52 protein-coding genes (2 of these 52 only partly in view) are annotated in these 57,671 nt (G+C 37.0%); 25 read left to right on the top strand and 27 right to left on the bottom strand.

What is annotated here, in order from left to right:
- The 5 genes in view from SKC36_RS02355 to SKC36_RS02335 are tightly spaced (at most 4 nt apart) and all read right to left on the bottom strand, a layout consistent with a single transcriptional unit that may run on beyond the window.
- Positions 1-876, bottom strand: the 5' portion of a protein-coding gene (locus SKC36_RS02355) for a class I SAM-dependent methyltransferase (protein ID WP_459464363.1). Its footprint begins 30 nt before the window's first position; 876 of the gene's 906 nt are visible here — the first part of the coding sequence; it begins with the start codon at positions 874-876; its stop codon lies beyond the left edge, outside the window.
- Between the two features lie 2 nt (positions 877-878).
- Positions 879-2,495: a hypothetical protein gene (locus tag SKC36_RS02350; RefSeq protein ID WP_459464361.1), complete on the bottom strand. Its 1,617-nt coding sequence runs from the start codon at positions 2,493-2,495 to the stop codon at positions 879-881.
- A 4-nt stretch (positions 2,496-2,499) separates the two neighbouring features.
- Entirely contained in the window at positions 2,500-2,904 is a 405-nt protein-coding gene (locus tag SKC36_RS02345; RefSeq protein WP_459452925.1) for an EVE domain-containing protein, read from the bottom strand.
- Between the two features lies 1 nt (position 2,905).
- Positions 2,906-3,730, bottom strand: coding sequence for a 1,4-dihydroxy-2-naphthoyl-CoA synthase (gene menB / locus SKC36_RS02340; protein WP_459464359.1), 825 nt, complete (start codon positions 3,728-3,730; stop codon positions 2,906-2,908).
- 3 nt (positions 3,731-3,733) lie between these two features.
- On the bottom strand, positions 3,734-4,183 hold the full coding sequence (locus tag SKC36_RS02335) for a DUF2452 domain-containing protein (RefSeq protein WP_459452923.1): 450 nt from the start codon (positions 4,181-4,183) through the stop codon (positions 3,734-3,736).
- 83 nt (positions 4,184-4,266) lie between these two features.
- On the opposite strand from SKC36_RS02335, the gene SKC36_RS02330 reads away from it, so the two are divergent.
- The 11 genes from SKC36_RS02330 (at position 4,267) to SKC36_RS02280 (ending at position 17,039) form a co-directional block, all read left to right on the top strand.
- The gene (locus SKC36_RS02330) at positions 4,267-5,349 is read left to right on the top strand and encodes an AMP-binding protein (RefSeq protein WP_459464357.1); all 1,083 of its coding nucleotides are present in this window, start codon (positions 4,267-4,269) and stop codon (positions 5,347-5,349) included.
- Positions 5,336-6,085 (top strand): hypothetical protein, encoded by a 750-nt coding sequence (locus tag SKC36_RS02325; RefSeq protein WP_459452921.1) that lies wholly within the window; start codon positions 5,336-5,338, stop codon positions 6,083-6,085. Before SKC36_RS02330 ends, SKC36_RS02325 begins: the two co-directional genes overlap by 14 nt.
- A 5-nt stretch (positions 6,086-6,090) precedes the next feature.
- Positions 6,091-7,506, top strand: coding sequence for an aldehyde dehydrogenase family protein (locus SKC36_RS02320; RefSeq protein WP_459464355.1), 1,416 nt, complete (start codon positions 6,091-6,093; stop codon positions 7,504-7,506).
- On the top strand, positions 7,497-10,307 hold the full coding sequence (locus tag SKC36_RS02315; RefSeq protein ID WP_459464352.1) for a BamA/TamA family outer membrane protein: 2,811 nt from the start codon (positions 7,497-7,499) through the stop codon (positions 10,305-10,307). Before SKC36_RS02320 ends, SKC36_RS02315 begins: the two co-directional genes overlap by 10 nt.
- Positions 10,274-11,389 (top strand): tetratricopeptide repeat protein, encoded by a 1,116-nt coding sequence (locus tag SKC36_RS02310; RefSeq protein ID WP_459452918.1) that lies wholly within the window; start codon positions 10,274-10,276, stop codon positions 11,387-11,389. Before SKC36_RS02315 ends, SKC36_RS02310 begins: the two co-directional genes overlap by 34 nt.
- Before the next feature lie 53 nt (positions 11,390-11,442).
- Complete coding sequence (thrS, locus tag SKC36_RS02305; RefSeq protein WP_459464350.1) at positions 11,443-13,383, top strand: threonine--tRNA ligase; 1,941 nt, start codon at positions 11,443-11,445, stop codon at positions 13,381-13,383.
- A gap of 117 nt (positions 13,384-13,500) precedes the next feature.
- On the top strand, positions 13,501-14,061 hold the full coding sequence (infC, locus tag SKC36_RS02300; RefSeq protein WP_109323029.1) for a translation initiation factor IF-3: 561 nt from the start codon (positions 13,501-13,503) through the stop codon (positions 14,059-14,061).
- A gap of 86 nt (positions 14,062-14,147) precedes the next feature.
- Complete coding sequence (gene rpmI / locus SKC36_RS02295; protein ID WP_109323028.1) at positions 14,148-14,342, top strand: 50S ribosomal protein L35; 195 nt, start codon at positions 14,148-14,150, stop codon at positions 14,340-14,342.
- Between the two features lie 82 nt (positions 14,343-14,424).
- Positions 14,425-14,769 (top strand): 50S ribosomal protein L20, encoded by a 345-nt coding sequence (gene rplT, locus SKC36_RS02290; protein ID WP_109323027.1) that lies wholly within the window; start codon positions 14,425-14,427, stop codon positions 14,767-14,769.
- Positions 14,770-14,865: 96 nt separating this feature from the next.
- Positions 14,866-15,996, top strand: coding sequence for a cysteine desulfurase family protein (locus tag SKC36_RS02285; protein WP_459464348.1), 1,131 nt, complete (start codon positions 14,866-14,868; stop codon positions 15,994-15,996).
- The gene (locus tag SKC36_RS02280) at positions 15,993-17,039 is read left to right on the top strand and encodes an XdhC family protein (RefSeq protein ID WP_459464346.1); all 1,047 of its coding nucleotides are present in this window, start codon (positions 15,993-15,995) and stop codon (positions 17,037-17,039) included. The genes SKC36_RS02285 and SKC36_RS02280 overlap by 4 nt, the downstream gene beginning before the upstream one ends.
- 106 nt (positions 17,040-17,145) lie before the next feature.
- On the opposite strand, the gene dnaK is transcribed toward SKC36_RS02280, so the two are convergent.
- Positions 17,146-19,035 (bottom strand): molecular chaperone DnaK, encoded by a 1,890-nt coding sequence (dnaK, locus tag SKC36_RS02275; protein ID WP_459464344.1) that lies wholly within the window; start codon positions 19,033-19,035, stop codon positions 17,146-17,148.
- 171 nt (positions 19,036-19,206) lie between these two features.
- Between dnaK and SKC36_RS02270 the strand changes: the two genes are divergently transcribed.
- Positions 19,207-20,208, top strand: coding sequence for a fatty acid desaturase (locus SKC36_RS02270; protein ID WP_459464342.1), 1,002 nt, complete (start codon positions 19,207-19,209; stop codon positions 20,206-20,208).
- 44 nt (positions 20,209-20,252) lie between these two features.
- On the opposite strand, the gene SKC36_RS02265 is transcribed toward SKC36_RS02270, so the two are convergent.
- Positions 20,253-22,553: a family 65 glycosyl hydrolase domain-containing protein gene (locus SKC36_RS02265; protein WP_459464340.1), complete on the bottom strand. Its 2,301-nt coding sequence runs from the start codon at positions 22,551-22,553 to the stop codon at positions 20,253-20,255.
- Positions 22,554-22,593: 40 nt separating this feature from the next.
- A complete protein-coding gene (gene pgmB, locus SKC36_RS02260; RefSeq protein ID WP_459464338.1) occupies positions 22,594-23,241 on the bottom strand; it encodes a beta-phosphoglucomutase in 648 nt (215 codons plus the stop codon).
- A gap of 179 nt (positions 23,242-23,420) precedes the next feature.
- Between pgmB and SKC36_RS02255 the strand changes: the two genes are divergently transcribed.
- Genes SKC36_RS02255 through SKC36_RS02230 form a run of 6 tightly spaced genes read left to right on the top strand, consistent with a single transcriptional unit; the run spans position 23,421 to position 30,238 of the window.
- Positions 23,421-25,127 (top strand): alpha-amylase family glycosyl hydrolase, encoded by a 1,707-nt coding sequence (locus tag SKC36_RS02255; protein WP_459464336.1) that lies wholly within the window; start codon positions 23,421-23,423, stop codon positions 25,125-25,127.
- 15 nt (positions 25,128-25,142) lie between these two features.
- Complete coding sequence (locus SKC36_RS02250; protein ID WP_459464334.1) at positions 25,143-25,934, top strand: N-acetylmuramoyl-L-alanine amidase-like domain-containing protein; 792 nt, start codon at positions 25,143-25,145, stop codon at positions 25,932-25,934.
- Positions 25,931-27,076, top strand: a complete 1,146-nt coding sequence (locus tag SKC36_RS02245; RefSeq protein WP_459464332.1) for a MalY/PatB family protein — start codon at positions 25,931-25,933, stop codon at positions 27,074-27,076. The genes SKC36_RS02250 and SKC36_RS02245 overlap by 4 nt, the downstream gene beginning before the upstream one ends.
- Positions 27,069-27,719: a hypothetical protein gene (locus SKC36_RS02240; RefSeq protein ID WP_459464330.1), complete on the top strand. Its 651-nt coding sequence runs from the start codon at positions 27,069-27,071 to the stop codon at positions 27,717-27,719. The genes SKC36_RS02245 and SKC36_RS02240 overlap by 8 nt, the downstream gene beginning before the upstream one ends.
- Positions 27,716-29,431 (top strand): IlvD/Edd family dehydratase, encoded by a 1,716-nt coding sequence (locus tag SKC36_RS02235; protein ID WP_459452906.1) that lies wholly within the window; start codon positions 27,716-27,718, stop codon positions 29,429-29,431. The genes SKC36_RS02240 and SKC36_RS02235 overlap by 4 nt, the downstream gene beginning before the upstream one ends.
- Before the next feature lie 57 nt (positions 29,432-29,488).
- Complete coding sequence (locus SKC36_RS02230; RefSeq protein ID WP_459464328.1) at positions 29,489-30,238, top strand: SDR family NAD(P)-dependent oxidoreductase; 750 nt, start codon at positions 29,489-29,491, stop codon at positions 30,236-30,238.
- 109 nt (positions 30,239-30,347) lie between these two features.
- Here the strand turns inward: SKC36_RS02230 and SKC36_RS02225 are convergent, their stop codons facing one another.
- From SKC36_RS02225 to fucP, 10 genes are read right to left on the bottom strand one after another with little or no spacing between them, the layout of a single operon-like run.
- Positions 30,348-31,415, bottom strand: a complete 1,068-nt coding sequence (locus SKC36_RS02225; RefSeq protein WP_459464327.1) for a dipeptidase — start codon at positions 31,413-31,415, stop codon at positions 30,348-30,350.
- A gap of 1 nt (position 31,416) precedes the next feature.
- Complete coding sequence (locus SKC36_RS02220) at positions 31,417-32,508, bottom strand: D-TA family PLP-dependent enzyme (protein WP_459464325.1); 1,092 nt, start codon at positions 32,506-32,508, stop codon at positions 31,417-31,419.
- Position 32,509: 1 nt separating this feature from the next.
- Positions 32,510-33,292: an L-fucose dehydrogenase gene (locus SKC36_RS02215; protein WP_459464323.1), complete on the bottom strand. Its 783-nt coding sequence runs from the start codon at positions 33,290-33,292 to the stop codon at positions 32,510-32,512.
- The gene (locus SKC36_RS02210) at positions 33,292-34,122 is read right to left on the bottom strand and encodes an amidohydrolase family protein (protein WP_459464321.1); all 831 of its coding nucleotides are present in this window, start codon (positions 34,120-34,122) and stop codon (positions 33,292-33,294) included. Before SKC36_RS02210 ends, SKC36_RS02215 begins: the two co-directional genes overlap by 1 nt.
- A gap of 2 nt (positions 34,123-34,124) precedes the next feature.
- Positions 34,125-34,973 (bottom strand): fumarylacetoacetate hydrolase family protein, encoded by an 849-nt coding sequence (locus SKC36_RS02205; RefSeq protein WP_459464319.1) that lies wholly within the window; start codon positions 34,971-34,973, stop codon positions 34,125-34,127.
- 19 nt (positions 34,974-34,992) lie between these two features.
- Positions 34,993-35,670, bottom strand: coding sequence for an SGNH/GDSL hydrolase family protein (locus SKC36_RS02200; RefSeq protein WP_459452899.1), 678 nt, complete (start codon positions 35,668-35,670; stop codon positions 34,993-34,995).
- 10 nt (positions 35,671-35,680) lie between these two features.
- Positions 35,681-36,445, bottom strand: coding sequence for an SDR family NAD(P)-dependent oxidoreductase (locus SKC36_RS02195; RefSeq protein WP_459464736.1), 765 nt, complete (start codon positions 36,443-36,445; stop codon positions 35,681-35,683).
- Between the two features lie 15 nt (positions 36,446-36,460).
- Entirely contained in the window at positions 36,461-38,116 is a 1,656-nt protein-coding gene (locus tag SKC36_RS02190; protein ID WP_459452898.1) for a UxaA family hydrolase, read from the bottom strand.
- 15 nt (positions 38,117-38,131) lie between these two features.
- A complete protein-coding gene (locus tag SKC36_RS02185) occupies positions 38,132-38,461 on the bottom strand; it encodes an L-rhamnose mutarotase (RefSeq protein ID WP_459452897.1) in 330 nt (109 codons plus the stop codon).
- 4 nt (positions 38,462-38,465) lie between these two features.
- On the bottom strand, positions 38,466-39,809 hold the full coding sequence (gene fucP, locus SKC36_RS02180; protein WP_459464317.1) for an L-fucose:H+ symporter permease: 1,344 nt from the start codon (positions 39,807-39,809) through the stop codon (positions 38,466-38,468).
- Positions 39,810-40,176: 367 nt separating this feature from the next.
- Between fucP and SKC36_RS02175 the strand changes: the two genes are divergently transcribed.
- Positions 40,177-41,469, top strand: a complete 1,293-nt coding sequence (locus tag SKC36_RS02175; RefSeq protein WP_459464315.1) for an alpha-L-fucosidase — start codon at positions 40,177-40,179, stop codon at positions 41,467-41,469.
- Here the strand turns inward: SKC36_RS02175 and SKC36_RS02170 are convergent.
- From SKC36_RS02170 to ligA, 4 genes are read right to left on the bottom strand one after another with little or no spacing between them, the layout of a single operon-like run.
- Positions 41,435-41,884 (bottom strand): hypothetical protein, encoded by a 450-nt coding sequence (locus tag SKC36_RS02170; protein ID WP_459452894.1) that lies wholly within the window; start codon positions 41,882-41,884, stop codon positions 41,435-41,437. The genes SKC36_RS02175 and SKC36_RS02170 overlap by 35 nt on opposite strands.
- Positions 41,865-42,167 carry a Dabb family protein gene (locus tag SKC36_RS02165; protein ID WP_459452893.1) on the bottom strand — a complete coding sequence of 101 codons (303 nt, stop codon included), beginning with the start codon at positions 42,165-42,167 and terminating at the stop codon, positions 41,865-41,867. Before SKC36_RS02165 ends, SKC36_RS02170 begins: the two co-directional genes overlap by 20 nt.
- A gap of 3 nt (positions 42,168-42,170) precedes the next feature.
- A complete protein-coding gene (dapA, locus tag SKC36_RS02160) occupies positions 42,171-43,064 on the bottom strand; it encodes a 4-hydroxy-tetrahydrodipicolinate synthase (RefSeq protein ID WP_459464313.1) in 894 nt (297 codons plus the stop codon).
- A gap of 3 nt (positions 43,065-43,067) precedes the next feature.
- Positions 43,068-45,068 (bottom strand): NAD-dependent DNA ligase LigA, encoded by a 2,001-nt coding sequence (ligA, locus tag SKC36_RS02155; protein WP_459464311.1) that lies wholly within the window; start codon positions 45,066-45,068, stop codon positions 43,068-43,070.
- A gap of 81 nt (positions 45,069-45,149) precedes the next feature.
- Between ligA and rpe the strand changes: the two genes are divergently transcribed.
- From rpe to SKC36_RS02130, 5 genes are read left to right on the top strand one after another with little or no spacing between them, the layout of a single operon-like run.
- Complete coding sequence (gene rpe, locus SKC36_RS02150; RefSeq protein ID WP_459464308.1) at positions 45,150-45,812, top strand: ribulose-phosphate 3-epimerase; 663 nt, start codon at positions 45,150-45,152, stop codon at positions 45,810-45,812.
- A gap of 6 nt (positions 45,813-45,818) precedes the next feature.
- Entirely contained in the window at positions 45,819-47,846 is a 2,028-nt protein-coding gene (locus tag SKC36_RS02145) for an OmpA family protein (RefSeq protein WP_459464306.1), read from the top strand.
- Positions 47,846-48,970, top strand: coding sequence for an acyltransferase family protein (locus SKC36_RS02140; protein ID WP_459464304.1), 1,125 nt, complete (start codon positions 47,846-47,848; stop codon positions 48,968-48,970). Before SKC36_RS02145 ends, SKC36_RS02140 begins: the two co-directional genes overlap by 1 nt.
- Position 48,971: 1 nt before the next feature.
- A complete protein-coding gene (locus SKC36_RS02135; RefSeq protein WP_459464302.1) occupies positions 48,972-49,721 on the top strand; it encodes a glycosyltransferase family 2 protein in 750 nt (249 codons plus the stop codon).
- Positions 49,718-51,109: a protoporphyrinogen/coproporphyrinogen oxidase gene (locus SKC36_RS02130; RefSeq protein WP_459464300.1), complete on the top strand. Its 1,392-nt coding sequence runs from the start codon at positions 49,718-49,720 to the stop codon at positions 51,107-51,109. The genes SKC36_RS02135 and SKC36_RS02130 overlap by 4 nt, the downstream gene beginning before the upstream one ends.
- A gap of 7 nt (positions 51,110-51,116) precedes the next feature.
- Here the strand turns inward: SKC36_RS02130 and SKC36_RS02125 are convergent, their stop codons facing one another.
- Positions 51,117-51,689 (bottom strand): carboxymuconolactone decarboxylase family protein, encoded by a 573-nt coding sequence (locus tag SKC36_RS02125; protein WP_459452885.1) that lies wholly within the window; start codon positions 51,687-51,689, stop codon positions 51,117-51,119.
- Positions 51,690-51,735: 46 nt separating this feature from the next.
- Positions 51,736-52,284, bottom strand: a complete 549-nt coding sequence (locus SKC36_RS02120; RefSeq protein ID WP_459464298.1) for a peroxiredoxin — start codon at positions 52,282-52,284, stop codon at positions 51,736-51,738.
- A 101-nt stretch (positions 52,285-52,385) separates the two neighbouring features.
- Here SKC36_RS02120 and SKC36_RS02115 point away from each other — a divergent pair, with 101 nt between their 5' ends.
- Positions 52,386-53,306, top strand: a complete 921-nt coding sequence (locus SKC36_RS02115; protein ID WP_459464296.1) for a LysR substrate-binding domain-containing protein — start codon at positions 52,386-52,388, stop codon at positions 53,304-53,306.
- Here SKC36_RS02115 and SKC36_RS02110 read toward each other — a convergent pair.
- The 3 genes in view from SKC36_RS02110 to SKC36_RS02100 are tightly spaced (at most 9 nt apart) and all read right to left on the bottom strand, a layout consistent with a single transcriptional unit that may run on beyond the window.
- Positions 53,293-54,606, bottom strand: a complete 1,314-nt coding sequence (locus tag SKC36_RS02110) for an MFS transporter (RefSeq protein WP_459464294.1) — start codon at positions 54,604-54,606, stop codon at positions 53,293-53,295. The genes SKC36_RS02115 and SKC36_RS02110 overlap by 14 nt on opposite strands.
- Positions 54,607-54,609: 3 nt before the next feature.
- The gene (locus SKC36_RS02105; protein ID WP_459464292.1) at positions 54,610-57,321 is read right to left on the bottom strand and encodes a DNA gyrase/topoisomerase IV subunit A; all 2,712 of its coding nucleotides are present in this window, start codon (positions 57,319-57,321) and stop codon (positions 54,610-54,612) included.
- 9 nt (positions 57,322-57,330) lie between these two features.
- Positions 57,331-57,671 carry the 3' portion of an NUDIX hydrolase gene (locus SKC36_RS02100; RefSeq protein ID WP_459464290.1) on the bottom strand. 235 nt of this gene lie beyond the right edge of the window, so only the last 341 of its 576 coding nucleotides appear in the window; its start codon lies off the right edge, out of view — the gene reads right to left on this strand; its stop codon occupies positions 57,331-57,333.

The raw sequence follows: 57,671 nt of genomic DNA, 5'->3' as shown, positions 1-57,671 counted from the left end.
TCCCAATGGAAGCTTTTTATCGCTATTGTCATTTAAATATAATTCTCCAGATTCAGCAGAAGAAGGTACGTCAAAAATACCATTCATGAGATTTTCTACGACCAAAGTAGAAAATCCAAGCGAGTACACATTACTTAATAAGAGATGCTCAGCTGGATCTAAAATTTCTTTGACAGACAATAACAAATCTTCTATTTGTTCTTCCAAAACCCATTTTTCACCGTCTGGGCCACGTCCATAGGCGGGTGGGTCTAAGAGTATACCTTGATAGAAATTTCCTCTCCTAGCCTCTCTTTTGACAAATTTTAAGGCATCTTCCGCCATCCAACGAATGCCATCTAATTTGGAAACTTCCATATTTTCCCTGGCCCAAGATAAAACCGGTTTTACCGAATCTACATGGGTTACTTCCGCTCCCATTTGTCGGCACACTAAACTCGCTCCGCCGGTATAAGCAAATAGGTTTAAGAACTTAGGATTTGTTTTTTTAAATAATGGAATTTTTTGTGCTAAAAACTCCCAGTTAGAGGCTTGTTCAGGAAATAATCCTACATGTTTAAAAGAGGATAAGGATATTTTAAACGATAAATTCAATCGTTCTGACTTATATGGCATAAACCATTTGTCTGGTACTTTTCCTTTTATCTCCCATTGGCCACGTTCTTGACTTCCTTTTTCTTTTTTGAAATGAGCATGACTTAATTTTTGCCAATCATTCTCAGTGAGAGATTTTGCCCAAATAGCCTGAGGTTCAGGTCTTCTAACGGTAAATTCTCCAAATTTTTCCAGCTTTTCAAATCCACCTGAGTCGATTAACTGATAATTTTCTCCCCAAAATTGTGGAGTTTCAATGGCAATGGATGTGGACTGCTTCAAAATTATTTCTGGATTTCTATCTTATTTAAAAAATATACGGACCTACGTCCTTCTTCATTGGAGATCGTTTGATAACCATTGGCTAGGTAATATGGCCCAAACCAATAATTTAATTCAGAACTACTGCTTCTCCTGATTTTATCACCTTCATTATCCGTGCTAATGTTTTGAATACTCTCACTTTCTGACCTTCCTTGATTTCGAATTGTCTTGGTGATAATTTGATTGTTCAAATTGAATGAAAGTACGATTTGATCACCTTGTATTGAGGTTTTGATCTTTTGAATCAATTTTGGTTCTTTTAAATCTTTCATATCAATGCAGTGATCCCACAAAATATCACCTTTCTCATCCAACTCAACGATCACAGCATGCGTATAAACCCAACCATCAAATTGTTGTTGATTACCATAATAATTAAATCCACGGTAGCCCCATGGACTGTAATAGCTGGAATAAGGTGAGTATAATCCATAATATCCATAACCCCAACGGTACGGATTATAGATCATGCTCCAAGGAGAATAAAAGCCTCCTAGTCCCATCATGGTGCCATATGGACCGAAATTATTGTATTTATAATCTGGGTAAAAAGATTCTGCCACCACTATGTAATGGTCGCCCTTTTTAATGATTTCATGAATTAATAAGCGATAATCCAATCGGAGATCTTCCCCTTTACTTTCTTTATCCTTGATTTTCTTTTCTTGTTTTTCCTTTTGTTTTGGCGTCAAAAAGTTAAAAAAGTTGGAAAACTTGGTGAAGCTATGAAATTTAGATTGCAGTAATTCGCCATCCAAATATGAATTAAAATAGATTCCTTGCGAACTAGGTCCTTTGGATGAGCCTATGGTTGTTTTATGGCCATAAGTACCTACAATTACTTGTAATGAATCGTTTAACTGTGTTGATTTGGCATTCATCATAGCAAATTCCTCGTTGGGATTCATGATGATTTGCCCGATTTGTCCACCATCTTCATCAAAAGATTTGATGATTAATTGATAATTTTTAGCTCGATTTCCAACAGAGTACGTAACATTTACTTGTTGTTGTATGGAGTCTAAATCCATGGACTGAATTTCAGCTTGCCCTTTTACCACAGCTGGGAGTATACGCGTTTTTCTTTCTTTTAAATTGGTAAATAAAATGACAGGCTGATTGTTTACAATACCGCCAATGAACAGTGATTCATTCAAGGCTTTGAAGTTAGAAATCTCCATGCGGTCCACGGAATAGATTTGAAACTTCTCATAACTACCTTTGGATACATTCACACGAACAATTTGGTAGGAATTACTCTTAAAACGACTAAAAAGCAGGTTAAGTGATTTTCCATCGAAACTATGGTTAACATAATCCAAGCCATTATCAATGGTTCCATTGGTATACCAGACTTGTTCCAAGTTAGTGGAGAATTTTTGTATACTAAACTCTTGTTTACCTAACTGATTTAATATAATAACTCCTTGATTACCAATGGGTATGGTAAAAGATTCCAAGTCCTTTCCTCCTACTGGAAACTCAATTCTTTTACCAACTTGGGCATTAGCTTGAAAAATAAGAATACTTAGAAGGCTAGAAAAAAGAAATAGCTTGAATGGAAGAAAACGTTTCATAATATTATTCTGTTAGGCTCATGATAATATCAAATTCGGGTTTGTCAACTGGTGTTACAGAAAGTCTAGACTGCTTAATTAGGGCCAAGTTGCTCAAACGTTCATCTGATTTCATCTGTTTTAGTGTGACGGATTTTTTAAACTTTCGAATGGGAACTAATTCAACGACCACCCAGCGTGGATCGTCGGTAGTGGGGTCAGGATAGTGCTCCTTACTTACTTCAGCTAATCCAACCACCTCTAGGCCCTCATTGGAATGATAAAAATACACCCAATCCCCTTTCTTCATGGCCATCATATTGTTCCTAGCTTGGTAATTTCTTACCCCATCCCAAACTGATTTACCTTCTTTAACGAAATCATCCCAAGAATATTTGAACGGTTCTGATTTTACTAACCAATGATTCATATCAAGGAAATTTTGGGAATTTAGAGAAATCAGGTTTTCTTTTTTCTAAAAAGGCATTTTTACCTTCTTTCGCTTCATCCGATAAATAATAGAGTAAAGTAGCATTTCCTGCTAATTCTTGAATACCCGCTTGACCATCTAATTCAGCATTAAATGATGATTTAAGCATACGTAATGCAATCGGACTTTTTTCTAAAATGCGCTCACACCATGAAATGGTAGTTGCTTCTAATTGATCCAAAGGAACTACTTTATTTACTAAGCCCATTTGAAGTGCCTCCTGTGCATCGTATTGGTCGCATAAATACCAAATTTCTCTAGCCTTCTTTTGACCTACTACCCGGGCTAAATAAGATGCGCCAAAGCCTCCGTCAAAAGAACCAACATTGGGTCCAGTTTGTCCAAAACGCGCATTATCTGCGGCAATGGATAAATCACAAACCACATGCAATACATGGCCACCACCGATAGCCCAGCCTGCCACCATGGCAATAACCGGTTTAGGAATGGTTCTGATTTGTCTTTGTAAATCCAAAACATTTAATCGAGGTACTAAATCTTGTCCAACATATCCCCCATCTCCACGCACACTTTGGTCTCCACCTGAACAAAAGGCTTTTCCTCCTTCTCCCGTTAAAATTACTACACCTACCGAGGTGTCTTGTCGGGCTAATTCCATGGCTTCCGACATCTCCTGTACCGTTTTTGGGGTAAAAGCATTGTGTTTATGCGGACGATTGATGGAAATTTTGGCAATTCCATTGTATTGTTGAAATAGAATTTCTTCGTATTCCTTGATCGTTTTCCAGGGAAAATTTGATGTCATGGTTTATTCGTTTTCTTGGTTGTAAATCACATCCCAGGTATGGTCTGCTAATAAAGTTACTTTGGCTAAAAATCGGCTATATTTAAATGAGCGACCCCATTCATGAGGGGCTACCAAGGATAATAAATCCGTACCGTTTTCTTTTTCGTATAAATAGTAGGTTTCACTGATGATGGGTTCAAACCCCATAGCTGCATCGTAAATCCTTTCTGATATTTCTTTTCTTTCTGCTAATAATTTGGCTTGCTTCGCCAAAACTTCCATCTGCTCGTACAGCTGGTTCATTTGTCGATCCGTCTGCTGTCTCATCGCTTTCACCGAACGCCCCTTGGTTTTCCCCATATCCTCCGGTTTAATAACGGCTGAGCCCGCTGTATGGGCATAAGGTAAAAGTCCAGGGTTTTGGGCGACTTTATCAGGATTGATGGGATTCAAGAAAGGATCTTCAGACATGCTCAATTAATTAAGGTAAATCCTAGCTGTAACCCTCAAAATTAGAGAATGTTTGGTTAATTTTGGAATGATTCATTGAATATATGCTGGTAATTTCTCCAAAGTCCAATTCCTTCCCCATTCCATCCACTCCATTTGAAACTGAGGTGATCGAATTTTGTCAATCATGGAATGCTGGAAATGAGTGGTTTGAATTCCATACTTCGGGTTCAACGGGGCATCCCAAAGCTATTCGAATTCATCGGGATCAAATGCTGCATTCAGCACAATTAACGGGTCAATGGTTAGGATTACAAGCTGGTAATACGGCCTTATTATGTTTACCTGTTAAATTTATCGGAGGAGCCATGGTGCTTGTTCGGGCCTTGGTTTGGGATTTAGAGCTTGTCATCATAGAACCAAGTAATCAACCTGAAATACCGACTGATTTTTCTTTTCATTTGACTTCATTGGTACCCCCACAGTTGCAATATATTTTGCAAAATGAGTCCTTATGTCTGCCTTTTCAACAAGCCAAAGGAGTTTTAGTAGGCGGTGCCGCCATTTCTATCGATATTGAAAATCTGGCCAAACAGCAAGGTTTCCCTATATATTTAACTTACGGAATGACGGAAACGGTCTCGCATATCGCCTATCGACCCATTTCTTTAGAAATAGATGAATACCTGCGCCCACTTCCAGGGGTGGAACTTAAATTGAATCAGGATGCTTGTTTATGCATAAAATCCAGTGTTACTTCAAATGCATGGATTGAAACCAATGATGTAGCGGAATTAAGGGAGGATCAAAGTTTCAGGATATTAGGACGTAAGGATTTTATCATCAATTCTGGTGGAATGAAATTGATGCCCAGCCTTATTGAAAAGCATATTCAAGCATATTTTGTTAAAAATGGGCTTTCTAATCGCTCATTTGTAGCTGGTATACCCGATAAAGTATATGGTCAAATAGCTGTTCTTTTTATAGAATCAAAATTGAATCTGGCTTTAGATGCCCCATTAAGGCAATATTTATTGCGTCATTTGTCCTCAAAACAAATTCCTAAGTTGATTATTTACTTACCAAACTTCTTATTTAATTCAAATGGTAAATTGGATAACCTGAAAACGGTAGCTTTGTATCTCCAATCCTTATCCAAAGAATCTTCTGCCCATGACAAATTTTAATTTATTTTACGAGAGTGCCAATAATGTGCCGGCTCCCTATCATTTCGAAGCCTTGATTCGATTTGTTGAGTTTGGCTCCGACAATGCCTCTTTGGACGTAGAAATACAATATACCGACCGTGAAGATTTTTCAAAAGAAGAATTATTGGCGGAAGGCTTACCAACCGAAGAAACTTGGACTTGGAAAGGAAGTATTTCGCCAGCATGGCAACAAAGATTAGCCGCTAGATTTGATACCTATAAATCGGGATCTTGTAAGCCAAGGGATGAAGAACCTTTCATCATGTTGGAATATCCTAACAGTACCACCAAAGTGCCTAGAATGCTTGAAATTGAAGAAAACTTAATTCAAGAGTTTATTCAATCCATTTTCGAAACCGCAGGTAGAGAATTGCCCTTGTTTCTGGGCTTTCAGTTTAAAAATGAATTAGACGAATGGGTAAGGATTGAAGGTGAGTTGTCTTTTCAACACCTGAACTTTACCTATCAAGAATCAGGATCGGTTTTAAAAACAATTTCGGATTGGGATCGTTTACAAGCTTTAATGAATACCGTTTATATAGCTGATTTTCAATCGGATAAAGCTAAAGAAGAATTGAAGAATACCCAGTCGTTTGCGGTTTATCCTGGTGATGGTTTATGGTATGTAGCTGGGGATTCTTTACGAAAGCCCTCTGGTAACAATCGGTATTTTGATGGTTTAGAAAACAGTTTAAGAGAAATATTTAAGACTTAAAATCCATGGTTTCATCAACAGAAGATCAAATTGCAGAAGTATTTTGGATTCAAAAATCTACCTTATCACGTCTTAAAAATACGACGTATAAAGAACGTATTGAAAAATTGAGATCCATTGAAAAATACATGATTTCTCATAAAAAGGAATTGTTTGATGCTTTATATGATGATTTTAAAAAACCTTCCTCTGAGGTAATATTAGCAGAGTTGCTGGGAGTAAAAAGAGAAATTGATCATATCTGCTCACATCTGAAATCTTGGATGAAACCGCAAAAAGTAGATACTCCTCTTCTACTTTTAGGTACCCAAGGTTACGTCCAAATGGAAGCCAAAGGTATGTGTTTAATCATTGCTCCATGGAACTACCCTTTCAATTTAGCCATCTGCCCCTTACTATTGGCCATCGCTGCTGGTAATGCCGTAATATTGAAGCCATCTGAATTAAGTCCTGCGACCTCTTCCTTTATAAAAAAGATGATTACGGTCCTTTTTGATCGAAGTGAAGTGGCTGTTTTTGAGGGAGATGCTTCTGTTTCCACTTATTTATTGGAACAAAAGTTTGATCACATATTTTTTACCGGTAGTCCCATGATTGGGAAATTAGTGATGAAAGCAGCCGCTGAGCATCTTACTTCGGTAACCCTAGAGTTGGGAGGTAAATCACCTGCTATCGTAGGGCCAGAAGCGGATATTGAAGCATCAGCACAAAAAATTGCTTGGGGTAAATTTTTGAATAATGGGCAAACATGTATTGCTCCAGATTATGTATATGTTCATGAAAGGCATTATTTCGCATTTCTGGAAGCTTTAGAAAAATCAGTTAACACGTTTTACAATCCCGAGAAAAAAGGTATTCAGCAAAGTAAAGATTATGCTAGGATTGTCAACTCAAGGCATTTTAGTAGAATCGTGAATTTGTTAGAAGATGCTAAACTTCATGGTGCGAATGTGTTATTTGGAGGCGAAACGGATGAAAAGGACTGTTACATGGCCCCAACCGTATTGACCAACTGTCACCATGATATGAACATCATGCGCGAGGAGATTTTTGGTCCTATTCTACCCATTTTGGTATATAAAGATGAACAGGAAATTATCGACCAATTAGCGAAAGAAGAAAAGCCACTAGCTCTTTATATTTTTTCTGAACAAGAAGAGTTTACTCAGCATATCCTAAAAAATACGAGCTCCGGAGGTGTGGTAGTAAATGATTGTCTGATACATTACGGACATGGAGAGCTTCCATTTGGAGGTGTAAATAATTCAGGAATAGGTAAAACAGGTGGTAAATATGGATTTATTGAGTTTTCTAATCAAAAATCTGTGTTAGTTCAACATAGTCGAATGATGAAATTTTTATATCCTCCCTATCATTTAAAGGTCCGTTGGATGCTTGATTTTATTCTAAAATGGCTTTAAAGAAATTATTTATTGTTTGGTTGGTTTTAGGCCTATGTTTTATTTCTAAGGCTCAATTAAATTATGCCCTATTAGATCAAAATCCAGCATCGATTCAATGGAAACGCATTCAAGTACCCAATCAGCCGATACAAATTATTTATCCCAATGATGCTGATAGTTTAGCTCAATTGACTGCTTATTACCTAGAAAAACATGTCAATCAGGTTGGAAAAACACTACCAAGTAAACTTCATCCTTGGAAAGTTGTACTTCAAAATAGGGGAATATATTCCAATGGATTTGTTAGTTTAAATGCCCCCAGAGCTGAATTTTTTACTATTCCTACCCAAAATCCTGCCTTAGTTGGGACGAATGAGTGGTTGGAGATGTTGGTTAGTCATGAGACTAGGCACATGTTTCAAAACGAGTTAGGTCGACAAGGTTTAGCTAAGTTTTTTAGAAGTTTATGGGGGAGTAATGGTCAAGCATTGTACTCCAATTTAATCATTCCTAATTGGCTTTGGGAAGGTGACGCGGTAGAGACAGAAACAAAATTAAACCCAACGGGTAGAAGTAAAATCCCTGAGTTTTATTTGCCCTTGCATGCTTATTTAACCGAATATGGAATACCTTCTTATGGAAAATTGATGGGTAAGTCATATCGACAATATGTCCCTAATCATTATATTTTTGGTCAATTTTTAAGTCAATATATTCGAAAAAAACAGGGTGATTCTGCCATTGGTTTAATCTGGCAAAATGCCTTGCTACGCCCCTATCCTTTCGCTTTTTCTTCTGTTTTGAAGAAAAAGACAGGTTTAAGTATCGACCGCTTTAGTCAATTGGCTTTGAAGGAATTACGGGATTCTATTCAAAAAAATAAAATATCTCAGACTGAGCCAGGTGAACAAATCAGTCCAAAAGTCTCCAAAGGTTTTACTCCTTATAAATTTCCATGTTGGATTTCTGAAAACACTTTTGTCGCTATTAAATCTGGTTTTTCTACAATTCCTGTTCTAGTAGAAATAAGCCATGGAAAAGAAAAAGTATTGTGCAAAATAGGTCCGATGGCAGAAATGAATATGTTATCTGCCACTTCGCAATGGATCGTTTGGTCTGAAATTAAATTTGATCCTCGATGGGGACAAAAACAAGGTACTAGATTGGTATTATTCAACCGAGAAACCAAAGAAAAGACTTTTTGGGATGGTGATGAAAAATGGTTAAACCCCTCTTTAAGCCAAGATGGGAAATTAGTGTTAACCCTTGTTCAAAATAATGCTGGTTCCTCGCACCTTTTGCTTTTGGATGTAGAAACAAGGCAATTGCTTAAAAAAATACATATTGCTGCTGGAGAACAAGTACTTCATGCCCGATTAGCAGATTTGAATAGAATCGTCTTCATTGTCAAAAAACAATATCAAAAATCGATTCGAATTTTGGATTTAGAGCGCTTAAACTTGCTTCATGAAATTCCATTAGGAAGTAACAACATTGCTTCTCCTTTTTTGCAGGGGGATTATGTCTATTTTAATGAGCCCGTCAATGGAATTGATCAAATTGTGCGTATTCATCTAAAGAAACATCAAAAACAGGTTATCAGCAATGCTCCATTTGGTGCATATTCTGCTCAAAGTTGGAATAACGAAAAGGTTATTTTTCAAACTTATCGTGCCTCAGGAGACGCTATTGTAGAGAAAAAACTAAGTGATCATGCCTGGAATACTTTAGAAAGCAACCCAGTAAAAAAACCATTCGATGAAATTAGACCGGCTTATGCTACTCAAAAATACTCCAAATGGAACATTTTTAATGTGTATTCTTGGGGACCGCTAATTGCTGCTCAAGGAAATCAATTGGAAGTCAGTCTATTATCTAAAAATATCACCAATACCTTCCAAGCGGGCTTAGGATATCAATTTGACCCTAATGAACGATCGGGTACCCAATTTGCCCGTTTTTCTTATCAAGGGCTATATCCCATTTTAGATGCCTCCTTTCAAAGTAGTCAGCGAAGTACCAGCTTGTATATTGATAGAAAAGCTCCATTAGATAGTTTAAGAACAGACAGATGGACCCAAACTAAAGGCGATGTAGGCATTCGCTTACCAATTAATTTAACTCATTCGGCCTTTTCAGAATTTTTAACCTTGTCTACTACGTATTCTTTTTTTCAAGTCGATGGTTATGATTTGCCATTGAGATATAAAAATGAAGCATTTAATGGCATGTATTCATCCATGACACATGCTATTTCCTATTCTAAATTATTAAATAGGGCCTATTGGGACGTACAATCACCTTGGGGATATCAATTTGGATTTAATTGGCAAGGAACTCCTTTTAGCCAAAATTTGAAGTCTGAAATTTGGTCTGTTCAATTAAAAACTTTTGTTCCTGGATTATTTAGGCACCATGGTATTTCCTTGCGTGGGGCATACCAGCAACAATCTAATGGAAATTATACATTTGCCAGTACTTTAGCATTACCTCGTGGTTATACCACTGTTTTGTATAATCGATTGTATACATTTTCAGCAGATTATAAGTTTCCTATTGCCAATACCGATTTTAATGTGGGTAGGTTATTGTATGTAAAGCGATTAAAAGGAAATATATTTTTTGATGCTTCACAAGGTGAAAATATCGCAAAAGATGGATCAACCACCACCACTTTCCAATCATTCGGTGTAGATTTGTCCTCCCAATTTCACTTGATGCGTTTTTCCCAAACATTTGAAATCGGAGTACGTTGTTTATATAAATCTCAAACAAAGCAAATCGAGTGGTATCCTTTGGTAATCGATATAGGATTTTAATTGTTTCTTGTATAGGCTTGTTGGGTTTCAGCATTCTTTTGTTCTCCTGTGAAACAAATCAGGATTCAAAAGGCGAAAAAATACCTCCGGCTACGGCATTTTTAAAAGGTGAGGATCCTCAACGGGTGATTCAATATATTAGTGCACTTCTTGAGGATAAGCCTTCTTCTTCGCTATATTACTTACGTTCTAAGGCCTATTTTAAACAAAGGAAATATATCTTGGCATCCGAAGATATTCAACGAGCCTTGCAGATTGAATCTGGGGATTTAGATTATTTATTTCTTTCAGCTCAGCTTCATTTTCATTTAGAAGAATATACAGAGGCATTAAAAGATGCTAAATCATTGGAGGAAGCAGGCTTTGCTACCCCTGGTTTATGGATTTTATTGGCAGAAATATATGCCCAGCAAGGTCAAGTTAAAATGGCTAATTACTATTTGGCTAAAAGTTTAAAAGTAGGGCTTTCTCCTAAGGATAGAGTGTATGTTTATACTTTACGTAATCTTTCTGTAGGCGATACCCTAACCTGGTTAAAAACGGTTCGAGATAGTAGTCAGGTTTATCTCTCCGAAACGCCGTTGGCTCGACTCTATTTTCAGCATCAAGGCGATAGGTTAGCGATGCTCGATTATCAAGCTCAACTTTTAGCGGCAAGGAAGAAATTTCCCAATGACCCACATTTATTACGTTATTGGGCTAGATTTTTGGCAAAGATTCATCAAATTCCAAGAGCAGAAAAGGTGTATGCTAGTGTTTTGGCCGCTTTTCCCAATAACCCAAGTTTATATGCTGAATTAGGAAGTTTTTATTTCAAAAACAGGGATTATTACAAAGCAATAGCCTTTTTTGACAAAGTGCCTTCAGGAAGTCCTTACAACACGGAAGCATTGTTTACCAAGTCGATTTGTTGGCTCTATTTAGGAGAAAGATTGAAAAGTATAGCCTTATTGGATTCAGCCCAGCGATTATACCCTGCTGATAATCGATTTAAGAGTCTACGATATCGATTAATGAATCGAAATTCAGATTCCACCCACATTCAAAAGGATAGTTTGTCAACAGAGACTCCTGAAAATTAAAATACGCTCCTAATATTCCTGCTTAATTTGTAAATTGCATAAAATTTGTACGAATGATAAAAATTACCTTTCCCGACGGAAATATCCGTGAGTATAATTCAGGTGTAACGCCTATGGAAATTGCCTTGTCAATTTCAGAAGGTTTAGCAAGAAATGTGTTGGCTGCCAAAGTGAATGATCAAGTAGTGGATGCCTCTACTCCTATTCAATCCGATGCGCAAGTTCAATTATTAACCTGGAATGATAACGAAGGTAAAAAGACATTTTGGCATTCATCTGCTCACTTAATGGCAGAAGCGATTGAAGCTTTATATCCAGGAACTAAGTTTGGTATTGGTCCGGCTATTGAAAATGGGTTTTATTATGATATTGATTTAGGAGGTAAAGAATTTGGAAGTGATCAGTTTAAGCAAATTGAAGACAAAATGCTTGAATTGGCCCGCCAAAAGAGTGAATATTTACGTAAACCAGTTGCCAAAGCTGATGCTATCGCCTATTTCCAAGAGAAAGATGATGAGTATAAACTAGAACTTTTAGAAGGTCTGGAGGATGGCTCAATTACCTTTTATACCCAAGGCAACTTCACGGATTTATGTCGTGGACCACACATTCCACAAACGGGCTTTATCAAATCGGTCAAGTTATTGAGCGTAGCGGGCGCCTATTGGCGTGGAGATGAGAAGCGTAAACAAATGACCCGTATCTATGCCATTACTTTTCCTAAGGCAAAAGAATTAGAAGAGTATTTATTCTTGTTGGAAGAAGCTAAGCGACGCGATCATAGAAAATTAGGAAAAGAACTGGAGTTATTTGCTTTCTCTGAAAAAGTAGGCCTAGGTTTACCTTTGTGGTTACCTAAAGGAACGATACTTCGTGAAAGATTGGAGAACTTCTTGCGTAGAGCCCAAGTACGTGCAGGCTATTCTCCTGTAGTGACTCCTCATATTGGAAGTAAAGAATTGTATGTGACTTCAGGTCACTATGCTAAATACGGTAAAGATTCATTTCAACCAATTCATACGCCGGATGAAGGAGAAGAGTTTTTATTGAAACCGATGAACTGCCCACACCACTGTGAGATTTATAAAACCAAACCACGTTCTTATAAGGATTTACCTTTGCGTTTAGCAGAGTTTGGTACAGTTTATCGCTATGAGCAATCCGGAGAATTACATGGACTTACGCGAGTACGTGGTTTTACTCAGGATGATGCGCATATTTTCTGTCGTCCAGACCAAGTGGAAGATGAATTCATGAAAGTGATTGATTTGGTTCTATATGTATTCAAGGCATTAGGTTTCAATGAATTTTCAGCCCAGGTTTCATTACGAGATAAAACAGATCGAGAAAAATACATTGGTCGCGACGAGGATTGGGAAAAAGCCGAAGCCGCAATCATTAAGTCGGCCCAAGAAAAAGGCCTACCTTATGTGGTAGAATATGGCGAGGCTGCATTCTACGGCCCTAAGTTAGACTTTATGGTACGTGATGCCTTGGGAAGAAAATGGCAGTTGGGTACCATCCAAGTTGATTATCAATTACCTCAACGATTTGAACTGGAATATACAGGGTCAGATAATCAAAAACATCGCCCTGTGATGATTCACCGAGCACCTTTTGGTTCATTGGAGCGTTTTGTGGCCATTTTGATTGAAAATACAGCGGGAAATTTCCCATTGTGGTTATCCCCCGATCAATTGGCCGTATTACCTATTTCTGAGAAATACGAGGATTATGCCAATGAAATCTATTTGCGCTTACAAGAGCGTGATTTAAGGGGTTATGTAGATCACCGTGATGAGAAGATTGGTCGTAAAATTCGTGATGCTGAAGTTTCCAAAGTACCCTTCATGATTATTGTAGGAGACAAAGAGCAAGCTGAAGGATTGGTGAGTATCCGTAAAAAAGGTCAGGGGGATTTAGGTTCTATGACTTTAGATGCGTTTATGGCTATTGCACAGGATGAAATACAACAATTGACGCACGATAAATAGATTTATTGGCGATTATCAATTGCTTGAAACTCTTTTGTTTGCAAATGCGTTAAAATTGATATAGCTTTCGAATTGAATTCAAGAATTAACAATAATTATTAAACGAAATTTTACTTTATGGCTTTACGCCCCAATAACAATTACCGAGGAAACAAACGAGAAGAGGAGCCTTACAGAATCAATAATTTAATCCGTGGGGTTGCAGAAGTGCGATTAGTTGGAGAAAATATTGAGCAAGGAGTTTATGAGTTTTCCAAAGCTTTAGCCATTGCTGAATCTCAAAGTTTAGACTTGGTGGAAATCTCTCCGAATGCCGTTCCTCCTGTTTGTAAGGTTATTGATTATGCTAAATTCAAGTATGATCAAAAGAAAAAGCAAAAAGAGATTAAGGCTAATGCTACGAAAACCGTCATCAAGGAAATTCGTTTCGGACCTAATACCGATGAGCATGATTTTAATTTTAAATTAAAACACGCCGTGAATTTCTTAAAAGAAGGTGCTAAAGTGAAGGCTTATGTTCACTTCGTAGGACGTACTATTGTGTTTAAAGAACGCGGGGAAATGTTGTTATTGAATTTTGCCAAAGGATTAGAAGAATTTGGTAAACCTGATGACATGCCTAAATTAGAGGGTAAGCGTATGAGCATTATCTTCTCCCCTAAGGCTGCTAAGAAATAATTTCAATTTTTTTTCATCAAAACAGGGAATTAAAGGGTATTTTTTATACTTTTGCATTCCCAATTTTAAATTTAATTTTTACAATAATGCCAAAAATTAAAACCAACTCTGGAGCAAAGAAACGTTTCAAAGTAACTGGAACTGGTAAAATTAAGCGTAAACACGCTTTTCATAGCCATATCCTTACTAAAAAAACGACTAAGCAGAAGCGTAACTTAGTTCACGCGACCTTAGTTTCTCCATCTGATATGGACCGTGTAAACTTAATGTTAGGTCTTTAATATCAATTTAAGTTATTGTTCAACCAGAAATAAGGCCTAAAGTACTGTAAAAAGTCGCCTCAATTTCAAAAAACAAATTTCTATGCCACGTAGTGTCAACCATGTAGCTTCTAGAGCTCGCAGAAAAAAAATTTTAAAATTAGCCAAAGGCTTTTATGGTCGCGGAAAAAACGTTTGGACTGTAGCCAAAAACAAAGTTGAGAAAGGTTTGCAATATGCATACCGTGATCGCAAAGTAAAGAAAAGAGATTTCAGAGGATTATGGATTCAGCGTATTAATGCTGCTGCTCGTCAAGAAGGAATGTCTTATTCAGCTTTCATGGGCAAATTCAACAAATCAGGAATGACTTTAAACCGTAAAGTTTTAGCTGATTTAGCGATGAACCACCCAGAAGCGTTCAAAGCAGTAGTTAATAAATTAGGTTAATCCTTAGTTTAAATACTAATAAGAAAGTCCCAAAGAAATTTGGGACTTTTTTCATGCCCGTCATGTATCTTTGTTCTACATCCAACAGCTCATCAATTGAATCGCTCTGTTTATTTAGATTATGCTGCCACCACTCCTGTTGCTCCTGTTGTATTGGATGCTATGATTCCCTATTTTAGTCAACAATATGGTAATGCGGGCTCCAATCAACATATATTTGGATGGGAAGCAGCTGATGCTGTTGATCAAGCAAGGAAAACCATAGCGGCTTATTTTTCTATCAAGCCCAATGCTGTATTATTCACTTCAGGTGCAACGGAGTCAAATAATTTAGGGATTTTGGGATTGTTGGAGAATGAATCTCCTGGCCACATCATAAGCTCTGCTATTGAACATAAAGCTGTATTAGAGCCTATGGCCTATTTAGCATCCAATGGTTGGGATGTTACCTATCTTTTACCCAATGAATTTGGTGAAATTAGTTTGGAACAAATTCAGGCTGCTCGAAAGCTAAATACTCGTTTGGTTTCCATCATGTGGGTGAACAATGAAATTGGTACGGTAAGCGATATTTCTGGTATTGCCCTATGGTGTCAAAAAGAGGGTATATACTGCCACAGTGATGCTACTCAAGCTTTAGGCAAGTTGGATATAGCTCAATCATATTTACCTGATTTATTGAGTTTTTCAGCTCATAAAATCTTTGGTCCTAAAGGAATTGGAGCACTTCTTGTTAAGGAAGGTATAGCCTTACAAGCTCGACAATTTGGCGGCTCTCAAGAACGAGGGTTACGAGCGGGTACATTGCCCGTTCCATTGATTGTGGGATTAGCTAAGGCTTTTGAAGGGATCCCACAGCTTTTGGCTTATTTGCCAGCCATAGAAGCCATTAAAAGCGATTTAGAAAGTTTATTTAAAGAGAACTTGGGACATCGTATTGTGTTCAATTCTGTTTCTAAGAATCAGATTCCTCATATTTTAAACTTTTCTATTACGGGATTGGATTGGGAACGACTTTTTAGATCTATGCCATTGTTGGCACTATCCAATGGTTCAGCTTGTAACTCGAAATCAACTTTCCCATCGCATGTGATTAAAGCCTTGGGGAGAGATGACGAAACGGCCTTGTCAAGTGTACGGATATCATTGTCTCATTTGTATTTAATGGAAGACCATGAGTGGGTTAAAAATTACTTCATTCAAAGTTTACAAAAACTGCTAATATGAAAGATTGGATTCAAATAGTTAATCGATTAGAGCAATTATTAGTTGAAAATACGGACTTAGCCTTAGCTACGGTGGTTCATGTAGATGGATCGGCATATCGTAGACCTGGTGCTAGGATGTTAGTTACTGGAGATGGTAATTGGTGGGGAGCTATAAGCGGGGGCTGTTTGGAAGGAGATATGTTGAAAAAAGCTCAAATGGCCATGATGCGGCAACAAATCAAAACGGTCACTTATGATACTCGTGAGGATGATCCTTTTCAATTAGGAGTTGGTTTAGGTTGTCAAGGTTTGATTGATATTGTGATAGATCCTATTCGTTCTCATTTAGAGGCTATTTGTATTGCCATGAAACAAGCCATTGCTTCCAATGAGCCTGGTGTTTTGTGTAGTGTATGGGATGAAAATAAACTAGATCAATTTGAATTTAGCTATATAACTGAATCCGTGTTACATCACTTTGATACAGAAAAAAAGCAGGTGCTAGAACAAAAAATAGCTCAATATCACCTGAATCAAAATAAATCTACCTTATTGGAATACGTTCCTCCTATGCCACGTATTTGGATTTTTGGTAATCAATTTGATGCCATGGCGCTGATTCAACAAATCCAACTTTTAGCTTGGGAAATACATTGGGTAGGAAATACACAGAAGATGAATCCATTAGCTAAGAAGTCGGTACATGCTATTTATGATTGGGAAGCTGAATATTCCATTCTTCCCAATGATTCTTTGGTCATGATGACCCATGATTTTGATCGAGATGTGTTTTTGATGAAGAAATTAAGTTCCTTAAGCCAATTTACTTTTTGGGGTATTTTAGGGCCACAGAAACGCATGGATAAATTAGAAGATCATTTATTGAAATCAGGAATAGCTATTTCTGACTTAAGAAATAAAATTTCAAGTCCCATTGGCCTTGATTTGGGCGCAGAAGGTCCTGAAGAAATTGCCATTTCAATTGTAGCTGAAATAGTTGCACAGAAAAATAATCGCGACGGCCAACCTCTAAAATTCCGAAAAAAGCCCATTCATGGCTAAGCCAAGATTTTCTCTTGGAAATATAGATATAACTCAAATAAGTTTACCAACAAAAAACTCCCAGCGTAACTGCTGGGAGTTTAAATAAACCTCTAAACCTATTTAACTATTTTACTTCCTCGAAAGCTACATCTTCCGCTTCACTTGAGCCATTGGCAGAAGCATCCGCTGTGTTTTCTGTAGTACCTGCAGTTTCACCGGCAGCATACATTTCTTGGGAAGCAGCAGTCCAAGCTGCGTTGAGTTTTTCTAATCCAGCATCAATAGCTGCTACATCTTGGGAAGCATGCGCTGTTTTTAATTCAGCTAAAGCTCCTTCAATGGCTGATTTATTTCCTTCGGAAAGCTTCTCTCCATATTCTTTCAATTGCTTTTCAGATTGGAAAATTAAAGCATCAGCTTGGTTGATTTTCTCAACACGCTCTTTCTCAATTTTATCGTTCGCTTCGTTGGCCTTTGCCTCGTTGCGCATTTTTTCAATTTCAGCATCAGTTAAGCCACTGGAAGCTTCGATACGAATCTTTTGCTCTTTACCAGTACCTTTATCTTTTGCAGATACTTGTAAGATACCATTGGCATCAATGTCAAAAGTAACTTCAATTTGAGGAACTCCACGCTGTGCTGGTGGTAATCCATCTAAGTGGAATCGGCCTAATGAACGATTATCCTTGGCCATAGGTCTTTCTCCTTGCAATACATTTAACTCAACAGATGGTTGGTTATCAGCGGCAGTAGAGAAAACTTCCGACTTCTTAGTTGGGATTGTTGTATTAGCTTCAATTAACTTGGTAAATACACCACCCATTGTTTCAATTCCTAAAGATAATGGAGTCACATCAAGTAACAAAACATCTTTTACTTCTCCGGTTAAAACCCCACCTTGAATAGCAGCACCTAATGCAACTACCTCATCTGGATTTACACCTTTAGAAGGTTTTTTCTCAAAGAATTTTTCAACTTCTTCTTGAATTCTAGGAATACGAGTAGAACCACCAACTAAAATCACTTCGTCGATATCTGAATTAGAATACCCCGCATTTTTCATCGCTCTTTTGCAAGGCTCCAAAGTGCGTTGAATTAAACTATCAGCTAATTGTTCAAACTTAGCGCGAGTTAAATTACGAACTAAGTGCTTAGGAATGCCATTTACGGGCATGATATAAGGCAAATTGATTTCAGTGGATGCTCCAGAGCTCAATTCAATTTTTGCCTTCTCAGCAGCCTCTTTTAAACGCTGAAGAGCCATTGGATCTTTACGCAAGTCAATGTTCTCATCGGCGATGAATTCTTGTGCCAACCAATCAATGATTACTTGGTCAAAATCATCACCACCTAAGTGTGTATCTCCGTCGGTTGATTTTACTTCAAATACCCCATCTCCTAATTCTAGGATGGATACGTCAAATGTTCCACCACCTAAGTCGAACACCGCAATCTTCATGTCCTTACCTTGCTTATCAACACCATAGGCTAAAGCAGCGGCTGTAGGCTCATTGATGATACGTTTTACCTCTAAGCCCGCAATTTGACCTGCTTCCTTAGTAGCTTGACGTTCTGCATCGTTGAAATATGCAGGAACTGTAATAACTGCCTCTGATACAGTTTGTCCCAAATAGTCTTCTGCAGTTTGCTTCATCTTAGTCAAGATCTGCGCAGAAATTTCTTGTGGAGTATATAAACGATCACCGATGCGAACGCGTGGGGTATCGTTATTACCCTTTTCTACTTGGTATGATATTGTTTTTAATTCAGAACTAACATCACTATATTTTTTACCCATAAATCTTTTTACAGATGATATGGTATTTTGAGGGTTGGTAATCGCTTGTCTTTTGGCAGGGTCTCCTACTTTACGCTCACCATTCTCTAAAAACGCTACAATTGAGGGAGTTGTCCTTCTTCCTTCTGAGTTAGCAATAACAACTGCCTCATTTCCTTCCATAACGGCCACACATGAGTTGGTGGTACCTAGGTCAATTCCAATAATTTTTCCCATGATTATTATTTTATTTTTTCACCACCATGTAACAAGGAATATGCCATGAAAGTCGTTTTAGGGAAATGCTGACATATTGTCACATACTACCTTGCGAAGAATAAAATTCAATAATTTTCGTCAGTAAATAGGCATATATGTTATCTTTGTATCAAGAAAAAATGTTCAATTATGTCTGAATTTAATGACTTTACTTGGGTAGAAGGTTCAGAGCCTCATCGTCAACGTACTAGAGAAATTATTAAAAAACATCCGGAGGTAAAAAAACTTATAGGTAAGAATCCTAACACTATTTGGTGGATTTTAGCCTGTGTGGGTTTACAAATTACACTTGCCTATTTTTTAAAAGATTCCCCTTGGTGGTTAATTGTAGCTGTGGCTTGGTTTGTTGGAGCTTTCCCAACACACACGCTTTTCGTATGTATCCACGAAACGGCTCATAATTTAGTATTTAAAAAGAATTCTTGGAATGTGTTTGCTGGTATAATAGCCAACTTTCCTTCCCTATTCCCTACGGCCATTTCCTTTAAGAATTATCATCTAAAGCATCATGCTTTTCAAGGGGTTCATGAATTGGATGCTGATTTACCGGATTATTGGGAAGCGAAATTGATCAATAACTATTTCATAGGAAAAGCCATATGGTTATTATTATTTCCTTTTTTCCAGGCTGTTCGCACCATACGTTGTATCGAATTGGCAGTATTTGATCGTTGGGTGATTATGAACATCATAGCTCAATTTGCTTTTGATGCATTAATCGTGTATCTATGGGGTTGGCCTGCCTTAGCTTACATGGGTTTAAGTTTCATGTTTTCTGTAGGTTTGCATCCGCTTGGAGCGCGTTGGATTCAAGAACATTATTTGGTTTTGGATAAAAATCAGGAAACGTATAGTTACTATGGTGGGTTAAATGGAATTAATATGAATGTGGGTTACCACAATGAACACCATGATATGCCTTCAATTCCTTGGAATAACCTTCCTAAATTAAAAGCAGCAGCTCCTGAGTATTATGACAACCTAAAATACCATACTTCTTTTGTTAAGTTGTTCTTTACATTCTTGTTTTCTCAAGAAGTAGGTTTGTATTCACGAATTGCTCGAAGAGAACGTGGTGGTGTGGTATTAAGTGATGTTTCCACTCCTGATATTGATTTGGCTAAAGAATAAATAACCTTTATTGGATAGTGAAAAGGCCTCATTGAGGCCTTTTTTTATATCATAATACTTGAATTAGCCGGAATTTGAACCTTTTGCTGATGGATAACAATTTCCGTTTCGTGCTTGGCTAAATTTTGAACCTTTACACCTAATGGATTCACTTCTATTTCTAAGTGATCCTTCCTGAAATTAATTTTGAAGCGATAACTTTTCCATTGTTTAGGTAAGAAAGGGGCTAAATGAAGTTGATTATTTTGTACGCTTTGTCCTGCGAAACCTTTAATGATGGACATCCAGGTACCAGCCATGCTGGTGATGTGGCAGCCATCTTCTGTATCATTATTATAATCATCCAAATCTAAACGGGCTGCCCGGGTATAAAATTCATAGGATTTATCTTCTTTACCCAATTTGGCAGCTAAAATACTATGCACACATGGACTTAATGATGATTCATGTACTGTGAGTGGCTCATAAAATGAATAATTTCTTTCAATTTCTTCTAAACTAAAATCTGACTCAAAAAAGTACATGCCTTGCAAAACGTCTGCCTGTTTGATGTAGCATGAGCGTAATATTCTATCCCATGACCAATGTTGATTGATGGGTCTTTGATGAGTTGGAATTTGGTCTACTGGGGCTATTACTTTATCTAAGAAGCCATCTTGCTGTAAATAGATTTCCCTTTTTTCATCTCGAGGAAAGTACATATGTTGCACAATGTGCTCAAAATCAACTAATTCGGTTGGGTTAAAATGAGAATTTTTAAATTTGATTGCAGCTTCTTCTGGGTATAAAGAGCTTATTTCGTGGTACACTTCTTGTACATATTTTAGGCACCATGTAGCCAAGTAATTCGTATACCAGTTGTTGTTTACATTGTTTTCGTATTCATTGGGACCTGTAACTCCCAGCATTACATATTTTTGAAGGTTTTCAGACCAATTAACGCGTTGTTTCCAAAATCTAGCAATCGCTAATAAAACATCCCAGCCGTAATCAAGTAAATGTCGTTTGTCATCGGTGTATTGCACATAATCATGGATGGCATAAGCTATAGCGCCATTTCGATGGATTTCCTCAAAAGTGATTTCCCATTCATTATGACACTCTTCTCCATTCATGGTTACCATGGGATACAAGGCTGCCCCATCATCAAAACCCAGTTTTTGTGCATTTTCAATGGCCTTTTCTAATTGTTTCCAGCGGTAAATCAAAAGGTTCTTAGCTACCTGAGAAGGTGCAGTGGAAAGGTAAAAGGGAATACAATAGGCTTCCGTATCCCAATAGGTAGATCCACCATATTTTTCACCTGTAAAACCCTTGGGGCCGATGTTTAATCGATCATCTTTTCCTGTGTATGTCTGATTGAGTTGAAAAATATTAAATCTTATCCCCTGCTGTGCCGCCACATCTCCTTCTATGAGAATATCGTTGCTATTCCATTTTTCTGCCCAAGCTAATGCTTGTTCTTTTAACATTTGATCAAATCCTTTGGAAGAAATGTTTGATAAATAGCTAGATAAATGGGCCTCAAAGTCTGATGTAGGGTGATTTTCTGAACTTAAATTAACGGCATATTTATAAATACTAGTCGTTTTATTTTCATATACCTCTACTTCGTATTGTAAGGAACTATATTTTTCTTTTGTCTCAGCTTTGGATTGAATAGCTAATTTTTGCCCATCTTGGTATATATGAACTTCTTGTCCGGTAATGACTTCAAAGTGAGTTTTTTTAGTTCTTGACCAAACGAAGGAACGATTATCGGAGCTTCCAACTTTTACTTCATCCCAAAACTTTTCTTGGTAATTGGAGTCTTTGTTTTGAATGTCACCATCAATGTAAGCATGGATTTGTATCGTTCCGGAAAAATTAATGGGAGTTATTTGGTATGAAATAGCACCAGATTCATCGTCTGCCATGCTATTAAAACGCTTTGATTCTATTTTAAGTCGTTTGCCATTGGATAATGAAATATCACACTTTCGAAGTAAATAGCCCTCCTTCATGTTTAATTCCCGATAAAAATCATGAATAATAGCTTTGTTGAGGTCTACTTTCACTCCTTCAATGATCACATCAATACCAATCCAGTTGGCGGCATTTAATACTTTAGCAAAGTATTCTGGATAACCATTTTTCCACCATCCTACCCTTGTTTTATCGGGATAATAAACCCCTGCCACATAATTCCCTTGAAGCGTTTTACCAGAAAAAGATTCTTCAAAATTGGCTCTTTGCCCCATTCTTCCATTACCCAAAGAAAAAACAGATTCCGTTATCTCGTTGAATTCTGGATGAAATTGATCCTCTATCACTTTCCACTCATCGTGTTTTAAATAATGCTTCATAAGAAATCTAATTGGAGTAGATTAAAAAAACTGGATTACATTAAAGGCTTAATAATTCGGTGGCTTGAATGTCTGTAAAGGATGTAATGATTCTATCTGCGCCATGTAAAACTACAGAAGACCCTATTCCCACTACTTTCATCCCGCCTGCTTTGGCTGCATCAATTCCTGCTTGAGCATCTTCAAAAACAATACATTCAGCTGCCAAAATGCCTAAAGCCTCGGCACCTTTTTGGAATACCTCCGGATCGGGTTTGCTTTTAGAAACACTATTACCATCAATAATTGCTTGAAACCAAGTAATTAAGCCTGTTTTTTCTAAGATGATTTTGGCATTTTTACTTGCAGATCCCAAGGCTATGAGGTATCCTTGATCCTTTAATTGAGCCAAAAATGGGAGAACTCCTGGCAAAATTTCACTGGGATTCATATGTGAGATTAACTTGAGGTATGTCTCATTTTTTTCTAGAAGCCAAGCTTCCTTTTGTTTTTCGGTAGCCTGAAAATTGGCCCAATGCAATATTTTTTCTAGTGACTCCACGCGAGAGATACCTTTGAGTTCTTCATTTTGTTGATGACTTAACTCAAAATCAAATTGCTTTCCTAAAATTTTCCAAGCTTGAAAATGATATACTGCAGTATCTACGAGTACGCCATCTAAGTCAAAAAGACAGGCCTTATACTTCATTTTATAATTTTAAAGTTTATGCTATTGATCAAAAATACAAGTTTTCCTGCTGGTTAAAAAGCGAAATTTGGCTTATTTGAGGCTTTAATCTTGTATTTGGTGAATAAATTAACTTTATTTAAATTAGAATTATACCAACCTATTACCCATAATTTAGGTTTTGATTACACCTTATTCAAATGAAAGAAAATAGCTCCCATAAATTTATTGTCTATCAAATGATGTTTCATTTATGGGGTAATACCAATACAGATTTAGTTTATCATGGATCCTGCCAAAGAAACGGGGTAACTAAATTCAAGGATGTTTCTTTGAAAGCCTTGGAGGCTTTAGCTAAAAAAGGATTTACCCATATTTATGCCACAGGCATCATTGAACATGCTACCATGGAGGATTTTACAGCCTATGGTTCTCCTCTAGATCATCCTTCTGTAGTCAAAGGAAGAGCAGGCTCTCCCTTTGCCATCAAAGATTATTATGATGTCAATCCATTTTTAGCTTCAGATCCTGCCAAAAGAATGGAAGAATTTGAGGAAATGTTAAAAAGAATACATCAGGCAGGTTTATTTCTAATTTTGGATTTTGTTCCCAACCACCTAGCTCGTCAATATTATTCAGATAAAAAGCCAAAAGGTGTTTTCGATTTTGGTGTACATGATCAGGTAGATAAGGCCTTTGATCCGAATAATAACTTTTACTATCTACCTGGGACAAAGTTTTCTGTGCCAGAGGGTTTAGAAGTACCGGTTCCTTATACAATACCCTACATTGAAATTCCAGCGAAAGTCAGTGGAAACAACGTATTTTCGGCCCAGCCGTCCAAAGATGATTGGTTTGAAACAGTTAAATTAAACTATGGGATCGATTTTCAGCAAGATCAAAAAAATCATTTCGATCCTATCCCTGACACTTGGCTAAAATTATTGGATGTACTCGTTTATTGGACAAATAAAGGGGTTGATTCCTTCCGTTGTGATATGGCGGAAATGGTGCCTGTTGAATTTTGGTCTTATGTGATACCTAAAATTAAATCAATTAACTCCAAGGTAACTTTCATTGCAGAAATTTATCAACCCTACCGCTATCAAGATTATATTTTTAGAGGAGGATTTGATTATTTATATGATAAAGTAGGTTTATATGATGCTTTGAGAAGATTAATGGAAGAAAGGCCTGAGGCTACCGTGGAGGATATTACTCGGGTATGGCAACAAGAATCGGGAGAATTTTCAGAGCATATGTTACGGTTTTTGGAAAATCATGACGAAACTAGAATCAATAGTCCAGGTTTTGCTCAACATAATTTATGGTCCACCATTCCTGCTATGGTTGTTACTGCCTGTTTACATCATGGTCCACTTATGTTGTACATGGGTCAGGAGTTTGGAGAACAAGCCAATGAAGTGGAAGGCTTCAATCAAGCCCAGGACCGGACGAGCATGTTTGATTTTTGGCGGGTAGAAAGCCATCAGAGGTGGATGAATGGTGGAAAATTTGATGGTAAATTATTGTCTAGTCTAGAAAAGCAATTAGATGGTTTTTATATGGATTTATTCCAATTTGTGCATAAACATACTGCCATTCAAAAGGGTCATTTTTTTGATTTACAGTATGCTCAACCCGATTCCTATCCAAAACGAAAAGTATTTTCATTTCTTCGTTATATAGCCAATGAAAGGTTATTGATTGTATGTAATTTTGATTCTCAGCATGACTTTCCAGTTCAAGTTCATATTCCCCAACTTGCCATGGATATGATGGAAATCACCAGTTGTAACTTAACATTAAGGCAAGCTTTTGTTCCTCCCATGTATTCAAACACAAGCAAAAAGGCAGATAAGTCCATATTACCTCCCAATAGTGTGTATATTTTTACTATTTCTTAAATTTCTAATAGGATTATGAGGCTAATTTTTTTGTTAGTTTTCAGCTTGTTTTGTCAATTGACTTGGGCCCAACAAAAATGGATTCCTTTGGATTTGCAAAGTCGAATTTCTTTGGCTCAAAAAAATCAGAATCATGTGATTTTGGCGGAGTATTTTATAGGTAAACCCTATATAGCCAACGCTTTATCCTCTGAAAATCCTGAAAAAATTTACTTTTCCCTAGAGGATTTTGATTGTGTCACTTTTATTGAAAATGTGATGGCATTATATGCATCGAAAGGACAAGATTCTTTATTTAGAAAGCACTTAATTTATTGGAGGTATTCTGATCCAAAAGACATACGATTTGAAACTAGAAATCATTATTTTACTTCTGCCATGGAGCAATTAATACGTGATCGAATGGTCATTCGTATTCCTTCGTCGGAAACATTGGAAATTAAAAAGACCTTCACATTTTTGTCTAAATATTACCAGAATAAGCAAAAAAACATTTCAATTGCGGCTTTAGAACAAGTAGAAGCGCAACTGAGGATTAGTTCATTTGGCTATATCCCCTCGGCCAAGGTAAAAAATATACTCAGTGGCATAAAAGAAGGTGACATTATTTCCTTTGTTTCTAAAAGAAACGATTTGGATGTTCAACATACAGGTTTTCTTACTTTTCGAAAGGGAAATTGGCATCTTTTGCATGCATCTCAAAAGCAAAAAAAAGTTTGTATATCCGATAAGAATTTAGTGGATTACTTGAAATCACATCCCTCCTTTCTTGGCATTCAGCTTTTTAGACCTAATTTTATTAAATGAAAAAATACGACTTTGATCAAGTAATTGATCGTAAAAATACGGCAAGTTATAAGTGGGATAATCCTTTGTATAATGGCAAAGCGATGTTGCCTATGCCTGTAGCTGATATGGAGTTTGCTGTGGCCGATGAGATTTTGGAAGCTTTAGATAAAATTACCCAGCATGGAGTATTGGGTTATTCTCTTGTACCTGATTCATTGAAATTATTAGCTCAAAAAAAATTAAAAGAAGATTACCAATGGGAAACTGAGCTAGATTGGCAGGTTTGGCTACCGGGAATTGTTCCTGGGATAACCTTGGCTTGTGATATTTTTGCCTCTGAAACCCGAGGGGTGATGACGGCCGTGCCTGTATATCATCCTTTTCATTTAATACCCACTTGGTTAGGTAGACCATTAATTACCTTTCCTATGGTACAAAAGAATGGACGTTGGAGCTATGATTTTATAGCTTTTGAGGAAGCTTTAAAGCAAAAACCTGGCGTGTTTCTTTTCTGTAACCCTCATAATCCCGGAGGGACGGTTTTCAATCAGGAAGAAATTCAACAAATTGTTCACTTATGTAGACAATATGATTGTATGATTATTTCTGATGAAATCCATGCTGACTTACGTATTTATCCTCAATCCAACCATATTAGTATCGGGAAATTTATCGAGGATATTCCTTCCATTAGCTTTTTCGCCACCTCCAAGGCTTTCAATACAGCAGGCTTGGGTGGATGCGTAGCCATCATTCCACACAAAGAAACCAGAGATGCTTTTTTCAAAAAGACCTTAGGATACATGCCTATGCTCAGTCGACATAGTATTGATGTTATGTCGGCAACCTACCAGCACGGCTCTAATTGGTTGTCCCAGTTATTATCTTATTTAAAAAAGAATCATGATTTTTTGTATGATTTCGTTCAAGGTCAAAAAGGATTGGATATGCTGCCATTGGAAGCGACCTATTTAGCTTGGATTTCCTATGATGCTTCCTGGGGTGATTTACCAGAACGTCTATTGGAAAATGGTCTTCATGTATTGCGGGGTGAACAATTTAAAGGTAAAAATTTCATACGTTTGAATTTTGCTTGCCCTTTTTCACAGGTAGAAGAAGCTTGTACGATTATTGCCAATTTGTCGCGATTAGATGATTAAAATAATTCGATTTACCTTTTTTTTGCTGGTATTATCTCTGCTTATTGGGCTCATTATTTATGTCAAAAAAGAAGAGGAAAACGAACAGATTTCAGCTTCTAGCTTAGAGGAGATGGATTTATTACAGCGCTATCAAGATTCTTTACATGGAGTTCCAAAAATTGAGCAAACCGATAAGGAAACTTATATGGTTACAAAAATAGAGGACTTTGAAGCAAGGGTTGAGCAGCAATCAAGCCAGGTATCATTACAAATCAGCAAAAGTAATCAACGAATTTTTACCAAGAATTTAGCTGATTTTACCTTTCATCAAATACTATCCACCGATTTGAATGGAGATATGAAGCCAGAGTTTTGGCTACTGCTAAAAAAGGGTAAAAACAGAAAAATATTTGCTTTTGAATACGACAAAGGAGGAATTAAATCCTTTGATTTTCCTGCATTAAAAGGTCGTCAAAACTTTGGCTACGCAGGAAATGATAGTTTACATGTAGATAAATCTTATATTGTAAGGACATTTGATTTTCATCATGATCCCTACGCAGACCTAACTGAAGGAAGAAGATCATGTTATTATAGTTTTGGCATAGACCGAAGCTTTGTATTAAACAAAACGTTAGACTTAGAAAAAATTCGACAATGAGTGAGCAAAAATTAAGATCGCAACAATGGTTTGGTAAGACAGGTAAAGATGGATTTATTTACCGGGCTTGGATGAAAAATCAGGGTATTCCTGATGATTATTTTCAAGGTAAACCTGTCATTGGTATTTGTAATACTTGGTCTGAATTAACACCTTGTAACGCTCATTTTAGAGAATTAGCTGAATTTGTAAAAAAAGGTGTTATTGAAGCAGGCGGATTTCCGGTTGAATTTCCTGTGATGTCTTTAGGTGAAACTTTGATTAAGCCTACTGCCATGTTATACCGTAATTTGGCCAGTATGGATGTAGAGGAATCTATCCGAGCTAATCCCATTGATGGTGTGGTTTTAATGTGCGGATGCGATAAAACGACCCCTTCCCTGGTAATGGGTGCCTGCAGTGTAGATTTACCTAGTTTGGTTATTTCCGGTGGACCTATGATGAAGGGGAAGTTTAAAGGAAAAGAGATTGGCACATCGGATGTTTGGCGTTTTGCAGAAGCCTATAAATTAGGTGAATTATCTCAAGCAGAATTCATTGAAGCAGAAGCTTGTATGGCTCGAACTCCTGGCCACTGTGCTGTGATGGGAACGGCCTCAACCATGGCTACAATGGTGGAAGCCTTGGGTCTAAGTTTACCTCAAAATGCTGCCATTCCAGCAGCAGATGTACGCCGCAAAGTTTTAGCACAGCATTCGGGTCGGAGAATTGTTGAAATGGTTAAGGAAGATTTAAAACTATCGAAGGTTTTAAGTCGGGAAGCATTTGAAAATGCCATTCGGGTTAATGCGGCTACGGGTGGTTCTACCAATTTTGTAATTCACTTGTTGGCCATAGCTGGTCGCATCGGGGTAGAATTGGATTTAAATGACTTTGATAAGTTTTCTAAGCAAATTCCATTATTAGCTAATATTCAGCCATCTGGAGTGCATTTTATGGAGGATTTATACTATGCAGGAGGTTTACCCGCATTGATGAATCAAATGAAAGAATACCTACACACGGGAATTATAACAGTCAATGGTAAAACTGTAGGTGAAAATATTGCCAATACACCGATATATGACTCCAACATTATATCGACTATGGATAATCCATTTAAACCGGATTCAGGTATTGCTGTAGTAAAAGGAAATTTGGCGCCAAATGGTGCCGTAGTTAAACCAAGTGCGGCATCTCCAGAGTTATTTAAACATCGTGGAAAAGCTGTGGTGTTTGAGAATATTGAAGATTATCATGCTCGAGTAGATCTACCTGATTTGGAAATTGATGAAAACTCTGTCATGGTTTTGAAAAATGTGGGACCCAAGGGTTATCCAGGTATGGCAGAAGTGGGAAATATGGGTATTCCCAAAAAGCTATTGGAAAAGGGCGTAAAAGATATGGTACGCATTTCTGATGGACGAATGAGTGGTACAGGATTTGGAACAGTGGTATTACATGTTTCACCTGAATCTGCCGCTGGAGGACCATTAAACTGGGTTCAAAATGGAGATTTTATTAGTCTGGATTTAGATAATCGCTCAATTCACTGGGAAGTGTCTGATGAAGAATTAGAGGCGCGTAAAAAAGCACAGCCATTTCAAGCTCAAGCCCATATTCGTGGCTATGTAGGTTTATTCATAGATCGTGTTTCTCAAGCTCATGAAGGTGCCGATTTTGATTTTCTTAAAGGAGGCTCGGGCTCTGTGGTTACGAGGGATTCACATTAATTTATCATTTGTAAAGGGCTTTACTGGAGATTAAAGCCCTTTTTTATTTTTATAAATATGTTAAAGTATATTGTTACTGGTGCGGCACAAGGTATTGGATTTGAGATAGTTAAGTCTATTTTAGTTCAAGGAGACTATGTAATTTGGAATGATATCAATTCAGAACAAATTGAGAAGGCTAAAACCCAATTACATCACCTAGGTTTGTATCAGTTTTATTGTATTTGTGCCGATTCAAGTTCACAGGAGTTTTTAGACGAATTAGGTTCCTTGGTGGATGAAACCCCAGGTACATTGGCTGGATGTGTGTGTAATGCTGGTATTACCACCTTTGGTGATTTTTGGTCCTATACACCAGAATCTTTGGATCAAATTCTCAAGATTAATATTAAAGGGACTTTCTTTTTGGCTCAATTGGTGGCAAAGAAATTGCGTAATGCAGGAAATGGAGGAAGTATCTTATTGATGTCATCCGTTACGGGTCATCAGGCTCATCCTGATTTGGCAGCTTATGGAATGACTAAAGCGGCATTAAATCAATTAGCTAAGAATTTGGTGATAGACCTCTCCCCTTTTAAAATTCGAATTAATACCATTAGTCCGGGAGCAACTTTAACGGAAAGGACGCTTTCTGATCAGGATTATATAAAAGAATGGTCTGCCATTACTCCGATGGGTTATCCGGCTACTGTGGAAGATATTGCTCATGCAGCCCTCTTTTTCCTTTCTCCTCAATCGAAACACATTACAGGTCAGTATTTAGTAATCGATGGTGGTTGGACTTCCGTGGGAATACCTCCGAAGTAAAGTAGAATGTGAGAGAGCTTTTTTGTCTATTATTGCCTTAATTTAGGTAAGACAAGCATGCATACTGGGCGATGTGATTACCATCGATTGATGACAAACACTATTTACATCACTTCCAATTTTTTTCTAAAAAGGAAATCCAGTTTTTGTGGCATATTTTTTCGATTTCCAAGTGGGAATATCCTCTTTTACTGAGCAAATCAGGGATTTTTTGCAGATCTGCAATGGATTGTATGTCGTATGGACATTGTTCGGTTCCAAATCCTCCATCTAAATCAGTTCCTAAACCAACATGGTTGGTATTTCCTGCTATTTGGCAAATATGATCCAAGTGATCAATCATGGTATTTAAGCTGACCCGCATGTTCAATGGCGTTGATACTCCCCTAACCCATTTGGGAACCATCATCCACGCATCTAGGGGCATACCAATCACAGCTCCTCTGCGAATCAATTCTTTAAATTGCTCATCGGTGAATTGTCGGTTATGGTCAACCAAAGCCCGACAATTATGATGGCTAGCCCATACAGGACCATCGTAATGTTCCATTGCTTCCCAAAAACTATCATCACAAAGATGTGTAGCATCAAGAATTATGCCTAATTGCTTCATTCTATCCAATAATGCTTTGCCATCTTTTCCCAATCCTCCGGTGGCATTGGTGCCTTGAGCATATCTTCCAGGGCCATAATGTGCTGGACCTAAAGCTCTTAATCCATACTTATAGGCAATATCCAAATGATCTACCGTGATGATGGAATCGGCTCCTTCTAGACTTAAGATATAACCAATCTTCTTTTTAGGTTCCTGACTATTATTCCAATAGTTTAGGTGAGCCTGTAATTCAGCCCAATTACGAATGGGACTTAATTCTCCCAAAGCTTCTAATGCTTGATAATAGGCTAATTGCCCTTGGGTTTGAGCCCAGGCTTGTTCTGGAGAATGCCAACCAGGCAAGGTGGAATTTTTATCTACATACCGAGCAATTTGTGTGGCAACCACAATACCAATATTTCCTTTCCTCATTTCATCTAATGAAATCACTGCATTCCCTCGATCGGGTTTGTCTGTCATTCCCTTTTCCCTCTCATTGATTTCTTGTAAGGAAGACCTTAAATCACGATTCCATTCTAGGGCATTCATGCTTAGGTCTAAATGAGCATCGAATAGTAGCATCTTAAATATTGATTTTTCTGTTTCTGGCCTTTACTTCCCATAAACCTGTAAATTCTCCTCTGTCAATTACTTGTAAATGAGAATGCAAAGCTACGGTTGGACAAACATGGTAAGGAATTAGATAAAATAATTCACCTATTTCAAAGGTATCTGAATCATTAACTTCCACAATTCCATGTTCCTCACTTTGACTCAAGAGTTTACATTCAGGATGGTCTAAGAAGCGAACACGGTTTTCAATGGAATTTTCTGCAGCAACGGATTTATGTCCTAAATCTAAGCAAATAGTAGTTTTACTAGGTTTTGAAATGATTCTACTGACAAGGTAAAGCGCTGGTAAAAGGCTATTTTCAGAATAAAGAGCTGCATAACCTGCATCAAAAAAAACAAAAGTACCTGGACTACACACGTACTTAGGATTTTGGTGATGCACTAAAAAACTAGGTGTTCCCCCTACGCATAATTCTAAGTTGGGGAATTCAGTGGAAATGGATTGCGTTAATGCCTCAAATTCAACAAAATCTCGTTGAACATGTTCCTTCCTATCGGCTAAATTTAAATCCCGAATATGGCCGTCATAGGCATGAAGTCCTTGGATATGTAAGGCAGGAAGAGTTTTTATTTGTTGAATTAAAGACGCTGCCTTTGTGGGAATGATTCCTGTCCGATTCATTCCTACGTTAATATCGATAAATACATGAATACTTTGTTGGCGGCTTTCAAAGACCTTAGAAATAGACTTGGCCGCTTCAAAATCATCTACCAAACAGGCAAATTGACTATCTGGATACCTTTGTACTAATTCAGCCAAACGAAGAATATAAGGCCCAGTGGCCTGCATGCTTAATAAAATGGAAGGGGCACTGGATAAGGCTAATAATTCAGCTTCAGCTATCGTAGCGCATTTGAATTTTTTAATACCTGCTGCTAGGAGCAAATCATTCACTTCTTTTGTCTTATGTGTTTTAATGTGAGGTCTCAATCGATCTGGATTGCCTCCTACTAAATTAAGTACATAAGAAATGTTGTGTTTTACCTTTTCAGGAAAGACAATTAATCCTGGACTTTGAATAAGCTTACTATTCAGGTTCATATTAAATTAATGCACGGTCTAAATGCGTATATCCACCATCAACATGAATTAATTGACCAGTTGTATGGCTTGATTTTTTAGACATTAGAAAAGTAACCATATCACCCAACTCCTCAGGCGTAGTCATGCGTTTACCCAATGGTATTTTTTCAGTAATGGATGCTAAGGTTTCTTCAGGATTAGGAAGCGTTTTTAACCACCTGTCATATAAAGGAGTATAACATTCTGCCACGATGACCGAATTTACCCGAACTCCATCTTTCAATAATTCAACAGCCCATTCACGGGTTAAGGCATTTCTTCCTCCATTGGCAGCTGCATAAGCAGAAGTACCCCCTTGACCCGTTTCTGCCACTTTAGAACCAATATTCACGATAGCACCTTTGGATTGAATCAAATGTGGGAGGCAAGCCTTAGCCATGAGGTAATAATGTATCAAATTGGAGTGCAAGGATTGCATAAATTTCTCGTAACTCCCTGAAGCTAGACCTACACCATCATTGATGCCTGCATTATTCACTAATCCATCAATGCGACCAAAGAATTTAAAAACCTCATCTACCACGCGCTCACATTCCTCAGGACGGCTTAGTTCGGCTACAAAGGAAAATGCTTGTCCTCCTGTAGCTTGAATTTTGGCAATGGCCCTTTCATTATCCTCTTTATTTCTTCCTACGATGGCCACCATAGCTGATTCTAAAGCTAATGATTGACTAATTCCTTCGCCAATTCCTTTGGCACCGCCAGTAACAATGATTACTTTTTCTTTAAGTCCTAGGTTCATTATAGTTCTACTTGATAAAAAGCTAAACAATTATTCAATTTAATATCTGATTGTTCTGTTTCAGATAAGTTAGAAATACTCTCTTGAAATACTCCCAACCATTTTTCTAAATCTGAAGCTACTAATACTACAGGGTAATCGGAACCCCAAACCAATCTTTTCGGTCCAAAAACTTCTAAGGCGTGCTCTATCGCCTCATTGATTTCATCTTTAGTCCAAGATGTCCAATCTGCTTCTGTTACTAATCCTGAAATTTTCGCAAACACATGTTCCAATTTTTGGTAGCCTTGTATATCTTTTTTCCACTCACTTAGATTCTTAGATTTAAATGGCGGTTTAGCTAAATGATCTAAAATTAGTTTTTGATTATCTAATTTTTGAGCAAAAAGTACACTTTCTTTAAGTTGATGTGGGTAAATTAAAATATCATAAGTAAAGTCAAATGCCGCTAATTGTTTAACTCCATGTATGAATTGTGGTCTTTGAAAAAATAAAGGATCTTTCTCCCCTTGAATGACATGTCGGAAACCAACACATTTTTCAAATTGAGAAAAATATTCCAAACGACTTTCTAGATGGTCATTTTGTAAATCTGTCCATCCAACCACACCTTTGATAAAATCATTTTGCTCAGCCAAAGCCAGCAAAAAAAGTGTTTCTTCTTCAGATGAATCAGCTTGCACAGCGATACAACCTTCGATACCATTTTTTTCAAAAATAAGCTGACTTTCATTGGGGTAAAAGTCAGTCTGAATTTTGGCCATGTCGTCCGTAATCCAGGTATCTCTTTCTGGTTGATAATTCCAAAAATGTTGATGCGAATCGATCATTTTTACGCTGTATAGGCAATAGCCTTTTGCTTTTGTTCTCCTAAACCATCCATTCCTAATGTCATGACATCCCCTGGTTTTAAAAATACAGGTGGATTTAATCCTAAACCAACGCCATGTGGAGTTCCTGTCGAAATGACATCTCCTGGTAATAATGTCATGAATTGGGAGATGTAGGAAACTATTTGTGGAACGTTGAAAATCAATTGTTTCGTATTACTTGTTTGAAAACGTTGACCGTTGATATCTAACCACATGTTTAAATTATGTACATCCAGAATCTCATCTTTGGTAGCCAAAAAGGGTCCTAAGGGTGCAAAAGTATCGCAACCTTTGCCCTTTGACCAGTTCCCTCCTCTTTCTAATTGAAATTCTCTTTCTGAAACATCGTTGTGTAAACAATATCCAGCCACATAGTCATAAGCATCTTCTTCATTTACGTAGGAGGCTTTTTTCCCAATGACAATGGCAAATTCTACTTCCCAATCTGTCTTTACTGAATTTTTCGGAATGATTACATCATCAAATGGTCCACTTAAGGCAGAGGTACTTTTAAAAAATAATATAGGTTCGGTTGGTATAGCTGCACCAGTTTCTTTGGCGTGATCAGCATAATTTAAACCCACACAAATGATTTTGGAAGGACGAGCTACACAAGATCCTATTCTCTTAGGATTAGGTATTTCTTCCAAAATTTCATTTTGAAGAACATTTTCTAATTTAGCTAGGCCTCCTTGTTCAAAAAAGGATTCATTGAAATCTTGAAAATATGGACTTACATCAAAATATTTACCATCGATTAAAACCGCTGGTTTTTCATTATTAAGATCTCCTAGACGTACTAATTTCATAATATAATTTTAGAGAGTATTATTTAATATCTTTTAAAACAGACCACATGGTTTCAGCTAAAAACTTGTTTCCAGACTCATTTAAATGAACACGGTCACTTGTTAAAATGCCGGATTCTTTATTCTCTGGATTATTGTTTTGCTCATACGTCAAAAAGGCCTTACGTAGGTCTATTAATGAACAATTATTGTTTTTTGCAATTCGTCGAATGATATCTGAATATCGATTTAAATCTCCATCATTTTCGTTGGTCGCATCATAACGTTCCCCAATGACGGTGGGTGTACATATTACAACCTTACTACCAGCTGTTTGCACCTTCTTGATCAAAGCGTTATAAAAACGTTCGAATTTATCGGCATCAGTGCCCGTTCTAGAGGATGTTTTATGCCAAACATCGTTTATTCCAATATAAATAACCGTTATGTTAGGTTTTTTTGCGAGTAAATCTTCTTCATGGCGCAGGTATAAATCATAAATTTTATTACCACCTATTCCAGCGCCAATTAGTTCATATTGATCTCCAATGCCTTGTGAAGCAAGCATACCTTGCAATTGGGTTATATAACCCGTTTTGGACACTCCAGCTTGAGTAATGGAATCCCCAAAGAAAACAATTTTAATAGGATTTGCTGGGCTAAATGAACTTAATGAAGCCATTAATAAGGCTATGGATAAAATCAACTTACTTTTCATGTGATTTAATTTAATTGTTTAAATAGGTAAAACCGCCATCTATTGGATAGTCGCAACCCGTGATAAAAGATGCTTCATCTGAACATAAATATAAAGCTAAATGAGCAATTTCTTCTGGCTGAGCCATTCGACCAATGGGTTGGGTTGCAGATAATTTTGCAAACATTTCTTCTTGTTTGTCAGGGTAATTTTTTGCGATAAATCCATCCACAAAGGGTGTGTGAACTCTACCTGGTGAAATGCAATTGCAACGAATACCAAGTTTAACATAATCTTTTGCCACCGATTGGGTCATGGATCTAATGGCTCCCTTGGTCATGGAATAACCAAATCGATCAGGTATTCCTACGGATGCGGCCACTGAGGCCATATTAACGATTACTCCTTGGGATTGTTCTAACATACCCGGAATAAAAGCTTGCATACAATGAAAAGCCCCTTTTACGTTCACATCAAAAATGGATTGAAATCCTTCAGAGGTGGTATTTTCCAAATTCCCAATTTGAGCAATACCTGCATTGTTGATTAGAATATCTACTGTTCCCAAATCAGCCGCTAGGTTTTTTACTGCTTCTAAGTGGGTAATATTAATGATATGGAGTTTCGATAGACTTGAGATACTTTTTAATTCTTTTTCCGTTTGACGGGACCCCGGATTTTCTAAGTCTATTATGTGAACTTCCGCTCCTTGTTTTGCGAATAGTAATGAAATTGCCTTTCCTATGCCAGATCCACCACCTGTTACAACAGCCTTTTTATTTTTTAATGAAAATATCATAGCGTGAAATTTTTATAATGAAACTCCTCTTCTCCAGAACATAAAATCATCCTGCCCAAGCTCCATGGCTTTGGTATTGATTTCACCTGAAGCTAAACGAATGACATAATCCAATATTTCTTCACCCATTTCTTCTACCGTTTTCTCACCAGAAATAATAGGCCCACAATCTATATCAATGATTTCTGGAAGCTTTTCTGCTAAACGAGTATTGGTTGATAATTTTACCATCGGACTAATTGGATTACCTGTTGGAGTTCCTAAGCCTGTTGTAAATAATTGTACAGTAGCACCAGCTCCAGCCATTCCTGTAGTAGCCAATACGTCATTTCCAGGAGTGCAAACTAAATTTAAGCCATGTTTTTTGGCATATTGGCCATAACCTAGGGCATCAACAATGGGTGATGTACCTGCTTTTTTGGCAGCTCCTGCCGATTTAATGGCATCAGTAATTAAACCATCTTTGATATTACCCGGTGAAGGATTCATATCAAATCCTGCTCCTACTGCTTCAGCTCTTTTAGCGTATTCACGCATTAATTTGCCGAAATTATCAGCCACTGTGGCATTCACAGAACGATTTTGTAATTCTTGTTCTACTCCGCATAATTCTGGAAATTCAGCTATCATGACTGTTCCGCCCAGGGCAACTAGCAAGTCTGCTGTATGTCCTATAGCAGGATTGGCTGATATACCTGAAAAACCATCAGATCCTCCACATTTAACGCCTAAACGAAGTTTTGATAAGGGAGCATCACTACGCTTAATTTTATTGATTTCTACCAAACCTTGGAAGGTTTTTAAGATAACTTCGCTTAATAAATTTTCTACGCCACTACCCTCATCTTGTTGCTGTTCAAAGAAATGAATGGGTTTAGAAAAATTCGGGTCAATTTCCTTTAATGTATTTTTAAAAGTCTCAATTTGAGAATGTTGGCATCCCAAACTTAAAACGGTGATACCACCTACATTGGGATTGACACAGTAGCCTGCCAATAAGGCACAAAGCATGTCTGAGTCATCCTTGCTTTCTCCACAACCACTTTCATGACGTAAAAATTTAATACCATCTACCTGAGGAAATGAAGCTGATTTTTGAAGTAACTCACCTTTAAAGGAAACTTTAAGTTCATTGGTTTTTAACTCCTGACCGCTTTCTAATTGTTTTTTTAATTCAATAACTTGATCGGTAAATGGATCGTTTTTTTGAAAACCTAATCCCTTGATAAAGGCATTTTTCAATAATTCTACATTTCGGTTTTCACAAAATACCAAAGGAATTACTAACCAATAGTTCTGCGTGCCAACTTGACCATCTGGTCTGTGATATCCTTTAAAAGTTTTGTTTTTCCAACGATCTACATTAGGAGCCGCCCAAGTATATTCTTTTTGCTTCCCCACAAAATCATGAGATGCATGGTGCAAATTAAAGGTATGGATTAGTCCTCCTTTCGGAATATCTTGTGTAGCCACGCCCACCAATACTCCGTACATGGTGGCTGTTTGTCCTTTTGGAATATCTAGCGTGCTAAATTTATGTTTGGCGGCAATATCATCCTTCAATATTATCTCTTGTCCTTGATGATGGATGATCGTTCCAGCTTTTAAGTCAGTTAGGGCAACAAGTAAATTATCTAAGGGGTGTATTTGTAAATAAGAACGGGACATTAAAATAGTTTTAAATTATAATTTAAATATGTTTTTGGTTAACACCCATTTTTCTCCTTGCGGAGTTCCGGGTATGATTTCTTGAAATTGACTCATGAGTTGTTCCCAGGCTTGCACTTTTTCATTGGAAGCATCTAATTTACTTTTTTCCTCAAAACTAAAGTGGTCATGGGCCACAATTTCCATGACTAGTCTATTTTCAAAGCGGTAAATTTCCATGGATTCAATTCCGGATGCACGAATACTCTCCGCAATTTCTGCGGGGATGTTTTGATGATAGTTTTCATAGGTTTGAATAAGTTTAGATTCGTTTTTTAGGTCCAGAAGTAGCATAAATCGTTGCATAATCCTAGACTTTTTGGATTTTAAATCCTTGGTACGCGTAATATACTATAAACACAAAGCATAGTAACGGAATGCCTAATGCCAAAGACGGTCCTATTTTAAATAAATAAGCCGCAAATGGCGGAATAATGGCTCCGCCTACTATCGACATGATAATTAGGGATGAGGCCAACTTAGATCCTTCTCCCAAATCTTTACATGCCAACGCAAAGATAGTAGGAAACATAATGGATTGGAAAAAATATACCATCATTAATGCAACAACCGCTAAGATACCTCCACCTAACATGGCTATGATGATGGATACAACGGATCCAATGGCATAAATTCCTAACACTCGGTTTGATTCATATTTTCCCATAAAATAGGTACCAATGAACCTCCCCACCATAAATAAAATAAAAGCAAAGGATGCATGAAAGCTAGCAATTTGAGTTGCTGTCATGCTTTCTGTGGTTTGATAAATTTTCTCCACAATCCATAAATTGGAATCTCGGGCAAAATCTAATTTAAAATCAACAAAATTCCCCCAAAGCGATACCTGGGCTCCTACATTACAAAATTGAGCAAAAATGCCTAATCGTAAATGTTTGTTTTTCAGCAAATTAGCAATGGAAATTTGTTGATTACTTACTCTATTCTCTCCTGCTGCTTTTACTTCAGGCATTTTGGTAATGGCAAATAATATAGCTACAATGGCCACGATGAGACCAATAATTAAATACGGCCCTTGCACCGATTCAGCCTGACTTACTCGTATGGCTTCTGCTTCAGCTGCCGGTAAAGCTTGTATCATGTCCCGAGTATATTCCCGGTCTGAAAAAATAAATATACCTCCAATTACTGGCCCTAAGATGGTACTAATTCCATTAAAAGATTGCGCTAGATTAAGTCGGAAATCTCCTTTTTTAGGGTCTCCAAGCACAGTTACGTATAAATTGGCAGCTGTTTCAAGAAAAGCTATTCCACTAGCAATTAGAAATAAGGCCCCTAGAAAAAAACTGTATTGACGCACAGCCGCAGCTGGATAAAATAAAAATGCGCCAGCAGAATAGAGAATCAAGCCCATTAAAATTCCCATTTTATAACCAAGCTTTCGCATCACTATTCCAGCAGGAATGGCCATGACGAAGTATCCCATATAAAAGGCGGTTTCAACTATATTTGCTTGCCATCGCTGAAGATCTAGGGCTATTTGAAACTGTTTGACTAATGTCCCATTTAAGCTATTGGCCAAGCCCCAAAGGAAAAATAAGCTAGTAACTAAGATGAAAGGAAGTAGATAATTAGTTTGGTCTTTGTCTTGACTTAGTTCTAATTGTTCTTCAGGGTTTATGGGTAGCGCCATATTTTGACTTTTGGTTAAAAAGAGTTTAGCAGCTTTAATTTACCTGCTTTTTTTATTAATTTTATTTTTAACCTCATTAATCTTATGTTATTTGTTAAAATAATTCAATCAAAATAGATTTTCTCATTATAACAGGTTTATTTTTAAGCTATTTCAATATCTATTTTGGGTGATAAAAGAAATATTCTTTCATTTATGTTTTTACCACTGTAAATATATTTCAATGCGATTCTTAGTACTACTTTTTTTGTTTTCAGGTCTTTCATTTTTCAGTGTTGCCCAAAAAATAGCTCCACTTGCTCCTCTGCCTTCTGCTAAACAAATTCAATGGCAAAATTTGGAGTATTATGGATTTATTCATTTTAACATGAACACTTTTACTGATGTCGAATGGGGAGAGGGAATTGAGTCTCCTAGCCTTTTTAATCCTTCTGCCTTAGATTGTAGGCAATGGGCCAGAATAGCCAAAGCTGCTGGAATGAAAGGCTTAATTCTGACAGCCAAACATCATGATGGCTTTGCTCTTTATCCTTCTAAATTCACCGAACATACCGTTGCCAAATCCCCTTGGAAAAATGGCAAAGGAGATGTAGTAAAGGAATTATCTGAAGCTTGTAAGGAATTTGGATTGAAACTAGGTATATACTTATCTCCTTGGGATAGGTTTCATCCTGCTTATGGTACAGATGCATACAATAAAATTTATGCTGAAATGCAAAAAGAGTTATTGATACAATATGGACCCATTTTTGAATTTTGGTATGATGGAGCTAATGGAGAAGGTCCCAATGGAAAAAAACAAGTGTACGACTGGCCATTATTTCATTCCATGGTGAATAAGTACCAACCCCATGCAGTTCAGTTTTCAGATAATGGACCAGATATTCGCTGGGTCGGAAATGAACGTGGTTATAATTATGAGACATCTTGGAGTCCAATCAATAAAGACGAAATTTATCCAGGCTATCCAAAATTTGATTTGTATAAAAATGGACAAGAAAATGGAAGTCATTGGGTTGCGCCAGAGGTAGATGTATCCATTCGTCCAGGTTGGTATTATCATGCAAAAGAAGATAATCGAGTGAAAAGTCCTGATTCCCTCATGAAGATTTATGTGGCTTCTGTAGGTAGAAATGCCAATTTACTATTAAATATACCTGTAGATAAACGAGGATTGATTCATCCCAATGATTCAGCTTCCATGATGGGATTTGCTGACTTGAGAAAGAAAAGTATCATCAATTTATTGAATTCAAAGTCAACAAAATATGAGGTTAGTTCGTCATTTAATGCACAATATGCTATTTCCCAATTGAGTGATCTAAACGCTTCAAGCGCTTGGTCACCATCGAAAAGTGACTTAAAACCTGAGATTCAAATACATTTAGCAGAAGCCAAGTTGGCTAATTCCCTACTGTTGCAAGAGCCTATAGCCATGGGACAAAGAATTAAATCTTTTAAAGTGGAACTAGAATCCGAAACAGGAGAAAAGTGGTTTTTACATGGAAAAACCATAGGACATAAACGAATGATTACCTTCCCCGAGAGGAAGGTAAAACATATTCGTATTATTTTGGAGGATTACCGGGCACAGCCATTAGTTTCTAACTTGGCCCTGTATCGAATTATTTCAGCACGTAACGAATCGCTTTTCCACTAAACGTGTATCCGTTGGCATATTGGGTGCTATAAACTTGGTACTTGACATCCATCAAGGCACTAGCACCCATTTCAGTGGCTTTTTCCACCATTTGACTCAAGATTTCTTGTTTCTTTAATTGGTGATTTCCTCGATTGAGCATTTTGCCATTGACTGTCTGATTATTTTCCAAAGGAACTTCACCAGATATACTGATGCTTTCAATAATCTCATATGACTGCTTTGGGCTTTCATTGAAATAGAAAACATCGATGGCATATTTTACCGGTACTTCGAATCCTAAACCATCATGCCTGTCTACTCCCCCATCTTTAAAGTTAGGTGAATAATAGGTAGAAGGTTTGACGTTTTTGGAACATGCGGCCAAAAAAAACAACAATCCGAAACTTACTAGTTTAAATGCTTTCTGAATCATAGATTAATACTCTGTCCCAATACTGAGCGCAGTTTTTGATGAATTCTAAATGAATGGGTGCCGTTTGATAATAATCATGGCCAGCTTCATCCGAAAAAGTGGTTAATAAACAATAATCATATGAACGATCAATCACAGGACGATCCGTATTGGCAGGTTTTCCCACATTGAAATCTTTCACCGTTTCTACCTTCCCTAAGGATAATACTCCTGCTTCAAATTGTTGGATTTCTTCTTCGCTTAGGCCTTTTTTTAACCAAAAATTAACTACGTGTACAAACATGATTTAATTTAATAAGTTTTCTTGTTGAATAATGCGATTCAATTTTACCCCTAATTCCTCCGATGCTTCGGCTAAAGGCATTCTTACTTGGGCTTGAATCATACCCTTTAATGCTAAAATCTTTTTGACCCCTACTGGATTACCTTCTTCATATAAATAAGGATCAATGGCCAAGAAACTGCCCAATGATTTTCTAGCTTCAGCAAAATCGCCTGCTAAAGCCGCATGAATCATTTGAGAGAATTGATGAGGAAACGCATTGGCAATAACTGACATAACACCTACCCCACCAACTGAAATAATCGGAACAGCCTGCACATCATCACCAGAAATTAACAGAAAGTCAGCTGGTTTATGTGCTGCTATTTCCATGCATTGCTCAATGACACAGGAAGCTTCTTTTACACCAATGATATTTGGATGTTCTGCCAAAGTCAAAATGGTTTCAGGAGATAAATTAATACCTGTTCTTCCAGGAATGTTATAAAGAATGACAGGAACTGGACTGGCATCTGCCACTGCACGGTAATGTTGAATGACACCACGTGCACTTGGTTTGTTATAATATGGACAAACAGATAAGATGGCATCTATACCATCAAATGATGTTTGTTTGATTTGTGCAATTAAATTTTCAGTATGGTTTCCACCTAAACCATACACGATGGGTAAATTTCTGGAATTGGCTTCCTGAACAGTTGCAATGATTTTTTTCTTCTCATCAGCACTTGTGGTAACAGATTCGCCAGTTGTTCCTTGAACTACTAAATAATCGACACCGCCTGAAGATACGTAATCAACAAGTTTTCCTAAGGCAGTCCAATCAATCGTTCGATCGGCTAACATAGGTGTAATTAGGGCTGGTGCTACCCCGTGAAATTTAGGTAATGTATGCATGAGCTAGTGTAGGAGAGCTAAAAACTCATCCTCTGTGATAATTTTTATAGATAATGAAATTGCCTTTTCTAGTTTAGCAGGCCCCATATTTTCACCTGCCACTAGGTAATCTAATTTAGATGAAATACTGGATACAACCTTGCCTCCATTGGCAACAATCTTGTCTTTTAATTCCTCTCTTTCGAAGTTTTTAAATACGCCCGAAATTACAAAACTTTTTCCGACCAAGGCTTCTCCCTCCAAAACTATTTCTTGAATTTCTTCTGATAACTGTACCCCGGCTTGCCTTAAACGTTCTATTTGTTCATTATTATCCGAATCATCAAAATAATCTTTTAAACTACGCGCTATTCGTTCTCCTATTTCAGGTACTGCTACCAATTCCTCCAAACTTGCTTGTCTTAATTGATCTATGGAATGAAATTGCAAAACTAGTTTCTCTGCAATGGTAGCACCAACATGTCTAATTCCTAAGCCAAATAATACTTGTCGGAAAGGAATGGATTTAGATTTCTCAATGGATTGCAAAATGTTATTAATCGATTTACTTTGAAAACCTTCTAATCCTTGGAAATGACTTTCATTTAATTGATAAAGATCAGCTATGTGATGTATGATGCCTTTCTCAACTAATAAATCAATCGTTTCTACTCCAAGGTTTTCTATATTTAAAGCTTTCCTTTGAATGAAATGTTCTATTTTACCTTTTATTTGTGGTGGACAATGTTTATCGTTTAAACAATAGTGATTGGCTTCTCCTTCTTGACGAACTAATGGACTTCCACATGACGGACATTCTTCGGGGAATTGAAATAATGGAGCATAACCTTGTCGTTTGGCTACATTGACAGAAGTGATTTTTGGAATAATTTCTCCACCTTTTTCAATGAAAACACTATCCTTTTGGCGTAAATCTAATCGCTCCATTTCATTAGCATTGTGCACAGACGCTCGCTTAATAACCGTTCCAGCTAAATAAACAGGCTTCAAATTGGCCACGGGTGTTACGTTTCCAGTTCTACCCACCTGGTAGCTAATGCTTTCAATTTCAGTTTCAGCTATTTCTGAAGGGTATTTATAGGCAATAGCCCATCTTGGTGATTTGGCCGTAAATCCTAATCTTTCTTGTTGGGCATAATCATTGATTTTAATAACAATACCATCTGTATTTAAGGGTAAATCATGGCGTTTATCCTGCCAATCATGAATGTATTGTAGAACTTCGTTTATTGTTTGGCATTTTTTCCAAGTAGGTGAAACAGGGAAATTAGCCTGGGTAAGAGCTACTAAGCTTTCTTCATGGGTCTGAAAAGGATTTTCATTTCCTACCATGGCATAAATGTAGCAAGCCATATTTCTACGAGCTACTTCAGCAGAATCCTGCATTTTAAAAGTTCCTGAAGCTGCATTTCTTGGATTCGCTAAAGGGGCTTCACCCATAGCAATCTTTTGTTCATTTATTGCCTCAAAGGAAGTTAAAGGCATATAACCCTCCCCACGTAATTCAAATTCTCTAGGAAACAGACTGGAATTTAGTCGGAGCGGTAATTCTTTTATGGTTTTTACATTGTTGGTTATATCATCTCCCCGAGTTCCGTCTCCTCGAGTAACTCCTTTTATTAATTTTCCATTTTCATACCAAAATGATAAGGCTACCCCATCAAATTTTAGTTCGCAAATGTATTCATATGATTCTCCATCTAATCCTTTGGCAACTCTTTCGTCAAAATCTCTTAAATCCTGTTCATTATAGGTATTACCCAAAGAAAGCATGGGGAATCGATGAGTAACGCTTTTGAATTGCTTGGTGATGGTTCCTCCTACTCGTTGGGTAGGACTATCGGGAAGGGCAAATAATGGATTTTCTGTTTCTAATTTTTGAAGTTCTGCTAACAAGGCATCGAATTCCTGATCTGAAATTAGGCTTTCATGCTGCTGGTAATAAGCTTCATTATATCGATTAATTTGATGGATTAATTCCTCCATCCTCATTTTCACATCCATGTCTCAATTTTTAACAACCTAAAGTTAAATGGAAAGCACTAAGAAATAAACCTTAGCCAATAATTTTCATACCTTTGCAAGATGGAAAGTTTAATCATCGCCCCTTCAATTTTAGCTGCAAATTTTGCAGAACTTGGTTCCGAAATTGACATGTTGAATGCTTCTGCCGCAGAGTGGATTCACATAGATGTTATGGATGGAATGTTTGTTCCCAATATTTCTTTTGGTTTTCCCGTTTTAGAAGCAGTCAATAAGCGGGCTACTAAAGTATTGGACGTTCATTTAATGATTGAAAAACCGGAAAGGTATTTAGAAGCGTTTGCAAAAGCTGGGGCGAAAGTTTTGACAGTGCATTATGAGACTTGTCCTCATCTGCATCGTACAATCCAACAAATTAAGGACTTAGGTTGTTTGGCTGGTGTGGCATTGAATCCTTCTACCCCCGTTCATGTGTTGGAAGATATTTTACAAGACCTGGATTTGGTTTTAATTATGTCGGTAAATCCAGGATTTGGTGGACAAAAGTTTATACCCAATGCCATAAAAAAGACCAAAGAATTAGCTGATTTAGCTAAGTTAAAAGGTATTGCAAATTTGAAAATAGAAATTGACGGTGGGGTTTCTGCCTCCAATGCCCGTGATTTAATTCAAGCTGGTGCCAATGTATTGGTAGCTGGTAATTTTGTTTTTTCCTCACCAAATCCCCTTGAAACCATTGCCAATTTGGTGAAACTAGGTAACTAAACATTCATGAATTTGAAAATCCGCTTAATTTTTGGAATTTTCTGTTGTCTGCTTGTTTTTAGCTTGCCCGCACAGCGTGTTCGCTGGGCTAGTAAAGTTATTTCAGTTTCTAGTGAATATTCTGACCCACTCCTGGGCTTGGAATATAGGTCATTACATATATTAGGTAAACCAAGTAAATACCCCACTTTTAGTAATAGTCCGAGTGCTTGGCAGTCTTTAACCCCAGATAACCCAGCAGGAGAATATATTATAGTTTCATTTGATAGTTTAACCAGCGTAAAGCAGGTGGCTATTTTTGAAAATTTCGGTGCTGGGTCTATTGTTCGGGTAGATGGATTGGATGAAAATAATCGCTTGATTTTATTAAAAGAGTTTAGCCCCGGCTATGCGCTAAAATCGGCCCAAGTAACCAGCTTCAAACTAGCTTCACCATCGGCACCCATTAGGGCGATTAAAGTTTCCATGAATTCGGAGAGGGTTCGCGGATATTCGCAAATTGATGCTATTGGTATTTCAGATTCTGATGTACCCATTGAAGAAAGTTTGAAATTGAATAAGGATTTGAATGCCTATTCTTACAAAGAAAATTTGGGTAAAGACATCAATTCGCCCTACAATGAAATTTGCCCAGTCATTAGTCCAGATGGTAAAAAGTTATATTTTACTCGATGGAAACACCCTTCCAACATGGGTAAAAATAAGAACCAGGATATTTGGGTTTCAAATTGGCAAGCAGACACAAAAACATGGTCTAAAGCAGAACTCTTTCCTGAACCCATCAATAATGATGAAAATAATGCAGTCTGCGGTATTTCTCCCAATGGCAAAACCATGTTATTAAATAACGTCTATCGCAATGATGGTCAAATGGAAAAAGGTGTATCTATGTCATTTTTGCTTCGGACGGGCGACTGGAGTTTTCCTAAGGCTTTAAAAATATTTAATTTTAAAAATAAGTCTGAATTTTCTGAGTATTCCCTAGCTCCTAATGGAAAAATATTGGTTATGACCACGGAAATGAAAGATTCCTTTGGTGGTAAAGATATTTATGTCTCATTTTGGAAAAATGATGATAGCTGGACTGAACCTAAAAATATAGGTCAGGTTGTTAATACCGGAGAATCTGAATCCACGCCTTTCATTGCCCCTGATGGAGTTACCATGTATTTTTCATCCAGTGGACATGTGGGTTATGGCAATAATGATATCTTTTTAACGCGTCGCTTAGATGATACTTGGTTAAATTGGTCAGAACCAGAAAACTTAGGACCCATTGTTAATACCCCTCAGTGGGATGGATACTTTTCCGTGGCGGCACAAGGTGATTATGCCTATTTTAGTTCCGTTGAGAATTCCTTAGGAGCAGAAGATATTTATCGAATTAAAATACCTGAAAAAGCTAAGCCGCTAACTTTGATTCAAATGGCTGGTCAAATTCTTAATCAAGATTCTCAAGAGGCCATCGCAGGTAAAATTTTAATTAAATCAGTTTCTGGAACAGATTCACTTTTGGTGGATTATGATCCTTATTTAGGTGATTATAGTTTCATGTGGCCGGCCAAAAAGGCATTTACCATGCAAGTATTGAAAGATGGCTATATCTGTCGAGTTGAAAAGTTTGATTATACCTCAGAGCGCAACTTTAAATCGATCCAAAGGAACCTTTTGATAATTCCAATTCAATTGAATAAGCAATATCAGATTCCTAACATTAACTTTGATCAGAGTAAAGCTGAATTAAGCCCAAGTTCCTACGAAGAGCTAGATAAAATTGTTAAGATTTTAAAGGATAATACTAGCTTCAAAATACTTTTGGAAGGCCATACGGATAATCAAGGGGATTGGAATGAAAACATGAAGCTTTCCCTAGAAAGAGTCGAAAACGTTAAGATTTATATCGTTTCAAAGGGTATTAGTCCAAACCGAGTGCGCGTGAAAGGTTGGGGCGGAACCAAACCGATGGCGAGTAATATGAGTGAAGAAAGAAGAAAATTAAATAGAAGAGTGGAGTTTACGCTTCAAGGAGATTAATGAGCGATCAACACGCAGTATATTTCAAGCAATTAAATGGTATTCGCTTTTTGGCGGTATTTCTAGTCTTAATGGACCATTGGTTGGTGCCCACCATCCCTTTTCCACTAGGACATTTGGGCGTAGTTATATTTTTTGTTTTGAGTGGTTTTTTAATCACGCGTATTCTATTCCAAAGTGCGGATGATGTGGCCGATCGAGGACATTCACCATGGAAAAAAATCAAAATATTTATCCTGAGAAGATCTCTTCGAATATTCCCAATTTATTTCCTTTTGCTAGGTATTGGTGGTCTTTTTCAAATTGATCCCTTTTATAAAGTCTGGAAATGGTTGTTTTTCTATTTACCTGATTTTTACATTATGATACACCGTCAGTGGATTGGTGTATGGGACCATTTATGGTCATTGGCTGTAGAGGAGCAGTATTATTTAATTTTTCCCTATTTCATCCTGTTTTTACCCCGTAAATATTTTGGAAAATTATTTCCATGGATGATTGCCTTAGGTTTTTGTTCTCGTTTGTTTTTTTACCTTTTTGCTAGCCATGATTTTAAAGAATCAGCCTGGATGTGGTCCTATGTTAACCCGCTTAGTGCGGTTGATAGTTTTGGTCTGGGTGGATTATTAGCTTATTTCTATCACTACCATCGTTCCGTATTTAAACAAATTAGTGATTTTCCTTGGGTACTTATCCTCTCCTTGATTTCCTTTTTTCTTGTACTTTGGTTTTCCCATTTAGCAGAATTCACCTACGATAATATTTGGTTTATCGTCATTGAACGTAGTGTTGCTGCGGTATTTTCCTTCTTTTTAATCGCAGAGGCTGTTGCTGAAAGGCAACATGTATTTGGCCGTTTTTTGTCTTTATCCTGGGTAGATTACTTAGGTAAAATATCCTATGGTTTATATTTGTACCATAATTTTATTTATAATTATTATCATCAAGAAGGAAATACATTATGGTGGGCTATTTCTAAATATATACCCCTATTTCAAACAAATTTCCTTAATTTTATACTATCAAAATTTTTCGTCAACCTAATTTTATTACTATTTGTTGCCAGTGTCTCTTGGTTTGTTATTGAGAAACCCATAAATAGTTTCAAGGATAAATTAAAATAATATGAGTTTGGAATTAGTGGTAGTCATACCTGCTTATAATGAAGAGGAATGTATTCAGCAAGTAGTAGCTCATTGGATAGAAGGTATTTCCGCCTTTGTCAGTCCTGATCAGTTTAAATTACTCATCATAAATGATGGTTCTAAGGATAAAACCGGGACGATTTTAGATGAAATATCAGGTAATTATCCCAATTTAATTGCCAAACATCAATTGAATGGTGGCCATGGAAATGCGGTAGTAAACGGTTATCGCATGGCGGTGGAGATGAATCCTACCTATGTTTTTCAGACAGATTCAGATGATCAGTTTGATGTGAAAGATTTTGGGAATTTTTGGGAAAAAAGAAACCAATCTGATTTTATTTTAGGATACCGAAAAGTACGTCATGATGATCCCTTTCGATTGGTCATTACCCGTATATTAAAATACTCTTTATTATTCATTTATGGAACCTACATTGACGATGCCAATATTCCGTTCCGCTTATTTAAGACTAGCTTCTTAAAGAAGTTATTGCAAGCATTACCAGCTCAAACGCCTTTTGCTCCTAATATATTTTTAGCGGTTTTAGCTAAAAAATCGGGTCAAAATTTATTCAATATTCCCGTGATTCACCGGGAAAGAGAAACGGGAGAAGTCTCTATACGTCATTTCAAATTACTTAAGGTTTGCTGGCAAAGTTTCAAAGAATTATTAGCCTTTAGAGTTCATTTAAACAGTTTAGTTAAAGAAATTACCCAAGGAAAATGAAATATACATATGTCATCCTAGGTGGAGGACCCACTGGTTTAGGTGCAGCTTATCGTTTAAAAGAATTAGGAATTACTGATTTTATTGTACTTGAAAAGGAAAGCTTTGTTGGTGGTTTAGCCACCAGTTTTGTGGATGATCAAGGTTTTACTTGGGATGTAGGCGGCCATGTTCAGTTTTCTCATTACCAGTATTTTGATGATTTGATGAAATTGGCCTTGGGTGAAGATGGTTGGTATACCCATCAAAGAGAATCATGGGTTTGGATCAGAGATCGTTTTGTCCCTTATCCATTTCAAAATAACTTAGGTTATTTACCCAAAGAAGAACAATGGCAGTGTTTACAAGGATTAATTGAATTATACAAAAATGGTCCTTCCAATAAACCCGCTAACTTCAAGGAGTGGATTTTAAATACTTGTGGACAAGGAATTGCCGATGTATTTATGTTCCCATATAATTTCAAAGTGTGGGCCTACCCTCCTGAAATGATGAATGCCAATTGGGTTGGTGAGCGTGTAGCTGTCAGTGATTTAGGTCGTATTGTTGAAAACATCATTTTTGAGAAAGATGATCTTTCTTGGGGACCCAATAATCTATTTCAATTCCCTAAAACTGGGGGTACTGGTTCCATTTGGAAAGCGGTGGGGGAATTGATTGGTGAGGAATTTTTCAGATTAAATTCTACGGTTAAATCGGTTGATTTAAAGGCACACCAAATTGTCCTAGAAGACGGTATTCAAATTGAATACGATCAAGTGATGAGTACAATTCCATTAGATATTTTTACCCAAAAGTGCCAAGATCTTCCTACCGAGGTGGTTCAGACGGCTCAGGGTTTAAAGCATAGCAGTACCCATGTGGTAGGAATAGGTTTAAAAGGTAAACCTGTAGAATCATTAGCTAAAAAATGCTGGATGTATTTTCCTGAGGCAAACAGTCCTTATTACCGCGTTACAGTATTTTCCAATTATAGCCCTAACAACGTTCCTGATCCAGCTAATCAATGGTCATTAATGGCCGAAGTGAGTGAATCAGCCATGAAACCCGTAAATAAAGCTACATTGATTGAAGATACCGTTAAAGCTATGTTAGAGGATGGTTTAATAGAATCCGAGGATCAGGTGATCTCCAAATTTTATTTCTCTACAGCTTATGGTTATCCTACTCCTTCGATTGAGCGGGATGGAATACTTAAGCAAGTTTTACCGGAATTGGAAAAACATGATGTGTATAGTAGAGGTAGATTTGGTGCTTGGAAATATGAGGTATCTAACCAAGATCACTCCATGATGCAAGGAGTGGAATGGGCCAACCGCATGGTACATCAAGTACCAGAATTGACCCTTCCCTTCCCGAACACGGCTAATGCGATGTGGGGTAAATAATTTTACCCTACAACAATACGATTAAGCTTTTAAATATCGCTGTTAAGCGAATCGCATCCATGATGCGTGCTTCCGTAGCACCGTGGTTAAGTACTGATTGCTCATGAGATTTAACGCACATTTCACAGCCATTGATGGCAGAAACAGTTAAACTCGCTAATTCAAAGAATTCTTTGCCTAATACTGGGTTCATCATGATGGACATTCTGATTCCAGCAGGTGCAGTATTATAAAATTCTTTGCCTACAAAATGCTTGAAACGATAAAAAACGTTATTGGCATTTAGTAATGAAGTTAAGGCATGAATTTCATTGATTTCCGCATCCGTTGCTCCTTTGGTTTTGGCTAATTCAGTCAATGAATTAATCGTAATCTCATGCTTTTGATTAACAGAAACGGCTAAAGCCAATAATACAGCTTCTTTTTCTGTTAAGGTAGCATACTTTAATGCATTGGAAACGTTAATCTTTAAATCTTTGATGTAACGATTTTCCGTAGCATCTAATTGATCCAATAATGGAAATTGACTAGTGGCAGGTAAATTAATTTCGGCTAATAGATTATCTCTAGTTTCACTCATGATCTTATTGTTAAAAAGCCCCAAATGAATGGGGCTTTAATTAAAATTATAATGTAGCCTCTCCAGCTTTCCAGTTACATGGGCAAAGCTCATCTGTTTGCAAAGCATCCAATACACGTAAAACTTCATCAACATTACGACCTACTGATAAATCATTGGCAGAAACCCAACGAATGATTCCATCTTGGTCAGCGATGTAAGTAACACGGTAAGCAACTTTCTCATCTTCAGTTAAGATTCCTAACTCTTCAGCTAAACTTTTAGAAGTATCAGCTAACATTGGGAATTTTAAACCGCGTAAATCATCATGATCTCTTCTCCATGCTGCGTGTACAAACTCAGAATCAGTAGAAGCTCCAATTAATAAAGCATCACGATCTGAAAAATCACCTGCTCTACGGTTGAATTCAGCAATTTCAGTTGGACAAACAAAAGTGAAATCTTTTGGCCACCAGAACATCACCATCCATTTACCATCCTTTTTATGATCTTCTGCAGTAATCGTTGCAAACTCCTTATCTTTTTCTAATGACACTACTGCTTTTTTTTCAAATGCTGGAAACTTACTTCCCAATCCTAACATGTGTGTAGACATAATATTATTTGTTTCGTTTAAATATGTTACAAATTTCGATAAGTTATAACTATCAAGCAAATCTATATTTACTATATTTGTATAGTTTTAAACTATACGGTATGACTATCACCCAATTAGAATATATTGTGGCTTTGGATGACTTAAAAAGTTTTTCCAAAGCGGCCGATTTTTGTTGCGTTACCCAGCCTAGTCTTAGTATGCAAATACAAAAACTAGAATCGGAGTTAAACATTATTATATTTAATCGAAAGGATAAACCATTAAAAGCCACATTGCAGGGAGAAGAGATTATTCGTCAAGCTCGTGTTATTTTAAAAGAAACCGCTACTCTAAAGGACCTTTCAAAAGGTTGGAGTAATCAAGTAGCAGGAAATGTGAGTATTGGGGTGATTCCCACCATAGCTCCTTATTTGATGCCTCGATTTCTTTCGGGCTTCCAACTAAAATTTCCAGACCTTCACATTAATATTTCTGAAACAACTACCTCTAATATTGTGAAGGAAATTAAAGAAGGTAAACTCGATATAGGAATTTTGGTTACTCCATTAGGAGACCAACTGATTGAAAAGCATTTATATTATGAGGAACTGTATTTGTATTCCAATCTACAATCAGAGTCAGGCGAAATTTGTCAATACGTAGAGCCTGAAAAATTATGGCTTTTGGAAGAAGGACATTGCCTATCTAGCCAAATTAATTCCATTTGTAATTTGAAGTCGGGACAGACTTTAAGTCCGAGAATCACATATCAAACAGGAAGTTTGGAAACGATTGTTCGTATCGCTGAGGATGCGGGTGGTCAGACTATCATTCCGGAAATGCTATATGACTTTTTAGATGACAATAAACAGGAGCATGTTTTCCCTCTACCCTTTCCAAAGCCAGTTCGAGAGGTTTCATTAGTGTATTCTCCCAGTTATGCACGCAAAGGAATCATTCAGGCTTTACATCAAGAAATTTTGTCGGTGGTTCCTGAATCATGGCGCGAATTAAATGAACGAAATATTATTCCGATCTAAGTACCTCAGGATTAATCTTATTAAGCCTAGCCATGTAAATTAAGCTTAAAAGAAATACTAAAGCTAGAACCAAAATTCCCAATCGCATATTGCCAGTTAATTGAATTAATAGGCCAAAAATAAAGGTACCAATTACGGTTGAAGCCCTGTCACAAACATCAAAAAAACTAAAATAGGAGGCAGTATCCTTTTCATTTTCAGGACATAGTTTAGCGTATGTAGCTCGTGAATTCGACTGAATTCCACCCATGACAAATCCTATTGCCGTAGCCAATAAGTAAAAATGAAAGGTTTCATGGACAAAATATGCAGAGCAACATACTATGATCCAAAAAACAATTATCAAGCGTATTGCATTTACATTCCCGATTTTTTTTGATAAATAAGCACAAATGTATGCTCCCGGTATGGCCACCAACTGAATCAATAATATAGTAATTATCAATGATTCAGAAGGTAAATGTAATTCTTGGCTTCCAAATAAGGCTCCTAGAAGCATAACAGTTTGGGCACCCATGTTATATAAAAAGAAGCCTAGTAAGAAATTTTTTATTGATGGAATGTGAGTGATTTCATGAAATACTTTTTTGAGCTCTTTAAAACCACCTAACCACCATCTAGGATGGTCTTTTTCTTTCTTGGAAGATTTTGGTAAATAATAGAAAGGAATTTGAGCAAAAATAAACCACCAAATTCCCACCGTTAAAAAGGATATCCTAGAGGCCATTTCTACGGAAATACCGCCATATAAATTTGGTGCCAGAATCATACTTAAATTCTGTAATAAAAGTAAGACGCTCCCTACATAACCTAAAGAGAAGCCTTTGGCACTCAATTGATCAAAACGGTCAGGACTAGCTATTTCAGGCAGGAAGGAATTATAAAAAACCAAACTCCCACCCCAACCAATGATGGAGAACAAAAAACCTAAAGAACCTAACAAATACTGCCCTTTGGTAAAAAGATATAGAAGCATGCAGCTAAAGGCACCTAAATAACAAAAGAAGCGCATGAAATTCTTTTTGCTTCCTGTGTAATCGGCAATACCAGATAAGAAAGGCATCACCACTGATAAGACTAAATAAGCCAATGAAATAATGTAGGAATATACGACAGTATTCTGAAGCGAAAACCCAAAAATATCAATTAACTCAGGATGTTTGCTTCCTAAAACAATGGCGGCAACGGGGAAATAAATGGGGAAAATGGCTGAAACAATCGTTAATGAATGTACTGAATTGGCCCAATCATAAAAGGCCCAGGCATTCATCGTTTTTTTATTATTCAACACCTGTTCCATCCCTTAAAATAAGCCTAATTGTTCTCCTGTACCTGTTTCTTTTTGATCCGAAGGTAAGTTTTTGACCTCAAATGGAATGTCATCAACATCAGAAGCCTCCGTTTCAGTACTTATTTCTTCTTCATTACTTTCAGATATGGGTCCGTCCGCTTCAAAATTACTATCCAGATTTTTTATGATAAATTCTGGTTCATCATCTCCATCAGGATTTTCTGATTCTGCTTGTGATGGAGCCTTCTCTTCCGTATCAATGAATTGTAAATCAGTAAGTTTGGGATAATTTAGTTTATTGCCTATCGCCTTCCAGCCTCGCACGTCACCTAATTCAGCAATCGGTAATAATTCTACCTGATTGGTTTTTCCATCTGCTTTATGCTTTATCTGAACATTTGGAGCATAATTATCCGTAGCAGCGATTAATCTAGATGCTTTATGGTCTGAAATGAATAGGAATTTCTTGTCGATGGTAGTAGTTTCTAATTTAAATCGTTTGATAAAATGATTTTTACTAGCTCCATCAAAATAGGCAGCTGAAATGATGCTGTTCGCTTCGTATTTTTTCAAATACAATATCTCATCTGCCGTATATCGGTTGGTTAATTCAAAATTGGTTAATTCGTAATTTCCCGATTTGTATAACACTAAAATACTGTCTTTAGGCTCAAAATTGCCTATAAACTGACCATGTTCATCTCTATTTAGTCGACCTACTGTGGCATCATACCAAATATCCACCCCACCTAAAGTGGAAACTCCCGCCGATTTTTGAACAATTTTACGAACAGGGTATTTAGTCAAAACATTACCTAAAGATTCACGACCTTTAATAGCTAATTTGGCAAAATCATAATCAAATTGCTTAATTTTAGCTGTGCAATTGGCAGTTAAATTGATTTGAATTACTTCTGCTTCTCCATTTTCATTGGCAGAGAAATAGGTGATTTTTGATTTTGGATTATCACTCACTAGTTTATATTCCCTATCTCGAGTTACTGATGTCACTTTGAATCTTTTGACATAAGAAATGCCATTTTTTCCATCAAAATAAACCAAATTGTAAACTTTTCGATCGTCGTTTTTCTTGAATACGGAACAATATAATATGTCTTTTCCAACAAATACTTTTTCTTGTACTTTGGTCACAACGCATGTTCCATTTTGTCGAAATACAATGATATCATCGATATCCGAACAATCCATGATGTATTCATCCTTTTTCAGACCATATCCAATGAAACCATCTGCTCGGTTAACATATAATTTCTGATTGGCTGCGGCTACCACTGTAGCAGAAATGGTGTTAAAGTTTTGTATTTCTGTTTTACGCTCTCTTCCTTTACCGTATTTATTGAGTAGATTTTTAAAGTAATTTATGGCGTATGTAATCAAATTAGCCAAATTATGTTCTACTTCAGCCAATTCTTCTTCCAAACGTTTCATGGCTTCATCTGCCTTGAAAGCATCAAATTTAGAGATACGTTTAATTCGGATTTCTAGCAAACGCAAAATATCTTCTTCAATGATTTCACGGTAAAAATCCTTTTTATAAGGCTCTAAACCTTTATCGACCATCTCTATCACTGATTCAAAGGTCTCACATTCCTCAATATCCCGATAAATTCTATTTTCAATGAAAATTTTCTCTAAAGAACTAAATAGGATTCGCTCCATGAGCTCCGCTTTTCTGATTTCTAATTCTTGTTTTAGCAAATCAACGGTTTGGTTGGTGCTTACTTTTAGAATTTCAGAAATTCCTACAAAGTGGGGCTTTTCGTCAATAATCACACAGGCATTGGGAGAAATTGAAATCTCACAATCTGTGAAGGCATACAGGGCATCAATAGTCACATCTGGTGAAATACCTGGAGCTAATTGAATTTGAATTTCAACATCCTTTGCTGTATTGTCAATTACCTTTTTAATCTTAATTTTTCCTGTATCATTTGCTTTGATGATGGAATCAATCAAAGATGTAGTGGTAGTAGAATAAGGTATGTCTTTGATAACCAGAGTTTTCTTGTCGATTTCTTCAATCTTTGCTCGAATTCTGATTTTTCCACCGCGTAATCCATCATTGTAATTAGAAGCATCTAATAAACCTCCTGTCAGAAAATCAGGCAGCAATTCCACTTTTTTATTATTCAGTAAATCGATGGAAGCTTGCAAGATTTCACAGAAATTGTGTGGCATGATTTTCGTAGCCAAACCTACGGCGATACCTTCTACCCCTTGCGCTAATAATAGGGGGAATTTAATAGGTAAAGTGATGGGTTCTTTTTTACGACCATCATAAGATAATTGCCATTTGGTGGTTTGGTTATTAAACACCACATCATTGGCAAACTTAGAAAGTCTTACTTCGATGTATCGAGCTGCTGCAGCACTGTCTCCTGTGCGCATGTCACCCCAGTTACCCTGGCAATCAAACAATAGTTCTTTTTGCCCTAGATTAACCATGGCATCGGTGATGGAGGCATCTCCATGCGGATGGTATTGCATGGTTTGTCCTACTACGTTCGCTACTTTGTTAAAGCGGCCATCATCCATTTCCCGTAGCGCATGTAGAATCCTTCTTTGTACAGGTTTTAATCCATCTGCTACGGCTGGAACGGCGCGTTCAAGAATAACGTATGAGGCATATTCCAAAAACCAATTCTCATACATTCCTGCCACTGCAATTTGATTTTGCAAGCTGCCATCCAATGATTCATCCATATAAACTATCTATAATTTTAATTCCCCAATTTTTAAGTGGAATAATTGGTATAAAAATAAGGCTGTGGCACCCCAAATAACTTCACCTTCAAATTCAAATTTTGGAGCCCAGTAGCTCTCATTTTGAATTGTTAATTGATGTGCTTTTACTTGCGAGTTATCTTGGAAATGTGATACAGGTATTTCAAAAATACGATTTATTTCTCGTTTATCTAAAACGTAATTTTGCTTTTCTTCTAAGACCGCAAAATAAGGTTGAACCCAATAATTGGAGACCATGACCCAAACAGGTTCCATAGCTCTTAGGGCTTCATAAGGAACATCTATGCCAATTTCTTCCTTTACTTCCC

Source organism: Aquirufa sp. OSTEICH-129A (assembly GCF_054558355.1).
This window is presented reverse-complemented; position numbering and strand designations above follow the sequence as displayed.

Coding starts and splice junctions, on each gene's coding strand:
- SKC36_RS02350 (WP_459464361.1), bottom strand. CDS start 2,495: ATGAAACGTTTTCTTCCATTCAAGCTATTTCTTTTTTCTAGCCTTCTA.
- SKC36_RS02345 (WP_459452925.1), bottom strand. CDS start 2,904: ATGAATCATTGGTTAGTAAAATCAGAACCGTTCAAATATTCTTGGGAT.
- menB (WP_459464359.1), bottom strand. CDS start 3,730: ATGACATCAAATTTTCCCTGGAAAACGATCAAGGAATACGAAGAAATT.
- SKC36_RS02335 (WP_459452923.1), bottom strand. CDS start 4,183: ATGTCTGAAGATCCTTTCTTGAATCCCATCAATCCTGATAAAGTCGCC.
- SKC36_RS02330 (WP_459464357.1), top strand. CDS start 4,267: ATGCTGGTAATTTCTCCAAAGTCCAATTCCTTCCCCATTCCATCCACT.
- SKC36_RS02325 (WP_459452921.1), top strand. CDS start 5,336: ATGACAAATTTTAATTTATTTTACGAGAGTGCCAATAATGTGCCGGCT.
- SKC36_RS02320 (WP_459464355.1), top strand. CDS start 6,091: ATGGTTTCATCAACAGAAGATCAAATTGCAGAAGTATTTTGGATTCAA.
- SKC36_RS02315 (WP_459464352.1), top strand. CDS start 7,497: ATGGCTTTAAAGAAATTATTTATTGTTTGGTTGGTTTTAGGCCTATGT.
- thrS (WP_459464350.1), top strand. CDS start 11,443: ATGATAAAAATTACCTTTCCCGACGGAAATATCCGTGAGTATAATTCA.
- infC (WP_109323029.1), top strand. CDS start 13,501: ATGGCTTTACGCCCCAATAACAATTACCGAGGAAACAAACGAGAAGAG.
- rpmI (WP_109323028.1), top strand. CDS start 14,148: ATGCCAAAAATTAAAACCAACTCTGGAGCAAAGAAACGTTTCAAAGTA.
- rplT (WP_109323027.1), top strand. CDS start 14,425: ATGCCACGTAGTGTCAACCATGTAGCTTCTAGAGCTCGCAGAAAAAAA.
- SKC36_RS02280 (WP_459464346.1), top strand. CDS start 15,993: ATGAAAGATTGGATTCAAATAGTTAATCGATTAGAGCAATTATTAGTT.
- dnaK (WP_459464344.1), bottom strand. CDS start 19,035: ATGGGAAAAATTATTGGAATTGACCTAGGTACCACCAACTCATGTGTG.
- SKC36_RS02270 (WP_459464342.1), top strand. CDS start 19,207: ATGTCTGAATTTAATGACTTTACTTGGGTAGAAGGTTCAGAGCCTCAT.
- SKC36_RS02265 (WP_459464340.1), bottom strand. CDS start 22,553: ATGAAGCATTATTTAAAACACGATGAGTGGAAAGTGATAGAGGATCAA.
- pgmB (WP_459464338.1), bottom strand. CDS start 23,241: ATGAAGTATAAGGCCTGTCTTTTTGACTTAGATGGCGTACTCGTAGAT.
- SKC36_RS02255 (WP_459464336.1), top strand. CDS start 23,421: ATGAAAGAAAATAGCTCCCATAAATTTATTGTCTATCAAATGATGTTT.
- SKC36_RS02250 (WP_459464334.1), top strand. CDS start 25,143: ATGAGGCTAATTTTTTTGTTAGTTTTCAGCTTGTTTTGTCAATTGACT.
- SKC36_RS02245 (WP_459464332.1), top strand. CDS start 25,931: ATGAAAAAATACGACTTTGATCAAGTAATTGATCGTAAAAATACGGCA.
- SKC36_RS02240 (WP_459464330.1), top strand. CDS start 27,069: ATGATTAAAATAATTCGATTTACCTTTTTTTTGCTGGTATTATCTCTG.
- SKC36_RS02235 (WP_459452906.1), top strand. CDS start 27,716: ATGAGTGAGCAAAAATTAAGATCGCAACAATGGTTTGGTAAGACAGGT.
- SKC36_RS02230 (WP_459464328.1), top strand. CDS start 29,489: ATGTTAAAGTATATTGTTACTGGTGCGGCACAAGGTATTGGATTTGAG.
- SKC36_RS02225 (WP_459464327.1), bottom strand. CDS start 31,415: ATGCTACTATTCGATGCTCATTTAGACCTAAGCATGAATGCCCTAGAA.
- SKC36_RS02220 (WP_459464325.1), bottom strand. CDS start 32,508: ATGAACCTGAATAGTAAGCTTATTCAAAGTCCAGGATTAATTGTCTTT.
- SKC36_RS02215 (WP_459464323.1), bottom strand. CDS start 33,292: ATGAACCTAGGACTTAAAGAAAAAGTAATCATTGTTACTGGCGGTGCC.
- SKC36_RS02210 (WP_459464321.1), bottom strand. CDS start 34,122: ATGATCGATTCGCATCAACATTTTTGGAATTATCAACCAGAAAGAGAT.
- SKC36_RS02205 (WP_459464319.1), bottom strand. CDS start 34,973: ATGAAATTAGTACGTCTAGGAGATCTTAATAATGAAAAACCAGCGGTT.
- SKC36_RS02200 (WP_459452899.1), bottom strand. CDS start 35,670: ATGAAAAGTAAGTTGATTTTATCCATAGCCTTATTAATGGCTTCATTA.
- SKC36_RS02190 (WP_459452898.1), bottom strand. CDS start 38,116: ATGTCCCGTTCTTATTTACAAATACACCCCTTAGATAATTTACTTGTT.
- SKC36_RS02185 (WP_459452897.1), bottom strand. CDS start 38,461: ATGCAACGATTTATGCTACTTCTGGACCTAAAAAACGAATCTAAACTT.
- fucP (WP_459464317.1), bottom strand. CDS start 39,809: ATGGCGCTACCCATAAACCCTGAAGAACAATTAGAACTAAGTCAAGAC.
- SKC36_RS02175 (WP_459464315.1), top strand. CDS start 40,177: ATGAACACTTTTACTGATGTCGAATGGGGAGAGGGAATTGAGTCTCCT.
- SKC36_RS02170 (WP_459452894.1), bottom strand. CDS start 41,884: ATGATTCAGAAAGCATTTAAACTAGTAAGTTTCGGATTGTTGTTTTTT.
- SKC36_RS02165 (WP_459452893.1), bottom strand. CDS start 42,167: ATGTTTGTACACGTAGTTAATTTTTGGTTAAAAAAAGGCCTAAGCGAA.
- dapA (WP_459464313.1), bottom strand. CDS start 43,064: ATGCATACATTACCTAAATTTCACGGGGTAGCACCAGCCCTAATTACA.
- ligA (WP_459464311.1), bottom strand. CDS start 45,068: ATGGATGTGAAAATGAGGATGGAGGAATTAATCCATCAAATTAATCGA.
- rpe (WP_459464308.1), top strand. CDS start 45,150: ATGGAAAGTTTAATCATCGCCCCTTCAATTTTAGCTGCAAATTTTGCA.
- SKC36_RS02145 (WP_459464306.1), top strand. CDS start 45,819: ATGAATTTGAAAATCCGCTTAATTTTTGGAATTTTCTGTTGTCTGCTT.
- SKC36_RS02140 (WP_459464304.1), top strand. CDS start 47,846: ATGAGCGATCAACACGCAGTATATTTCAAGCAATTAAATGGTATTCGC.
- SKC36_RS02135 (WP_459464302.1), top strand. CDS start 48,972: ATGAGTTTGGAATTAGTGGTAGTCATACCTGCTTATAATGAAGAGGAA.
- SKC36_RS02130 (WP_459464300.1), top strand. CDS start 49,718: ATGAAATATACATATGTCATCCTAGGTGGAGGACCCACTGGTTTAGGT.
- SKC36_RS02125 (WP_459452885.1), bottom strand. CDS start 51,689: ATGAGTGAAACTAGAGATAATCTATTAGCCGAAATTAATTTACCTGCC.
- SKC36_RS02120 (WP_459464298.1), bottom strand. CDS start 52,284: ATGTCTACACACATGTTAGGATTGGGAAGTAAGTTTCCAGCATTTGAA.
- SKC36_RS02115 (WP_459464296.1), top strand. CDS start 52,386: ATGACTATCACCCAATTAGAATATATTGTGGCTTTGGATGACTTAAAA.
- SKC36_RS02110 (WP_459464294.1), bottom strand. CDS start 54,606: ATGGAACAGGTGTTGAATAATAAAAAAACGATGAATGCCTGGGCCTTT.
- SKC36_RS02105 (WP_459464292.1), bottom strand. CDS start 57,321: ATGGATGAATCATTGGATGGCAGCTTGCAAAATCAAATTGCAGTGGCA.